Raw genomic sequence first — 57,671 nt, 5'->3', positions numbered from 1 at the left:
ATCCCCGAGGACCGGCAGAAGCAGGCCGACTACGAGATGGACGTCATCATCCAGATGGGGTTCCCGGGCTACTTCCTCGTGGTCGCCGACTTCATCATGTGGGCCAAGAACAACGGCATCGCGGTCGGCCCCGGCCGAGGCTCCGCGGCCGGCTCGATCGTCGCCTACGCCATGGGCATCACCGACCTCGACTCTGTCGACATCGACTTCGACGAGCGCCGGCGGTCGTGTTCGCTGCCAGCGGTCTCGTCCGCGCGCTCGGGCCCGCGCAAACACCGATGACCGTCGAGTCGGTCGTGGACCACGTCGAGGCCCTCAGCATCGCGCTGGTCCGCACCCTGGACGGGAAGGTGGACGCCGCGCTGCGGGAACGGGCCAGGGCCGTCCACCGTGCTTCCATGACCGACTATCTCGCCGAGCGCGGTCACTTCGCGGCTGAGGCCGGACAGCTGGCCGATCTCTTCCGCGAACCTAACCTTCAAGAGCAGTTGCACCAGGCCGGACGGCAGCTCCTGCTCATCCTCGGCATGGAGCTGGTCCATCGCCGCCCCTCCGGGCGCCCGCGGTGATCGCGCTGACAGTCGCCGGGACTCTGCGGTTCTATGTGGCCAGACAGGACAGGCGGGGACGGTAAGAACCCGAGTGTCGGCGTGCGCGGGGGTACGCCGCAGACCGAGCGGGTTGTGTGGGCGGATAGCGAGTGCAGGACTGGCCATGACGAGACGGTCGGCTTGGTGCCACCTGGACCGTGCCGTGCACGAACACGTCTGAGACAGCACGGTGTTGGCAGGTCCAGGAGCGAGAGAGGCAGAGGCGCGTGCGGGGTGAGGTGGGATCCACGCGGAGCGCTTCCCAGTTGCGTGATCTCGTAGTTCTACGCGCGTTTTCCATGTGACTTGTCCGATTTACCGAGTGTCTGAGAGGCTTTCAGGGCACGTCAGTGGTCCTGACGACCTGCCAGCCCCGTGCCGCCGTCGGCGGAGTGGGCGTGAGCCGTGCGCCGCGGAGGCACCCGCTGTTCGGGGTGAGCTTCCGGTGGCGTGCACAGTCTCCGATGGTGGACTCGAAGGGGCAGACGGTCTTCGCTGCTACGCGCTACGAGGCACGTGACGGTGACGGCGGCCCTCGCCGGTGCTCCCTGGACAGGAGTGCCATGCAGTTCGGGTGCGTGCCGCACCCGGCGCCGCCGGATGCGCCCAGTCGCGCCCGGGGCCACGAGGGCTCCCGGAGTTAGGGACCGTCTGTTTCCCATGTCTACCCAAGAGACCCCTGAGGGGTCCTTCCCGTCTCCGACCCACTCGACCTGGGCGGAGAACCTTCATGAAGCCATCGTCAATACCTGTGCGGCCGAGGGCTTCGCGCCCGTTCCCCGCCAGGCTGTGCTGGAAGGTCTCGCTCCGGCACTCGGCCGGGGCGAGGCCAAGCGTGTCATCGAGCGCCGCCGCGGGAGCCGGTTCCTGCGCGCCACGGCCTACCACATCGAGCAGCGCGATACCGACGGGGCGTTGCTGGTGCTGAAGGTGGAGCTGCACGGGGCGGCGACGCTGCCCTGGGTCATCAACGACCGTACACGCAGCGCGTGGCTGCTCCCGTCTGCCGAGAACCAGGAACGTCTGGAGGAACTCGTCGACCAGCAGCGGTTGGTGGCCGCCTGGGACGTCGGGGTGCAGCGGGCGAAGGCGGCGCGGCGGGCGCTGGCCTCGACCGCGACGCCGGCCGAGAAGGACGCGGCGGTGGCTGCGGTGGAGACCGCCGAGGAAGAACTGGCGCGCGCGCAGGAGGGGCTGGAGGCGTGCGAGCAGGCGCTGGGTAAGCGGCGTCCGCTGCCGGTGGTGCGGGCCGTCACCGAGGACGGGGCCCCGCTCGCGGCTCTCACGACGGAGGAGGTCCGTGCGGAGGTGGCCGCGGAGGTGCAGCGGTACGCCGTGGAGATGCTGCGGCGCCGGGCGCGGCAGCGTCCTTACAACCTGGTGGAATCGCTGGTGCAGGAAGGCCAGCGGGACTCCACCGTGGTCGTGCTGCAGCGGACGCCGGTGATCGACCCGGACGGATCACGGCGGAACGTCTGGCGGGGGCAGCAGGCCACGGGCGCTAACCGGGCCTACGCACGGCTGGAGACCTTCGGAGTGTCGGCACAGCAGCTTCTGACCGGGGTGCCCCAGGCTGTGCTGCGGCTGCCTGGGGAGGAGGAGAACCGGCGGATGGTCGTGCAGGGGCTGGGTGAGATCCTGCGGCGGATCAGCGCCCTGCTCAACGCCGAGTACGCCGACCCTGACCGGGATCCGGAAGGGCGTGCGCAGCGGACGGTGCGAATCGCGCAGGTGCCAGCCCGGGTCGTGGTCGGCGCTAAGAAACCGGAACGGCTGGAGGAGTCGCTGCGCCAGCTGAACGTCCACGAGCACCTGCATGGCCAGCTGGACTACGAGGACATGGACCGCTCCCTGGGGCTGTGGTCGACCCTGGTCAAGGCCTACCAGGCTGCGGGCCGGCTGGGCGAATTGCTCGCCCAGGAGGTCACCCAGGGCCGCGTCGCGGCCGGTGAGCTGCACGAGGACGCGATCGCCGACGCTCTGGTCGGGGCCCGCGCGCTTGACGCGCTTGAAGTCCTACTGCCGCCGGGCGACGAGGTGAGCCCCATGACTCTGCGGGACATGGCGATCCGCTGCGCCACCGTCATGCTGTTCCCTCCGGTCCCGCCGCGTCCGAAAAACCTCGCGCCGCGCGCGCCGATGCCCACCGGCCGGTACTGGCCGGTGGTGCGTGCCACCCTGCAGGAAGCCTCCTGGAGCCAGGAGAACGGCACGAGGGCCAAGCGGCGGACGGAGATCTGGGCGGCCGTGGTCGCGCAACACTTTCTCCGGCCCGGTCCCCTCGCCGCCGCCGAGGGCCTGTTCGGCAAGCCCGAGGTGCAGTTCGGAGTGCGACCCGATGCACGCAGCCTCGCCTCACTGCTGACCGCCTGCCGCCAGGGGGACGCCGCGGCCTGGGAGACCCTGGTACGGCGGCATCTGGTCCCCGGCATGATCAGCGGTGCTGAACCGTTCATCACTCCCAACGAGGGCTCGTTCAAGGCTGCGGACCGCAAGGGTGTACGGCGCTCGCCGGCCAACGCGGTCCAGTCGCTGGTGAACGCCTACACCGACCCGCCGCAGGGGGTGACCCGCGAACTGCTGGTGGCGTTCGCCGATGAGATCCTTCATGCACCCGACGCCGGCTTCGGTGTGCCGGATGAGGCGCTGGGCACCTTCTCGGCACCCGACCCGCTCGGTAATCCGCGCGAGGGGGTTCTCGCCGACAAGGAGTGGTTCGACAACCTCTTCCCCCTGACGTCGTTCCGCAAGGGCGAGCGTCAGAAGCCGCCCGCGGACGCCGCCACCGGCACCGAGGCTGCGGGCAGTGGTGGGGACACCGTGGAACTCGAGGAGGAGATCCCAGAGCTCGCGCTGGCACGCATGACCCGCCTGCGCGCGGAACTGGCCTCCGCGGTGACCAGCAACACCGAGAGCGTTGCGGCCGTCGTCGAGCAGCTCCGCCAGCTCCTGGCGATCATCCAGGACGCCGTGCGCGCCCGTAAGGACGCCGACGCCCCGGAGGAGCCTGCCGAGGTGCAGAAGCTGTACGTAGCGGAGTTCGGGAAGATGAAAGAGGAGGCCGAGAAGATCGCGCCGCTGCTGGACGCGGCCACCCTGGCGGTGATCTCGCTGTGAGCGGGGACTGCTGCACGGAGCCGGTAGCCGGACCGGTGGTCGACGCGCGAGTACTGCGCCATGCCTGGACGGCGCTGGGCCCGCTGGTGCGCGGCGACTGGCCCGCCCCGCACAGCCTGCAGTCCCACCAGCGGGCGGAGACACTCGCGGTGCTGGACGAGGTGCTCGCCGGGCTGTACCTGGCGGTCGGCGCCGACGGGCGTCTGCGGTGGCTGGGCAAGGCCCACCGTGACGGCGGCATCGGCGCCCGGCTGCGGAACCACTTCCGGCATCCGGAGCGGGCCCGGGTCTTCGCGGGGGTGTTCGTCGTGGCGGCCGATCCGTTCAGCCCGCCGAAGGCGATCGAGGCCGCTGAGGGCCGGGCGGCCGACCTGATCGGGCTGCGTGGTCGCATGGGGCCGCGGACGTGGCCCGTGGTCACCCAGGACCAGTGGCTCGCCCTGGTCACCTCGTACCCGGCAATCCGTCGTCCCCGACCGGCCGGGGACGACACCGGTGACCGGCCGGTGGCACCGGCCTGACGGGCTGGGCCAGGCCCCCGGGTGCCTCCCAGCCGCTGCGCCCGGACGTGCTGGAAGGCATCCCGCTCGGCGGGTGAGGGTGCCTGGCAGTCAGCCGCCGTCGCGGGCGATGTGCCGGCCGACGGCCAGCCAGACCGGCTCGCTGCTTCTTTGGGCACGGCGCCTGTGAGGCCGTCGAGGCACTGGACGGCCTCACGCGGTCGGCGATCGCAGCGGCGCAGCGGTGGTCGTCGCGGTCATGGTGCTGTCAGGTAGGCCACCTGCAGCAGGGGGCTCCCGTCCCGGCTCGGGGGTGACACGGAACGGGAGCCCTATGTCCATCTTCCTCGCCATACGGCCGGGCACACGGCCAGTGCTTCCCGGTACCAGCTCACCCTGACCCCAAGGCGTACGCCAGCACCGGCCTCCGAGCCGTCCACCCCGACCAGTAGCCGCCAGTCGCCCGGAGGCAGACCGACATGATCGTCGCGTTGGACCGGGTTTGGCCGGCCGAGATGGGCGGCCACGCTCTGTGCCATCCCGGAGTGCGCTGCCTGCCCTCATCCGGTGACCCTGCGCCCATTACGACGGAGGTGCCACCACTTCGTGGTCTGCCTGCGCGGCAGTGGTGCGGCCATGGGCTTCCATGCCCTGACGTTGGTCGGTGACAGTTCGGGGAAGTCGGAGTCGTGGCGGGCGATGTAGTCGGCGAAGGCCGGCATGGCGTCGCGGATGGTGGAGATCAGTCGTTCGGTGACGTCGAGTCCGTTGCCTCGATAGCCGGCCGTTACCAACGTGTGCGCGCCAGGGCCGCGGAAGTAGGCGAGCGCCTTCAGAGCCTTATTCGGATCTTTCCGTAGCATCTCGTGCAGTCGCTGCGCGCCTCGGGCATCGTCCCCGATCCGGAGGCGATTGGCGGCCAGCAGGGCATAGGTGCCGAGGGAACCGACGCATCCGGACAGGTGAGCCGCTTCCATACGGACGCTGATGTCGGTGAGGCAGTTCGAGAGGCTCTGGATGCTGCGGCCGGCTTCGGCGCTCGCTTCGTGCACTTCCTCCAGAACGGCGAGGAGTTGGGCGCGCAGGTCCGTGACGGCCGGGGCGCCGGTAGCGGTGATGGCGTCGTACACCCCGGGCTCCGGCGTGGAGACGGCGGTAGGAAGGGACCACAGACCAGCGGGCAACAGCGCCGGCGTGGTGGGGCGAGCGCTGCCGGGCATGGGGAAGGCTGCAGCGCCGACGGGTCCGTGCAGGGCGGCGGTCCGGGTGAGTAGTTCAGCGGCCGAGAGGCGTGCAGCGGGGTCTTTGGCCAGGGCCGCAGCGGCCAGGGGGCGCAGCGCTGCGGGCACGCCGTCCAAGTCGGGACGGGCGTTGATGATCCGGTATTCGATCCCCGTGGGCGCGCCGAAGGGATGCTGGCCGGTGGCCGCGTAGGCGATGAGGATGCCCCAGGCGAACAGGTCGGATGCGGTGCCGGTGGCGGCGCGTTCCAGCTGTTCGGGTGCCATCCAGCCGGGTGTTCCAGTGGTCATGCGGGTTGAGGTGACCGCGGTGGCGTCCAGGTGGTGGGCGATGCCGAAGTCCACCACCCGCGGCCCGTCGGCGGCGAGGATCACGTTGGCCGGTTTGAGGTCCCGGTGGGCCACCCCGGCGTGGTGGATGGAGGCCAGTGCGTGTGCGGTGGCTGCCGCGAAGGTCACCAGGGCGGCGCCGGTGAGAGCGCCGTGGGCCTGGACGTGCTCGGCCAGGGTGCTGCCCGCCACGTAGGGGGTGGCGAGCCAGGGCCGTTCCGCCCTCGCGTCAGCAGCGGTCAACTCGAGCAGGTATGGGCCGGACACTTTGGTCAATGTGGTGACCTCGCGGGCGAACCGGCGGCGGTGCACCGGATCTGCGGCGAATTCCGGGTGGAGCACCTTCACGGCCAGAGGCGTACCACCCGTCGGGTGCACGTAGTAGACAGTGCCCATGCCGCCGGCGCCGAGGCGGCGCAGAGGGCGGTAGGGGCCTATCCGGGTGGGCAGTCCTGCCGCATCCACTGCGGATGTCCTCCGTGCGCTCCGACGCTGATCAGGCAGTGATCGTAACCGTCGTCAAAGTTTCGGTCAGCGCAGTCATGAAGGAGGCGGGCCGTTGATGCCGAAATTGCACGCCGCCCTCGGCCCTGACCGGTACTCCGCCGCCCTCGTGGAACTGGCGTGCAGCGACGCTGCCGGCGTCCACCATCTCGCAGGGCCCGACGCTGTGCGCCGTCACGAGCTCGGCATTCTCATCGCCAGACGTGACAGTTTGGATGCCTCCCGGCTGCCCACGGGGCTACGGGCCCACAGCACACTTCCCGGCGCCCTCGACGTACGCCTCGACAGCCGGGCCACCCAACGGAAACTACGCACCACGTTGCGCGGCGCCCACCAGTTCTGCACCACACCAACGTGACCACCCAGCCCGACACCGAGCTGCGGGCTCGGGCCGGGGCGCAGGTGGAGGTGGCCGGGCAGGCTGGACGCGTGGACAGGGTGATCCGCCGGGTGACGCGGCGACGGGGTCAGGTCAGGCGCTGGGCAGCCGGTCCGGGACGGTGAACTCAAGACGGGTACCGCGGCGGATCTACTGGGCGAGGCTGAAGATCTGGTCGGCGCTGGGTGCGCTTTGGGTGACGTACCGGATGATGCGGTAGACCTCGTAGCACAACTGGCCATCTCTCAGGGCGAGGGCCTCGTGCTGAAGTCGGTCGAGCCGTCGGCGGCCAGTGACCGCACGGCGCAGCGCGGCGTCGGCGAGCGGTCGGGTCGGCATATCCGTCGTGGACGTTGAGGCCGTCTTCGATGGTCTTCACAGTGGTGTTCCTTTCGGCCCGGATACCGGTGCCTTCGGGGTGAAGACGGTCTTCCGGTTTCAGACGAGCGGGAATGTAGGTCGTCTGCACCCTTACCGTCTCCCGCAGCCCGGAGACTGGTGCACGGACGGCAGGCGGTGGGTGGTGATGCGGGCGGCGGGCGGATCGCCAGCATGTGGAGCCGGGGCGCCTTCGGCTCCGGGCGTGGGTGGCCTTTTGACCGGTTCTCGCGTCTGACCTGCGCCGATGCGCCGACCGCGGAAGGTACGTCGTTTCCCGGTCCGGCGCGATCGGCTCGCGCTCGCGGTCCGTGCGCTGTCACCATCGGTTCACCGCGCCGGGCGAAGCCCCGCCGAGCCCGCGGTCGTTCGACACCCACCACCGTTACTGGAGATACCGTCATGCCCGTGCCCCCGTCCACCGGCCCCGCCAGCGCCCGGCCGGCCGCCCCGGACGCGTCCCGGCGCCTGGGAGCCGGTGAGGCCTGCGTCCTCATCGCTTCCATCGCCGCGGTGACCGTGCTCGCCATCCTCCAGCGCCCGATTCCCGCCGTCCTGACGGCGCTCGTCGCGGCGGTCTGTCTCCTGCTGCTGCCCGGACGTGCGAGCCGCCTGCTCGCCGCGCTCGCCTCCGGGAACCGAGAATGAGCCGCCCCGGCAGCCCGGGTCGGCTCGGCAGGCGGGCGGCCGAGCCCGTGAAGCTGACCGAGCTGCGCGGCTGGATGCGCAACGCCAAGGGCAGACGGACCTTCGACAGCATCGTCCGCCGGGCGGAGGAGGCCGGGATGGCCGTCTCCGACAAGACCCTGCGGCGAGCTCTGACCTTGGGCGGCGGGCTGCCCAGGCGGTCCACCGTTCTGGCCTTTGCCCGGGGGGCTGCTGCCGACATGGCCACGGCCGGCCTGATGTGGGAGGCGGCTGTGGGCGCCGTCCGCCCGCAGCCGGTCATGGCGGCCGGAGACCGATACGTACCGGGCCGCTTCACCACCCAAGCCGGGATGGGCAAGGCCATGGCCCGCATGCGCGCCGCCACCGGCGGTCCCACCGTGGGCGCGATAGTCGCCGCGGGCGGGGGCCGGTTCTCCCGCAGGGACCTCGACCGTGTCCTGAACGGTCGGCGGCTGGCCAGTGAGCAGCTGCTGATCGACTTCGCGGCCGCCATCGGGGCCGGCGAGAAGGCCACCCGGGCCCTGCTGGACGGCCGCGCGCGGATCCTGGCCGGGCCGCCTGGGCCGGTGTCCTTCTACCCGTGCGCGATGTACGAGTGGCTCGAGGTGCGGCGCCAAGACAACGAAGCTGCCCTGGCGTGGCGCAACGAGCCCGAACTCGACTGGTACGACCGGCAGCTGCGCAACGAGGAAGAGGCCGAACACCGGCGCTGGGTCGCCTGGGTCGACTCGCTCACCGACGAAGAGCTCGACGAGCCGCAGCGGCAGGCCAGGTCGGTGGCCGGAGCCCTTGGCGACCTGGGCGCCGAGTTGGCCGTGTACCTCGCACGCACCCGCCCCGCCGACGAGGCTGGCCGCTGACTCAGGAGCCCCTCTCTTTGTGATCTCGTGGCCAGCGCTCCCCTGCTCGCGGTGGCGTGCTCAGGCGGCGCCTGCTCCTGGCCCTCACGGTGGGAGGGCCGGCGTCCCGCCCTGCCCGCGGGGCGCGCCCCGCTGAACCCGCGGAGCTCTACCGGCGGCGGTCACGCCACCAGGCAAGCCGGTGAGCGGAGTCCTGGGGGAAGACTGACTGAAGCGCGACGACGCCCAGGCCCAGCACGAGGCAGCCGAAGGCCGCGGCGGCCAGCCACCACGGGGCATCAGCCAGCGCCACGACCATGCCGGTGACGCCGGTGGCCAGGAACGAGATCAGCGGTCGGTGCATTGCGAGGTCTCCCCCATTCAGACGGGCGCACCGGTGGCGGTGCGCAAATGCCGTGCCCGGATTGTGTGCCGAGCGTGCATCCAACTCATAGGAGAGAGGGGCTTTCTGTGTATCGGTGGGTGTCACATGCGGAATCCGTACTGATCGAAGGCGTGGTGCCACGCCTGCTCCATCGCCTGCTCCAGGAGCAGGGTGCTTCGCCTGTAGGCCGCGGTGGCCAGCCACTGGACGACGTCGGGCGAGCCGCCGACGGCGAGTTCGGCGGCCACCGACCGCCCGGGCCAGGGCCAGGTGGCGCGGATAACGCCGAATCGGGGTCTCTTGTGCTCGTTGTACTTCAGGGTGAGGCGGTGGAATACGCGGGCCTTGCCGCGGGCCTCCCTCAGCTTCTTGAGGTAGAGCTCGTCGGCCCCATGGTCGGCGACCCGGTCGATGAAGTCATCCATGTTCTTGAGGGTCATGGCGCGGGCCTCGGCCATGACCCGGTGCTGTTCTTCGGCGGTGATGAAGCCGAAGCGGACTGCCTGGTCGGCGGGGAGCTCCAAGGCGATCCGCGGGGCGTCCTCGGTGAAGGTGTGGTTCCAGTCGATGAGGAGGGCTTCGATGAAGGCGGTGACCTTGTCGGGGCGCAGCCCGGCGGCTGCGGCGACCACGGGTTCGAAGCCGGGCACAGGTTCCAAGTCGGACGTGCTCTGCCGGCGCTGGAGCGGCCAGAAAGCCTGCCGGTTCCGGTAGGGGAAGACCAGCAGGCGGCCGTCAGCTGCCCACGCGGCACACCGTGCGGGTACTCGTCCGGAGGCGCTGCGGGGGGCCTGAGCGCACCAGGCGGCCGGTGTGCGCAGCAGCCAGAGGGGAGTCCCTGACTCTTCCACCACGCCGGCGGCAGGATCGCCTTTCGTACGCTCGACCAGCCAGTCCTCAAAGTAGTCAAGGTGCACTCGGCGCTCTGCGCGCCAGACCGCTGTCCCGCCCCGGCCGGTCCAGTCGTAACTCGTGATCCCGTGCCGCCGCCGGAACCGTCTGCCTTCCCAGTCGGTCTTGAGCCACCGCTGGTACAGCTGGTTCCAGGCGTCGCCCTGCTCGTACATGACCTGCTCGGCGACCTCGGCGCGAGGGCCGGCGAGGAAGTGGCGGGCCGCGGCCGTTGCCACCCTGAACCGCTTGATCGCGTGCCATGCCTCGTCCTGTTCCAGGGCTTCCGCGACATGCAGGAGGTGGTGTTCGTCAGGATTCAGCGGGGTGTCGGACAACCGGTGGCCCTCTCGCACGACCTCCGCTCTCTCCAGCCATGCCTTCTCCGGGGCGGTGCTGGTCGCGGCCATTGCAAGCCGCCACAGGCCGAGTGCGGCCCCATGGCGCAGGAGGGGGAGCAGGTCGGTAAGGAAGTTGTCCGTGAAGGGTTCGGCCCGGGCGATGGCGGTCGTCACCGCGTCGGTGAGCATGCGGCCCTGGTAGTCCCGGTGGGCGCGCCGGTGCTGTCCGGGCAGTTGCAGGGAGACGGCGCGGGCCCGCTCCAGCAGGCTGGCAGGCGCCCGTACCCGCAGGGGTACACCGCTGGGGATACGGGCGTCTCGCCAGTGCCGCGGCGGGGGGTAGCGCAGCACGGTGGAGATGTGGGTGATCCGGTCCTCGGGGTGCAACTGTTCCTGGAAGGCGACGTGCTCGGTGAGCAGTTGGCGGACCGTCGCGTCCCGTGACGTGCCTTGCCGAGCCATGATCCGGGTCAAGGCATCAAGGGCGCTGGACACGACGCGCACGTTGGTCTCTACGTTGCCGGTCATCTCGCCACTCCTCGTCTTCCTGCCGCGGCACAGTACGCGGTGGTGGCCTCGGGGCCAACGTCTTCTCCTGCGGCGGCCGGGCCGGTCGAATGCGGTCAGCGGGCCCGGGCGCGCGCTGCGTAGCGTCCCTGAAGCCGGACCAGCATGATGCGGCAGTACTCAGCCAGCGGCCCGTGCTAGTCCTCGTCCAGGACGAAGGCGACGGTGTGGACGCCGTCGCCTCCCGGGAGGACCGCGCGGGGCTGGGACGCACGCAGGTTCGGCCAGTAGCGGCCGTGTGCGAACCCGGAAGCCGCCCGCCAGGCGGCCCCCACCTTCACGGCGGTCAGACCCGCAGCCGGTGCGGCGGTGAGCAGGATCTGGGGGTCCTGGGTGCGGTCAGCGGGGCCAGGCCGAGCTGATCGGCGAGGGCGCGTATCTCGGCCCGGCGCTGCGCACCGGTCATGCCGCCACCGGACGGCAGGTGGCCGGTGTCCGTCTCGTGCTGCTGCCGGTTGCGCATGTCCTCGTCCCACAGCGACAGCGCGCGGCGTCGGCGCTCGCCGCGCCCGGCGCCGTCGAGGAGCTACAGGCCGGTGGCGAAGTTCTCCAGAGCGCCGCGCAACAGCGTCCAGGGACTGGTCGCATCGACCTCGCCGGCCACCGTCAGACGGCGCAGCGCGTCGGCGTGGGCCAGGCCGGCGGAGTAGGAGCTGCGGATCAGGTGCGCGGCGGAGTACGGGCCGAGCGGGGCGTCGTCGGCAGCCAGGCTTCTGGCCGGTGCGGGTGCGGGCAGCTGCCGGTAGGCGTCCTCACCGCGGCCCTGCTCGACCGCGTGGAACAGCGGCAGAAGATAGGCCCCCCGGAAGGCCTGCGTGCTCATGCCCGACAACGGTAGAACGCAACGACCGTGCAAAGTAGCCGTTTTGGCGGCATCGCGGGCGGTCCGAGGTCCTGACGCCCCGCCGCCCGGGAGCGTGGCGGGGCGTTGACGGGGAGGCTATGCGGTCTTGCAGTACGCGCCGATGGCGGCGTTGATCTGCTTGGCCTCGGCCGGGCTCACGGTGTGCGTGCTGTTGCTGAACCGGGCCTGCGCGACGTCGTCGACCTTGGGCGACTTGCCGTTGATGGCGGAGCACTGGTTACGGGTGTTGTCGATGGCCTTGTCAGGGTCGGCGACCAGGGCGGGGTTCACCTTGCGCAGTGCGCCCAGCAGGTCGGTTCGGGCCTGGCCGGTGGGGGCGGCCGGGATGCCGGCGGCGGCGAGCGGGTCGGACGCCTTGGACGCGGTGGGCGAGGCCTTGGGCGCGGTGGCCGAGGGGGTCGGCGTCTTGGCGGGCTTGGTGCTGCTGTCGTCGCTGCTGCCGCACGCGGTGAGCGTGGCGGCCAGGGCGAGGGCGGCGAGCGTAGTCATGGTGGCGCGGTTCATTTGGTCCCCACAGTGGTGCTGATAGTTCGCGTAGTGCGACTCGCGAGGAGGCCAGATGGTTGCACGGTACATGCGCACGCCCGTCGGGGGGTTGGCTTGGGGTTTTCCGTCAGGGAAGGCCCTCGGACTTGCCAACCTCGCCGCGCGGCCCGACGGCCTGACTCGCAGGGTCGGCCAACCACCTCGCATGAGAGGCCCGGGCGCAGCGGGTGAAGGCCCGGCCTCCTGCCATCATGAGCAGGAATAGGACGTAGAACGGCACCACCCGGGCCACGTCCGCCAGGCTGTCGCCGAGCTTATCTGGAGACCCCTACGAGGCGGCTTCCGAGGAGCGGATGTGGGCGGCCAGCTCGTCGTACAGGTACCAGTCCGTCTCCGCGAGCCCCTGCACCCGCTTGACGAACTCCGCCCACGCCGCGAGGCCGTGAAGCTGGGGGGCCTTCGTCCAGAAGAGCGCCGCGAACTCGGGCATCTTCGCTGCGGCCCGGCACTCCTGGTTCTCAGCCCAGGCAGTCAGGATGCCCTCCAGCTGCTCCGGCTGGATGAAGCCGGCGAGCGGGATCACCACGCTCTCGGCGAAGTGTTCAGCGGTGCGGTAGCTGCCGGCCGCGGCCAGGATATCCGCCACGACGTCGGTGAAGTAGGCGGAGGGATTCGTCGCGATGACGTCGGCCTGCTGGTACGGCCCGAACTCGGCGAACTTGCTGGCCAGGGCAGGTATGCGAGCCCGGATGGCGTCGCTCCCGGCCAACGCGATCACGTCGATCACCCAGCGGGCCTCCGTGCTGGCGGACGGGTACTGGACCTGGTCGACGTAGGTGCCGATCTGCTGGCACACCGCCGCGTCGAGCGCGTCGGTGAAGACGTCGAACTCGCCCAGGCGCGCAAGACCCTTCAGCTGCCGGTCGATGGGAAGCTCGTTGAACTTGGCCATGGTTTTGGTGACAGCCTCCCGCACGGCGTCGCGGTCGTGCTGGGCGAACGCAATCAGGCAGAGAGCGTGCCGGTCTGCGGCCATGCTCGCGGGGATGCTGCTGGTCTCAGGCACCGGCAGTTCGAGCATCGCGTGCTTGGCCGCGATGGCAACGATCTGCTTCCAGGCGCTGGACTTCACCCGCTTGGCGAACATCTGCACCAGGTAGTCGGCATGGCCGACGAAGGAGGGGTCGTCCACGTGGGCGATGTACCAGTCGAACGCTTTGCGCCCCTGGGTGGGCGGGTGCACCAGCAGGGCATCCAGCGCGGCCACGAGGTGGGCCCGCGCGTAGTCGCCGGTCGGGGCGAAGACGTCACCGAGCGAACGGAGGGAGGGGTGTGCGCAGAGGTTGCGGTCCTCCTTTAGGCGCAACAGTTGCCGGTGCTCGATCCCGTCGATCAGCTCCAGATCAAGCGCGTCCTCCAGAAGCTTCTTCTCCACGTCCTCCACGATCTTGATCGCTGCGCCGTCGAGCTTTCCCCGGGCCTGGTTAAGCTTCGCGACGATCTCGGCGGCCTTGCCGTCGCCGTCCTCGGCGAGCTGGTAGAGCTTGTGGATGATGTCGGTGCAGACGGCCGTCCAGGTCGCCACGATGGCGGCCCTGGGGGTACCGGTGCTGTGGCAGCGAAAGGCGTCGTCGACCAGCGGTCGGACCTCTTGGTGCCAGACACGGGCAATTCGTTCTTCGAGGCTCTGCACCAACTGCTCGCTGTTCTGTGAGGGCCCGCGCGGTGCGGGCTGGCCCGGCGGCCGGCCGGGGCGGAGTTGCCGTCTTCCTATGTACCAGTTCGCTAGGCCGTCGCGGTCGGTGCCGACGTCCTCGCTCTCTTATGGGGAACTCAGGCCAGCCCGCGACGATGGCAGCGAATCATGCCCCCACCAGTCGGCCCCCTGTACCGCTACCTGGGCAGCCGCGCGATGTCATCGGCGGTCTCCGGGCCGGCCAGGGCGGGCTTGCGGATCGCCGGTCTGATGTGTGCGGGTGGCCGCTGCTCTGCTACAGGTCGTCGCGCCATGAGTGGTCCTGCTGGAGGAGCGTTGTTCCTGTGGCTTCTTGGGCGAGCCGGTTCCCAGTGATGAGGATGTTGGCCGCTGAGTGGCGGAGGGATTCGGGCAGCCAGGAGACGCGTCGTTCGGCGGCAAGGGGGTCGACTCGTTTCGGGGCTGGTCCTTGGATGTTTTGCCTGAGGAGGAGCCGGTAGAGGCCGCGGGCGGGCCGGATGGGCGGGAGTTTTGATGCTGTGCCTGATGCGTTGGCTCGCTGGGGGATGGTGAGGCCGTCATCGTCGAGATCGCCGTAGTAGGCGATGTCCGTCACGCCTTTGAGGTTGGCGATGCGGGTGACGGAAGCCTCGAAGGCGTGGCCGCCACCGAAGGCCACGTAGCCGACGCGCCCGGGGTCTTGGGTGAGCAGGGTGCTGACGGTTGTGAAGGTGTCGCTGTTCTCGATCACCAGGACGGTGCCGCCGTCCCCAAGGTGTTCATAGGCCAGGGGTGGTGGGATCCGCTCGGTGAACAGGGTGGTCAGGGTGAGGCGTCCGGGAGCGAACAGCGTGGTGGTGGTGAGTGCGTCGAGGCGCTTTTCGTCTCCGAAGATTTCCAGGGAGCGTTCGCGCATGGGGATCACGGCCCTCCGGTGGGTGTCCCCGTCGGTGTCGCGCAGCCAGCGGTTGATCGTCTTGAGGGTCTCGGTCTGGGCGGTGGTCAGTTTGAGGGTGCTTGCCCAGGAGAGCTCCCGGCGCCACATGAGGGGTGCCATGCGTGTTGTTCTGGGCTCTGTGGCCTTGGGTGGAGCGGGGAGACGAAGCCAGCGTGGCAGTGGGGGCTGTGTGTTGTCCCATCCGTCATGTGTGCGCGGCAGTTCGATCAGGTGGTGATCGGCGAGTTCGTCGAGCAGGGCGGACAGGACGGGGCGGCTTTGGGTGGTGCCGGCTGTCTCGGGGCAGGCCTGGGTGAAGGCGTCGAGAATCGTGGCCTGTTCGACGCGGCGTTCCGACCTCGAGGTCAGGGTGACGGCCAGGCAGGCTGCTGAGGGGGTCAGCGGTTGCTGTTCGGGCTTCGTGTCGTCTCGGTTGGTGCTCACTGGTCGGTGGCAATCTGGCCGTGGTGGTCTTCCTGCCCTGCGTCGCTGTTGTCAAGCGGGGCATGAGCGGCGCGTGGCTTCACCAGCAGTCGTGCGGCGTGGACTTGGCCGGTGGCGCCGAATTCGTCCGGCGTTGCTTCGTGTGCGATGTGATCGGTGACGTGCAGGTGGCGTGTTCCGGTGCGTTGATCGGTGTCGTTGCGCAGCCGGATACACAGGGGGAACGTGGCCAGCACGCGGTCTTCCATGTTCCCAGTGGTGTAGATGAGTTGGACGCCGAGTGCGGAGGCCATGTTCATTTGCAGGCTCAGCAAGTAGTCGGCGTTCGCTTTGCCGATTGGGTTGTCCAGAACCAGCATTCCGCCCAGGCGGCTGGTGGCTCGGGCTCCGGTCCGTGTGCTGGCGCGGAGTGCGGCAAGGGTGCAGTACAGCATGATCGCGCCGGTGAGTTCCTGGCCGCCGGAGAACACTTTGCTCATGTCGCTGATGGATGCGTATTCGGCGCGGCCGGCGGCGTCGGGCTTGAGGATCTCCACCTTGAAGTCGCGTGGGACCGCGGCGCCGACGCACCGCATTACCAGGTCGCGGCCGGGCAGGTGGGGCTGGGTGCGGGCGTTCTCGTCGAGGGTCTCGGCGATCCGTACGGCCAGGATCTGCGGTTCCGGCGTGCTGAAGCCGATCTTCAGGATTCTCTGTTTGGCCCATGCCCCAGCGCCTTCGGGCAGGCGGGAGAGCCGCTCAGCCTTTTCCAGCAGCGCCAGTGCGTGGTTGGTGTGATGTTTGAGCTGGTCGATCAGCAGGTTGCGGTGGCGTTCGGAGTCTTCCAGGTCGGTCATCAAGCTTGCGGCTCGGCCTGTGAGTTCAATCGACCACTGGCCGGCGCGCTCGATCAGCGACGTGGTGTCGATCTCTGTGAGTTGCTGGTAGATCGGCGCCTTGAGATTGGCGAACCGGTTCTGGTTGGCCGCTTCGCGAAACTGCGCGACGGCTTCGTTGACGGCCTGGTCTGCGTCGTGCAGTTGGTCGGTTGCGGTGCTGTGGGTCTGTATTGCCTCGTCGGCGGCCTGCTGTGCTTCGTCGGCGGTCCCGGTGAACGGGGCGGCGCCGGGTGGTAGTTCCAGCCTGCGGGTGGCGGTGGTGAGGCTACGGTGGACGACGGTCATCTCGCGTGCTGCGGCTTCGCTGGTGCGGAGCTTGCGTTCGGTGGCGCCTTGGGTCTCTGCGGCTGTCTTGAGCAGGGCTTCTGCGTCCTGCAGCGCGGAGGCTGCCCGTTCGGTGAGCTGCGCTCCTTCGGCGGGGTTTGAGGGGGCCCAGTCGGCATCGAGTCTGGTCCAGGGCTGCCCACTGGGCTGACCGGCGCGTGTTGCGTCTGCTTCCAGTTGTCCGCTGTGCTTGCTCAGATGGCGGTACTGATCCTCCAGGCTGCGCACGGTGCGGCCAAGTCGCCGTTTCGTGGACTCGATGGTTTCGGCGCTGCCAGCTTCTGCGGACGCTGCCAGTGCTTTGGCCCGGGTCACGACCTCGGCCGGTTCACTGCGCAGTTCGGCATCCCGGTCGGTTGTTTCCTTCTGTGCCTCCTCTACGCGCCGACGTAGGTCCTCGCCGACTTCCACGGCACGGAAGCCCTCCGCCGCTTGGTGGTAGGTGATCTCCAGTGCGGCCAAATCGTGTTCACCGGGATCGAGGGTGAGGGGTTGGTTTCCGTAGACGACCTTGTCCAGCCGGGCGGCGTAGGCGGCGGCGTCACGGCGGAGCGACTCGGCTTGCACCGCGTATTCGGTGGCCTGGTCGCGCAGTCGGTCGGCTGCTTCGTTCAGTTCCTGGGCTGCGGCACGGTGTGCTTCGGCCTCGGTTTGAAGTGTTGCGATCTCTGCGCGGTTTGTTTCGGCGTCGGCAGCCTCTTGGGCGAGCAGTTTGAAGGAGTCGGCGGTGCGGGCGGTCTCCAGGGCGGCTTGTTCGGCGTCCTGGACGGTGGTGGTGTGCGCGGCCAGGTTGTTGGCGGCTTGCAGGCAGGCGTCGCGGGCGGAGTCGAGGGCGTCCTTGGCGTCGGTGGCCGCGGCTGATTGAGTGTTCGCGAAGGAGCGGAGTCGTTCGATGTGTCCCGCCGGGTGGTCGCGCAACCAGTGGGTGAGCTGTCCTTCCATCTGGAAGGCTGCGGCATGTCGTTCGGCACATTCGTTCAGGGCTCGGCGGCGTTCTTCGATCCGTGCTGCGGCCTGTTCGCGCAGCTGGGCGGCGGCCCGGGGATCGTGTAGGGCGGGGGTCGGCTCCACGACGAATCCGTTGCTCGGCTGGGGCGGTTGTGCTTCCAGTGGTTCGCGCGTGGAGACGAGTACGGCCGCGGCCGGCAGTTGCGGCATCTGTGTGAGCAGGGTCCGCGCCCGCTGCAGGGTTTCCTGGTCGGGCACCACGATGCCGTCGACCAGTGCAGGGTGGGCTTGGATGGATGCGGCGTGCAGGCGGGGGTTTACCAGCTGTTCCAGAGCCCTCCAGCCCGCGGTCGCAGTGATCCTGTGCTCGGCCAGTAGCTCGAGCAGGTCCTCGACGGCCTGGCGCGGCGGCATGAGGGCCTCGTCCTCTACGGTGAGGGCTTCGATCAGCCGCTGGTCCGCCCGGTCGTCGGCGCGCAGTGCGTCCAGCTGCTGGCCGGCCGATGCTTGCGCCGCGGCGGCCAGGTTGCGCAGCCAGGACGCGTTGTCTTCCAGCCATTGCGCGGGGTCGCCGCCGGGTACGTCCTCGTCATGGTCGAGTTCGGCGAGTTCACGCAACAGCGTCTGGGCGGCAAGTTCTGCCGCGGCACGCCGGGTGTCCTCGACCGCCCGTGTGGCGGTCTCCCTCGCCTGCCGGGCCTTGACCTCAGGCTCGATCAGCTGATTCGCGGCCTTGTCGAGCCAGCGGGTTTCTTGCTCGAGCCTCTGGTGCTCCTCGCGTTCCCGCGTCGCCTGGATCTTGCTGTCGGTGGCCCGGGCACGCAGGCGGGCGTCGGCCTCGGCCACGGATTCGTCTTCGGCGATCAGGCCAGATCGCCGGGCATCCGCAAGACGAGAGTCCACGCGTTCGATGTGTTGGCCAACGAGTTCGGCTCGGACGGTGCGTGCGGTGGCCTGTTGCTCTCTCTCGGCCGCGCCGCGTTGCGCGTCGGCTGCCTCTGTCTTGCTGTGGGCGCTCTTACGATCCAGGCGGTCGGCTTTTTCCGAGCACTGCTGTCTGCTGTGGTGCAGGGCCCCGGCGAACCGGGCACCTGCCTGGTCGCGGCGGAGCCGGGCAGCTCCCGCAGCCTGTTCGGCATCGTCCAGCAGCTCGCTGGCGACCCGGTACTTCTCGTATGCGGTGGCGGCTTTCAACACCGTGGGGACGACGGCCCAGGCGGCCAGTTCACTGCGTTCCTTGGCAAGTTGCTCTTCTGCCTGGACGGCCTGGGAGTGGGCCGCGTCGCGACGCAGCACCAGGGTCTGGCGTCGCACCTCTTTGTAGAGCAGGTCGGCCTTGTCGCGGGTCTGTTGCTGTTGTGCGGCGTTCTCCTTCGCCATAGCGGAGTCATCACGCAGTGCGCGCAGTTCCTCGTCCGCGTGCTGGACGGATGTGCCCACCTGGGCCGCGAGTTGTGCCAGCGCCTTCGAGGCTAGGTGGGCCTTTTCGGCTGCCGTCCTCTGCTCGGTACGCCGGCGGGCCAGGTGTTCAGCGGCTGTGGCCGTGGCGGTGGAGAAGTCGCGGTCCAGCAAGAGTTGCCCGCGTCGGCCGATGTTTTTGGCATAGGCGCCGAAGGCGTCACCCAGTTCGCTGAAGTCCTCGGCGTCCATCGCCTTGCTCAGCAGCCACTGCGTGAACTGCCGGCCGGTGGTGGTCTTGAACGCCTCGGCCGCGTCTCCCTCATCGATGTTCATCGCCTGCTGGACTGCGAACAAGTCCGGCTCCAGGCCGAGCCGCCGCAGGTGTTTCTCCCACTCCCCCTGCCGTTTTTCGATCTCCAGGCGGAGTGTTTTGTCACTGGAGTCCAGCCGTCTGAGCGCGTCCTGGTAGGCGTTCATCCGCAACCGGCGCCCGCTCTCGGCAAAGGGCAGCGTGGCCAGGGTCGTCTCGGCGTTGGGGCTGAGCGAGTAGAACGTCCGCTCCACGGTGCCGTCCGTGGCCGGGGTCAGTACCTGTCCGGTCACCAGCGTTTCACCGGTGCGGGCATGAACCCATTCCAGGACCACGTGGGAGGGAGCTGCCGCGGACACCACGTACGCGCGCAGTGCCTCACGGCCTTTGCGGGACTGCCGCTCGGGCAGCACCGTGGACAGCAGCATCCGGATCAGCACGGATTTCCCGCCGCCGTTCTCCAGCACGAGCAGTGTCGCCGGTGCGGGGCGCCGGAAGATCTGGCCGGCCGCTGGGATGAGAGTGCTGATGGGGATCGGTGAGCCGCCCTCGGACAGGTCCAGCAGGACGTCGCCGTAACGGGCTCCGGTCGGGCCGATGTTGTATAGGCGGATGCGGTTCAGCTCGTACATGGCCGGATCAGTCTCCTGGCTCTGCTGCGGTCAGGGGCGTTGCGGGGGCGGCGTCGGGTTGTGGGCTGCTGAAGGCGGGTCGGCCATCCGGTCCCACGGTGATCCCGAGCTCGGCCAACTGGCCGAGCATCTGCTGTCCGGCCAGCTCCCGTACCTGGATCTGGTAGCGGGCCGTGGTGGTGTAGGTTCCGCCGTTCTCCTTGCCCGCGCGCCGCAGCATTCCGTTGTCGGCGAGGTATTCGGCGACCCGCTTGATGAGGGCGTGCCTGCTTTTGGAGTGGGCGCGGTCATCTCCCGTGGAGGAGACAGGGTTGCGTCGCTGGTAGTAGCGCCACAGCTGGATCAGGTCCGGATGATCAGCGGGAACTCCGTCGTCGGTGCCGGCTTCGGCGGCTTGGCGTTCCAGTTCCTTGGTGGCCTGCTCGACCATCACGTCGACGTGGCGGACGGTGACGCGGCCGACGTGGGCTGGGTCGTCCAGATCTTCGGGGCGGTAGTAGGCGAGCGCGGCGATGGCCAAGTGGGCCAGTGCCGCGATCGGCCGGTCGGCGGGTTTGCTGATGTGGTCGGTGACGCTGACCGCGAACTGGGTTTCGGCGGTCGCCCCGAGCACCAGTCCGGCCCGTGAGTCGACGGCGATCACCGTCAGGTCGAAGCCGCGTGCGGCGGCGTGCAGGAGCTGGGCGAACTCCTGGTCGGTGCGGCAGCGGTATACCAGCGCGGCGTACTCGGCGTTGCGGCGGGGTGTCAGTCCGGGTTGGAACCCGAAGGCGAGCAGCCGGCTGACGGCGGCCGTGTCATTGGTGTTGTTCACGCCGCGCCCTCCTCGAGGCCGTTGTCGGTCGGCAAGGCAGAGGCTGCCGGGCTTTGGACGACGAGGAGGTCGTGACCGGCGAACCGGTCGTCATCCAGTTCGCGGTCGTCGGCCAGGGCTGCCAGCACTGTGCCGCGCTCGGGGTCGTGGCGCGGGGCGCCGAACAGGCCCAGCACGTGCAGGGCCAGCAGATGGTCGAGGTTGTCCCGTCCAGCCGATGTGCCGTGCTGGCGTGCTGAGTTCAAAATCTCGGACAGGCGGATGCCGTTGGTGTCGGTGCGTTTCAGCAATGAGGCGACGGCCGTGTACTGCTCGTCGGAGAAGGTGGCGGTGTCTTCTGCATCGCCGAATTCGGGTTCGATGATCAGGCTGTCGTCGCCCTCCGGTTCGGCCGACGGCGTCATCAGTCCGGTGATCAGGTCCGGGAGGTAGATGATCGCCGGGCGGTGCGGCGGGGTCGCCGCCGTCGCAAACGTGCCGAGCAGCGGAATCGCCTGCCGTACCGGCAGTTGCAGGACCGGTTCAAGCAGTTGGCGTTCGAGGTCGACGTGGGCCCGGCTGGGGGGCGGCACGAAGCTCTGACGTTCTTGTTCGGCGCGGAACCGTTCGCCTACTTCCTGGAGGTTCGCCTGCAGGGAGGCGTGTCTGCGCAGGCACTCCTCGAGGATTGCGATCAACTCGGCGGCCTGGGCCGGGGTGGTGTCTTCAGTGCTGTTTTCCATCATCCGGACCAGGTTGTCCTTGATGATGTTTTCGGCGTTGATGCGGTCCTCAATGTGTTCCAGCGCTTCGGCCTGCATTCGCTGTACGTCACGGACCCAGTCCACCGAGCGGATGTCCCGGCGCATGCCTTCCAGCCGGGTGCGGATGTGCTCGGTGTATTGCACGGTGCGGCGGAGCGCCATCTCCGCGGCGCGGTGGGCGTCGGTCAGCCGTCCTCGTCGTACCAAGGCTTCGAGCTTGGCGTCGGCGGCGACCTGTTCAGAGGCGATGTCGAGGTCCACCGCGCCGACGAGCACCGCGATCGCTTCGTTGGAGGCACGCAGGCGTGGCCGTCCGTCGGGTCCTGGAACCTCGCGCAGCAGCTTGAAGGAGAAGGTATGCGCGGTGTAGGTGCTGCGCGAGACGATTCCGTAACGGTGGCTGAAGTCGCGGTCGACGGTGCCGACGTTCAGCAGGCTGTCGAGGACCCAGCGGGCCACGGCGGTATGTTCGTCGCGGTCGCGTTGCGGCATCTGCAGCCCTGCGACGCGTGCCACGGCGGCCACGATGTCCTCGTGTCGTGCACCGTCGTCGAAGTCCATCTTCAGTGTGACGGTGTCGATGGCAGTGAGCGCCAGTTCCTCCATCTGGTAGCCGGTCCACTCGTGTGAAGCGAGCAGGGGCTTGCGGCGTTCCAGGTCGAGGACCGGGTCGGCGACCGCGAGTGCCTTCACACGGGTTGCCAGTCCCAGCGTGTCGCGGCCGTGAAGTCCCGCTTCAGACATCCAGTTTCCTCCCCGCCCCAGGAACTACCGATGACGTGATCAAGATGAGGGTGGCCCCTCGGTGTGCCTGCGGGCCAGGGGGCCTTGCGTCGTTCCCGGATCCGCCCCGGCCCGTCGGCGCCACTATTGCGCCAGCAGGCCGCTGGCCAGGTCGGCTTGCACGAGGTCGTCGCGTTCGGCCGGGGTCAGCCAGCGTGTGCTGGACCCGGTGGCGCCGCGCTCCACCCACAGCACCTCGTCGACGGCCTCGGCAACGGCGTGCAGATGGCTGATCACCATGACGAGGCGGTCGCCGCCGGCGCGTGCGCGCAGTACCTCCAGGGCCGCATCCAGTGCAGCCGCATCGAGTGCGGCGAAACCTTCATCGAGGAACAGGGAGCCCAGGCTCGAGCCGCTGCGGGAGTGCAGTTCGGCTAGTGCCAGCGCCAGAGCGAGTGAGGCCTGGAACTTCTCCCCGCCGGATAGCCGGTTCGGCGGGTGGATGACCCCGGAGGTGCGGCTGATGATGTCGAAGCTGTCGGCGAAGCCGAATCGGCCGTCGGTCATCTGGCCGAGCAGTTCGCTGGCGACGTCGCGCAGCGCGCGGGTGCGCAGCATCGTGAGGTGGCCCAGGAACTTGGCGTCGACCAGTTCACGGCGCAGCACCTCCAGCGCCTCGGACCGGGCGCGGCCGGCGGTGATGGCGAAGTCCAGGTCGGCGGCCGGCTTGATCATGTCCTGTGCGCTCTGTTGCTTCTGACGCTGTTCCTTCGCCTCCAGGTCCGCCTGTGTGGCGGCCTTGACGAGGGGGTGCAGGGCGTCGGCTGCCGTCAGGTCGGCGGCGGGGTCGAAGCCGTCGACGTCGGCGAGCTTGGCCGTCTGGCCGCGCAGACTCGCCGTCGCGGCCGCTGCTCGCTGGGCGGACGCGTCGGCGCGCTTGGCGAGCCGGCCGTCCAACGCCGCGGTGGCCGTGGCCAGCTCGACGGCGAACCGGCGGGTGGCGCAGATAAGGGGCGCGGCAGGGGTCTGGGGAACGGGGCACACATCGGCTGCGTCGAGGTGCGTGACTGCGTCGGTGACGGTTTGTGCCCAGGCATCTAGTTTGCCGCGCAGCTCATTCAGCGGGCGGTCCACACGGGTGCGGTCCTCCTCGTCGAGGGCGTGCTGCCGGCCGAGCACGGCAGACTTCATCTGCCGTGCTGTCTCCCGCTGGTCGAACAGGTCTTGGAGTGCGGCCCGCCGAGCGGTCACGGCGTCGAGCGCGGTCGACGCCGCGTCGTCGGTCACCTCGATCGCATCGCCGGGCAGTGTGGCCCGGATCCGCGGGGGCAGCGCGGTCAGGGCGCGGGTGATCTTGCCCTTGGCGCGGGTGTGTGCGGTGAGGGCAGTCTGCTGGTCGCCTACGGCGCGTTGGTAGGAGTTCTTGCGTTCTGTGAGCGTCGCACGCTCCGTGTCGATCAGGGCAGTGCGGCGGTGCACGTCGGTCTGCAGATGCTCGGCATGATCTTCGGCTGCCTGTTCGCATGCGGTGATCGCTTCAGTGATCGGTGCAGCGTCCCGATCGAGGAGCTCCTCGCGGTGGTCGGCTTCGTTGTCGGGGATGGTCTGGGCGACGGTGATGGCGATCAGCGTCGCCGATACCGTCTCGCTGTCGAAGTCGTGACCTGCGGTGGTCGTGGTCGCGAGATCGCTGAAGGCGCGCTCTGCCTTTGCCGTGGCTTCGCGCGCGGCTTGCTGTGCCGTGCGATGGTCCGTGTCCCGGTCGCGGATGGCGGTTTCGGCCGCTGTCACGGCGGCGCGGGCCTGGGCGAGTTGTTCGGCGGCGGCCCTCTGTGTCCTAATTGCCTGGGTGAGTGCGGTTCTTGCGTCCGCCAGCTCGGCGGAATCGGTCCCGGATGCCGGTTCGAAGCCGTCCGGGACTTGTTGGCGGCAGACGGGGCAGTCGTCGCCGTCGTGCAGTTCAGCGGCGATCGCGGCGGCTTGGTCGCGTTGTTGCAGCGTGTCCACGCGCATCTGGATGGCAGCGAGGTTCTCTTCTGCTGCGTCATGTTCCTCTTGTTTTTCACGGCAGGTGTCTTGAGCGGCTTGGTACCGGCTCGCCGCGGTGGTCTGCCCGCGGACGGCGTCGACGAGGCGGCCGGCTGCTGCGAGGGCCGCGGTCAATTGGGTGCGGGCATGGGCGGCCTTCTGGCGCACGCGCTTAGCCGTTTGGGCGGCGGCACACGCCTGCTGCGCCAACGGATCTATCCGGGCGGTGCGTTCGGTGAGTTCAGCCTCGGCGCGGGTGATGGCCTCGCCTACGCTTGCGAGTTGTTCGCTCTGCTGGGCAAGCCGGTCGCGTTCGCCTCGGAGCTCTTCGGCGTCCGCTGCGAGGGATTCGAGAACCACCGCAGCTTTGCTGAGGACGTCTTGGCCTTCACCTTCCGCGTCCGCTGCGGCGATCGCGTCCGTCAGGCTGCTTTCCTGCTCTCCAGCACGTCTGGCCTCAAGCTTCAGGGCCTCGCGTCGTGCGGCGATGTCGGCGGCGACCCGTTCGAGGGCCTCGAGGGTGGGGCCCGCGTCGGCCACAGCGCGCGTGGAGAGCGTGTGCGCGGCGGCGGTGGCCCCCTCAGTGGCAGCTTGGGCCGTGGCTACTTCACTCTGCAACTGGGTGATGCGGCCGATGGCCTCCTTCAGGCGTTCGGCGCGGGCTTCAGCCTGCTCTGCGGCCGCGCCGGCTTCTTCGGCGGTCTGCTCGGGGGCATCCGGCATGGACGCGCGCTTGGCCTCGGCGCCCGCCAGGAGGCCCTTGAGCGTCTCACGCTGGCGCGCCGCCACCCGCTGGATGGACTCCAGCGACTCGGCACCGAACAGTTCCCGCAGCAGCTTGCCGCGCTCCTTGGGGGCCGCGATGAGGAGCTGGTCGAACTTGCCCTGCGGAAGCAGCCCCACGCGCAGGAACGTCTCGTAACTCATCTGCAGCTCCGCTTTGAGGCGGGCGTCGACGGCACCAGCGTTGTCTGCCTCCTCGCCGGTGTCGAGGTTCTTCAGATGGTGCCGGCCGGCGTTCGCGTTGGTGGCATGCATGGTGCGGTGGACGTGCCAGCGTTGTCCCTCGTGCAGGAAGGTGAGGTCGACACTCATGGCCTTTGCGCCGTCCGCGATGAGCTGCCCCGGGCTGTTGCCGTTCCAGGAACTCTTGCGGAACAAGGCATAGGTAATGCCGTCGAGCAGGCTGCTTTTGCCGGCTCCGGTGTCACCGAGGATGCCGACTAGGCCCCGGCCGGTGAAGTCGACCGTGACCTGGCTGGGGTAGCTGCGGAATCCGTTGAGGGTGAGCGTCAGGGGCTTCATCGCGTCGTCTCCGCTGCAGTGGTGTCGGTGCCGGACAGCAGGCCTGAGCGGTCGAAGCTGTCGAGAGGGCGGCCCTCGATAGCCGCGGTCAGCAGGGTCTCCTCGCAGCACGGTGCCGGGTCGTCCAGGTCGGGTTCGGCTTGCAGATGTGCGAGGGCTGTCATGGCACGGTCCAGGGCCAGGCCGGTGGTTCCGCGGCCGGGCAGCCAGTCGCGCAGCAGCTCTTCGATGCCGGGCAGTTCGGTGTCGGTGGAGGTCTGCCGCTGCTCCGGCACGCCCCCGATGGCCCCGGCGCGGCGTTCGTCGACGGCGACGAGTGTTGCCCGCGGCAGCATCTTGGCCAGTGTGTCCGGCAGGAACGGGTCGGAGACCTCGACGTTCACCACCGCCTTCACCCAGGCGTCGTTGACCCGGCCGGCGCGTTGCGCGATTTCCTCCAGGGTGCCCTCCAGGCGGACTAGGCGGCGGCCGGAGGCCAGGGGAACGAGTTCGATGCGGGGCATGCCGGTCGGGCCGACCTCGGCCAGGACCACGCTCTTGGTGTCGCCGCTCTCGCCGAAGTCCATCTGCAGGGGGCTGCCGGCGTAGTGGGCCGGGTATCCGGCGCGCTGGACGCGCTGCGGCTTGTGAATGTGGCCGAGAGCGCCGTAGGCGACGTCGGGCAGGTCGGCGGCGGCCGTCGCATAGTCTTCGGCGATGGAGATTTTCCGCTCCGAGTAGGAGGGAAGGGCCCCTTCGACGAACAGGTGGGCGGCGAAGACCAGGACATCCCGGGCGCCGCGCCCTGCGGCGAGGCGGCGGTAGACGTCGGCCTGGACGCTGCGCAGCTGCTCGGCGTAGGTCGCGGTCGTCAGGGCGGGGTCGGTGAAGTCGTAGGCGAACCGGTTTGGGTGCAGGTACGGCAGCGCGCCGATGCGCAGGGTCAATTCCCCGTCCTGGGCGGGGTAGTCGGCCACCAGCAGCCCGCCGGGCCGGGCGTCGGTGGCGAAGCGAACCCGGGCCTGTTGGCCTTCGCCGACGCTCATGCCGTTCAGGATGAACTCCAGGAAGGCCAGGACGTTGCGGGTGTCGTGGTTGCCAGCGACGACGACCACAGGGGCGATCACGCCGAGGCGGCGCAGCGCCTGCGCCGCGCGGCGCAGGTCGTCCAGGCCGGGCCGGGAGGTGTCGAACAGGTCACCGCTGTGCACGATCAGGTCGGGGGCGAAGTCACGGGCGATGTCGATGATTTCGTCCAGGACGGCGTCGAACTCGCTGTCGCGGCGATGGCGTCCGATCTGGCGGCCCAGGTGCCAGTCGGAAGTGTGGAATACGCGTCCCGTCACGAGGGTGCCTCCAGGAGAACGGCCTGCGTGCCGACGCGAATGCGCCTTCACTGCCGGGGAGTTGGTGGCGCCGACTGTACACGGAATCTCAGGAAAAAGTCTGGAGAACTCTGGATCTCTGGTAGCGTCTGCGCCATGAGTGATCCGCTGGACGCCCTGGAGAAGAGCATCGCCAACCTGCGCCGCGCGATCCGCGACGCATCCGCCGCCGGTGACGCCGAGCGAGCCGGCGAGCTGCGCATGCAGCTCCGCCGCGCTGAGCGGGCCTGGGACGCCCTTATAGACGGCGCCGAACCGGTGACCACACCGCCCCGCCTCGCGCCAGATGCGGCCCCGGCCGCCCGGGGGGCGCAACTCCCGGCGCGCGAACACGTCCACCGGGCCCTGATGCTGCTCGGCACCCCGGCCGCCCCCAAACTGATCGTCGGCGTGCATGAGGCGTTCTTCCCCGGCGAACTGTCCGCGTCCAAGCTGTCCAGCCTGCGCCGGGACGAGGAGCGCTCCTACCGCTCCAGCCCGGGCGCCCGGCCGTACTACCTGTGCTCGGCACTGGCGCACGACCTGCTGACACCGGTGCGGGCACTGCTCACCATCAGCACCTGGACGCTGGAGCAGCGCCTCATCGGCCCGCTGTCGCCGCGCGTCAACTTTCTCACCAGCGCGCTCCGCGTCGCCGAGGCGGTGCATGCCTCGGCCAAATCGAAGAGCGGACCCAGCCCAGCGGCCCTGCGGCTGCTGTGGCGCTTCGCCGTGAACATCCCCGACGCGATGCCGAAGAGTGCGTCCGGCCATGAGGGCGCGCTGGACCCGCAGCAGGTGATCGGCGCCGCTGAAGCCGAATTGGACGTGCACACCGACGCGGACCGCGCCGACCGGGCCGAGGCCGCACGGCGGGCCCGCAAGTCACTCCGGGACGACCAGCAGCTGTTCGGCGCCCCCCTGCAGGGCGTCACGCACCTGCGGGCCCGGGCCTGACTCTCCGCCCCTCAGCAGTTCCTTCTCCCCGCAAGGATCTACCAGACCGTGAAAGCAACAGTCGACGATCGCCTCGCCGCGCTGCGCGGATCCGCCGAGCCACAGGCCTACAACGCCCGGTCGCTGGCCGCCCTGGAGAACAATCCTCGCTGCACGCTGCGGGCCCTGCTGGATGCCTCCGGCTCCGACAAGGCTGCCATCGCCGCGCACGCCGGCCACCCCTCCCCGTTCGGTCAGTCCTCCTTCGCCCTCGCCCGCGGCAACGCCTTCGAGGCAATGGTGAAGGACAACGGCTGCGCAGAGCTCCTGCGCGTCCTGCGCGAGATCCTGGGGCTGACGCTGCCGGAGGTGGGCTACAAGGACCTGAACGATGTCGGCGGCGACGGCGCTCGCAAGACCCGCCGTGACCACACCGCACAGGTACTGCTGCAGGCCGCCCAAGGGGCGGGAGACGGCACCCTGTTCGACCATCCGATGCTTCATCTCCAGGTCGGCGGGAACGAGGCGTTCCTCGAACCGGACCTGGTGGCCTTTCGCATCGACGGCCGCTTCCACATTGTGGAGATCAAGAGCTTCCCGATCATCGACGGGCAGGCCGACCCCGCGCAGGTGCGGTCGGCGACCACGCAGGCGTGCGCCTACATCATCGCGCTGCGTGCCCTGCTCGCGCGGGCCGGCATCGACGAGCAGGCCGTCTCCGACACGGTCGTGCTGGTCGCGCCGAAGGATTTCACCAACCGCCCGACCGCGGCGTTCGTCGACGCCCGCAAGCAGGTGGCTGCCCTGACCCGTCAGCTGTCTCGCATCGCGCGCATCGGCGACCTGGTGGACCTGCTGCCCGAGGGACTCACCTTTGATCTCGCCCTGGACGCGGACGACCGCCCCCGGCGCCCGGCCGAGGAGCTGACCGATGCGCTGGAGCAGGTGCCCGCGACGTATCGTCCGGACTGCCTGAACCATTGCGAGATGGCGTTCTACTGCCGCTCCCGCGCCCGCGCGGAAGCCTCACTGGATGTACTCGGGCCGGTGGTGCGCGAGCAGTTCGGCGGTATCGACACCACGACCATGGTCCTGGGACTGGCGCGCGGACAGCTGACGCCGACCGGGGACCAGGCCGAGATGGCCGCGGCCCTGCGGCACGCCGCACGACTGCGCACCGAACTGGAAGACCTCGGGGGTGCGGCATGAGCATGCTGTCGGCGTTGGCGCACGTACAGGCGATGGAGTCGATGCGGGCGGTGCCCCGGACCGCGTTCCGACACCGCCGCCTGTCGGGTCGACCTCTGGTGATCATCCCGCTGGCCATGGCCGGAGAGGCCGGGGCGCCCCTGGCCGCGATGGTCGGCTCCGCCAAGAGGAACGGGACGCTGCTGGTCGTGGCGCAGCCCCGCAACCGGGACCAGAGGTTCGCGTTCGCCGCCGAGCTCGGCCGGATCGTGATGGACTACATCAACTCCTTCCGTCAGGACCGCCGCGGGGAAGGCGAGCGTTCCCGGTACACCAACGTGCCGCAGATTCTGGTCCCCAACCACGGCGGCATCAAAGCCCTGGCCGATCTGGGACGCATGTGCCGCTTCCGCGCGACGTCCGGTCCCCACGCGGTGCCGGACGTCGTACCGGAGTTCGGCATGTGGCTGACGTTCTTGGTCGACAGGGCCGAGCAGGCAGACACCTCCACACTGCTGCCCGTCACCGGGATGCTTGCCGAGCACTGGGCCACCGGCCAGAGCACGCTGGAGGACCAGAACCTCGCCTCCCTTATGGCCTGGATCGCTCCCCCGGCCGGGCTGAGCATCGAGCAGGCCATGGCCGACGCGGAGACCCCCGACGTGTGCCCCCCGGCGGGCCCGGCGACCTCCCCAGAATTCGACAATCGCGACCTGGCACCGGCAATCAAACGGTTCGACACAGCCCGCGCTCTCGGCGACCTGCCTGCGCTGGCCGCCGCCGAGTCCGACCTGCGAGAACTGATCGCAGGACAGATCCAGCCCACCTGGCGCATGACCTGGGAGGCCATATCGCTGCTGCGTTCCGTGCCCGAGGCACCACGAACCGACAGGCGCTTCGAGCGCGACTGCGCGGCCTTCACCAGCTACTCCGACTACCGGGATTCCGGCGGCCTTCCGCAGCGCAAGCGGGACACCGCGATCGGCGCGGCCCAGCGGCTGGACCGGCTGGAGCGCGCGCTGGCCGAATTCGAGTCCGACATGGCGTTCGACGACCCGTTCGTGCTGGCCGACCGGCGCAGCGCCGGGGAGGCATTCGCCGGGACGGTCATGGAGGCCGAACCCGGCCGGATGGTCACCACGGACAAGAACAGGCGGGTACCGCGGCCTCTCATCACCGTCCGCACCGACGATCCCGTGCGGTTGGCCGCCGACACCAAGCTGATCAGCCCGTCCATGCCGGCCGGTCACAAGGCCGTGATCGTCTCCTCCCACCGGGACGGCGACGCCACGCTGGTGATGGTCGAGATCACCGGTGGAATGGGGCGCGGCCGCGTCCCGAAGCCAGGCACCGTGCCGGAGCTGGATCAGCGCGTCGCCTACCTGCCCGACCCGGGGTGGCGTCCGGCGCCGCAGTTCCCGGCGTCCGATCACACTCCGTGGACCCACAGTGCCGCCGCTGAGGGGCCCGGCACCGACTCCGTCGTACCCGAGGACGCCGCCGCAGAGGAGTGGGGCAATGATGAATGACACCACCGCGACGTCCGACGCGGCCGCCGCCGCGTCTGCTGCCACCGAGGTGATCCTGGCCGACATGGCCGACGGGCGTCACCAGGCCGTCGTCGTCGACTCCCCGCCGGGCGCCGGCAAGAGCACTCTGGTGGTCCGCGCTGCCCAGGAGCTCACCGCAGGCGGTGAACGCCCGATCATCGTCGCCCAGACCAACAATCAGGTCGACGACCTGATCGAGCGTCTGGCCACGACGCATCCCGACATCGCCGTCGGCCGCCTGAGCGCCACCGGCTACATCGCGCCCCCAGCCCTGAGCGCCTTGGCGAGCACGACCGTCGGCCGCACCCTGGACGATCTGGCCGGTTGCCGGATCATCGTCGGCACCGCCGCCAAGTGGGCCACCGTCCGCGACGCCACGTTCGGCTGGGCGATCCTGGACGAGTCCTACCAGATGCGTTCGGACATGCTGCTGCAGATCGTCGAACGCTTCGACCGGGGCCTGTTCGTCGGCGACCCGGGTCAGCTGGATCCCTTCACGATCGTCGGCACCGAGCGCTGGATCGGCCTACCGCACGACCCGACGCAGAACGGCGTCAGCGTCATGCTCCAGCACAACCAGGACATCCCCGTGCGCCGGCTGCCGGTGTCCTGGCGCCTGCCGTCATCGGCCGCCCCCACCATCGCCCAGGCGTTCTACCCGTTCACCCACTTCACCGCCGGAACCGGCGACGACACCCGCGCCCTGGAGTTCCGCACCGCCGGGTTCGGCAACACCGACCTGGACGAGACCCTTGCGATGGCGTTCACCACCGGCTGGGCCCTGCACGAACTGCCGCGCCGTCATGTCCCGCGCACCGACACCGAGACCATCCAGACCGCCGCCGACCTCGCCGGCCGGCTGCTGGATCGCGGGGCGGTCGCCACCTGCGAGCGCCACCGCGGCGGCCGACCCCTGGACGCCGGTGACATCGCCATCGGCGTCGCCCACCGCGACCAGGCCGACCTTGTACGGGCCGCGCTCGCCCGGACCGGCAACCCGAGCGCGCCGGGCGTGGCGGTGGACACCGCGAACCGGCTGCAGGGCCGCGAGTTCGAGGTCGTCATCGTCGTACACCCGCTGTCCGGCCGCCGCGATGCCACCGCCTTCCACCTGGAGGCCGGGCGGCTGTGTGTACTCGCCTCCCGCCACCGGCAGGCATGCATCGTCGTTGCCCGCGAGGGCATCGCCGATCTCCTGGACAGCCACCCCTCGACCGACCCCGTGCACCTGTCCGTGCGGGCCAAATTCCCCGATGGCTGGGAAGCCAACCAGGTCATGCTGGACAAGCTCGCCCAGCACCGCGTCGCCGCATGACCCCCGAGAGCCCACTGGCGACGACGAGTCCCGTCCACCAGGGGTGATCGGTGATCATGCCCCCACGTCGTATGTGATCCACTGGCTGAAGTCTTCGGTAAGTCACTCCCAGATCATCTTGCCGACGACCAGCATCAGGAAGGTGTACAGCAGGAACTTCAGTGTGGGGTCCAAGGACCCGTCTTTGTCGAACACCACTCCCCCATGTCCTCGACGACGGGAGCTGAGTCGGATGCTGGTCATGCAGCCCGTTTGAACCAGCTGCTGCGCGAACGGGCGGGCAGTTTGAGGAGCTCGTGCAGTGCGCTCCCGTCCTCGGCCCAGCGCTGCAGTTTCTCTCGGTCGACCCAGTGGACGGTGTGCCGGTTTCCCCACGTAATTGCATCGCGGGTGAAGCGCCCGTTGGTCACGACCACCGCGTGGTCGGCTCTGTGTGCGGGGCCGGCCGTCCCTTTCACCCCGTACATCACTGCGGATCCGACCTTTCCTCCGACGCGTGTGTGCTTGGCCTGCACGACGATGCGCCCAAGAACGGGGTGATCGCCGATGGCGTCGGCGGCCTGGTCCCCTCCGCCGCCTACCCTTCGGGCCGTCCAGCCGTCTCGGACAAGCAGGTCCCTCAGCGCGCATTCGAAGCATCGGTCGTCCATGGTGTCGAACTCGGCGAGCGTGATCCGCAAAGCGGCCAGACGCGCGTGTTTCCGGCGTCGGCCCGTGACAGCTCGTCTGACCCGCCACAGGGCTGCAGCTCCCCCCAGCGTTGCGAGAGCCAGCAGTACCGGCCAGGCATCGATCAGTACGCCGGTCGTCACGGTGACCGTTCGGGCGGCCATTACCAGCACGGCCAGCGCCACAATGGCCGCTGATGCGCCCTCGACCGGCCCGCGGGGGCGCCGTAGGCGCCATCCTCGGCTCATCGGTCCGCTGGTGTACTGACTGCCGGGTGCGGTTCGGCCGGAGTGGGTGTCGCCGTGTCGAAGCCGAATACTTGTCCCCACAGCCAGGCTCCCGCCAGCAGGCCGGCGATCATCCATCCGCTCATCCGCTTGGCGCTCCTGGGCTTCGGGTTACGGCGGATGTGCCCACGCACCTGGTGGAACCCGTCCGGTACCTTCGCCATGCTTCCCCTCCCGTCGGCGGGACGCCGAGTGCGGCCCGTCTTCAAAAATCGGTGTAACAGCGGGCACTGACAGCGCCTGGCGCCAGCCTGACCAGGCACGGCACCATCCAGCCACCGCCACCCGATGGGAAAGGTCCGGTATGCAGCCGACAGCTTTCAGCGTCCTGACCTCGCTGTATGCCGGCTCGGATCCGCAAGACCGGAATCGGCCCGAACCTAGATCGTTCCCTGTGGCATGTATGTCGCAGAAGCTGTCACCTGCATGAACAGCCACTCTCGAAGTCAGCCGGTGCCCGCGCCGGAAACGGCGAGATACAGCGGGGCGCCACCCTCGTCCTGTCGTGCGCCGGAGCCGCCCCTTGGCCTCGACGACAACACCAGCGTCACATCGTGAGCTGCCTGACGCCGAGGCACCTACTGCCTCGGCGTCAGGCAGCGGCGGCGCCCGATCACCGGAGGGCAGCCACGAGCGCCTGGCGCGCTCCATGAGAAAAGACAGGTGCGTCGGGGTGCCGTTCGGAGGACGGGGCGCTGCTCGCGTTGGGGCGGCCTCAGCGCTCGCCCCCGACTTGCAGATCCACATACCGGCGCCAGCTCACGACAGGCCTAGACAGCGCGCCCCCGCTACCCGCCGCGGGAACCGCTGACCAACCTGTTTTCTGTTTCCGGCATACTCCGGTTGGCCGCCCTGGACATCCAAGGGCCGCTGCTGCGCTCGTGCATGGCGCTTGTGGGTCGCGACGTAATCACACCCGCGGCGGTGGCCTGCGGGTGGTGTGCGAGGTGGTGCCGGTGCCTGACGTCAGTCGGTGCGCGTCGACCGCGCCGACCAGGAGGTGACGGCGGAACCCTCAATGAGCCCATCACGCACGCGTTGCCGCGAGGAACCGTACGCTCGGCCCATGCGCGGGCCCACCGAGGGGGACACATGACCACGGAACCACTGAGTTTCGATGAGCAGGAAGAGCTCGTCGTGATGCTGTGCACCAGCATCGAAACGATGCCCGAGGACGAGTTCGAAGCGAACTACCAGAAGCTCGACCGGGACCACCAGTTCGAAGTCGACGAGTCCATCCGCGGGTTCGCTGACAACGCCGTCGGTGACGAAAACTGGGATCAGTAGTACTGATAGGCGCCGGAGGAGAACTGACCCTCCCTTACGCCTCCGGCGCCGTGACCTTCGTGTCGAAGCGCGCGGTCAGTTCGGCGGTCGCGGTGTCGAGCGCGGCATGCAGCTCGGGTACGAGAGCGAGGCCCGCGCGCACGAGTTCGGGCCTGCCCGTGTGCGGCAAGCGCTTAGTCTCGGGCCACCCCGGCGGTGGGACCAGAGCACGACAACCACCCTGACCGGGAGCCGCAGCGGTGCAAGGCCTCAACAGACCTTTGATGCCGCTGCCGCCGGGCCGGTATGCTGCCGGGCAGGCGGCCACGACCGCCGACCGCTGAAGGGGTTTTCCGCTCACGCCGGAGTCCTCGTTGGTAGGCCAAGCCGTCCTTCGACGCATCGTGCATCTGGTACCGCCTGCCTTCAGAGCGGCGTGTGCGTGGGGCGCGCTGCTGTATGGAGTCAGACATGCCTACGAGCAAGCCCAGGAAGTCGCGGAAACGCACCCGGGAGATCCGAGAGCAAAGCCAGGTTGCCGGCACGCGGTACACCGAGGCGATGCGGGCGAACGACTGCACCCGAGCGGGCGGCCAGCAGTTGCCGCCGCGCCTCGCCCCCACCCGCACCTTGCTCTTGCCGCTCGTGCCGGACGCCCTGGCCGGCCTGTACGAACTGGACTGGCTGCTTCTGAGACTCCGAATGGACATGGTCCTGGACCATGAGGGGGTGCTGATCGGTTTCCGGGACAGCGGGGTGGTGCCGATCCCCGGCGCGCCCATCGAGGACGTCTCGGAGGCGTACTGGCGGGTGCGCGACGCGTTGCCCGAAGGAACCGAGGAACTGGTGGACAGGACGGAGGAGTACCCGCCCAACGTGCTGCTGCTGGTGGGTCCAGACGGCGGGAACGTGGTGCACCTGACCGCGATTGAGGTAGCCGAATCGGATCTCACGCTGCTCGCCGCATTCGCCGATGCTCTCGATCGCGCGGCCGGTCCGCGTCCCGGCCCGGACTTCGAGGCCCTCACGGATGCGCTGGGCAAACTCGGGCGAGTGCCCTACTACCCGTGGATGCCCGAGGGGGACGAGGCCACCATCGCCGGCTGGGTGCGGCAAGCTCTCTCACCGGTCCTGCACTCGCCTTTCGAGCACCCGCGCGGCGCCGACGACCACGAGACGTTGTCCGCGGTGCTGCGGTACGGCGAGGGTTTGGGCCGGGACAGGGTCGAGGTAGACCAGGACGAGGAGGAGGCGGCCGACCGCGTGATCGTGAGCATGATGCGCGCGGCAGGGTGGATCTGACGGCACGACCCTGGCCGGGCAGCCGTGAGAGCTTCCCACAGCAGCCTGCTCAGCACCGCTGAGCTGCGGCTGCGCGGGCTGGGTGCGCGCATTGGCCTTCGTTCGGTACCCGAGCTCGTGATGGAGGTGGCGAGCCAGAGCGCCGGCGCCGCTGCCGATGTCCAGGGCGGGGCGGCCGCGCCCGGGGCCGATGTACTCGTTCATCAGCCGCCGCTTGGCTTCGCACGACTGCCGGTAGCGGCGGCCTTCGGCCCAGCATGGTTCCCAGTAGGCGGCGCTCGCGGCTGACGCGGGGATGGTCACGGTTCGTGTCCTTCAGGTGATGTTGACCTGTGGTGACGGTGCTCCTGTTGCGCCGGGCAGGTGAATCCCTACCGCACGGCCGAACCACGTGACCGCAGGAGCCCATCGAAGAACGCGTGGATGCAATCAACGAAGCGCGCGTGTCGGAGCCCGGTCTGATCGTCGTGGACGGAGCAGCAGCTTTTGCCTGGTACGGAAGAAGACCGGCGGCAGAAGTGGTGAGGGTGGGTGACGGTCGGCGTGCGGCGGTGTGACTTACCGTTCGCGCGGGTGACAACGCCTAGAGTTTCCGGGCGTGTTGTGTGGGCGGGTTGGAAGAACGCTGGCTGGAGGAGCACGGCTGCGGCTAATCCGTTAGCTAAGAGCTAAGGCACCCCGGCCCTGAAGTGCGGTCACTTAGTTTTGTCTCCTATCCCATCCCGCAGGTCCCGCCGAAGGCGTCGTCGTTGACCCCGATCTTGCTGCTCGCGGCCTACCGCGTGCTGCTGAAGCTGCCCGCTCACAGCGTGCCTGGCCGTCGCATCGAGCTCGACTGGACCACCGCCGATGTTCGGCCTGAGAAAGGGCCTTGCCAGCTTGCGTCGCAGCCGCGGGATGTCCATGCGAGCTCTTCTCGGCCGAGGCCTGCCGTGGGTGGGGAGCTCAGTTCAGGAAGGCGGGGCTACCCCAATCAAAAATGGTCTGGTCGGAGAGCAGTTCCCAAAACTCTCCAGCTTCTACACCGACCCTCTTCTCTTGCAGGAGTTGGAAGATCTTATCCTTACCCGTCTGCAACTGTGTCAGGGCATACGAGAAAGCCTCAGCAAAGGTGCCATTTTCCACCAGGCCGATTGCGAGGAGCGCGCCGAAGGCAGCCGCCCACGGGTCGTAGGTGCGCCACAAGTGCCCAACGACGGCCTGGTTCTTGTGGACGAGCGCACGGCCGAGTCCCATCTCGTCGAACGGGCCCTGGCTGCAGGAGTTGGCGCTATCGCAGGTGTTGAGGACGAGCAGGCGCCGATGGTCGGACGACGAGGGAGCGCACTCGAGAAGGTCTCGCAGCGTCACGGCATGGCCGGGGCGTAGGGCGAGAGCGGCCTCCTCCGGAGCGTAGGGGTCGTGCTCGGCGTGGGATGCGATCCATAGCACGTCGTGAGTGTCGTCTTGATACGCATCCAGGAATCGCTCTCTGGTCACGGCTGAGTCCTGGACGACGTCTAGCTTGATCCACGCGTCCTCGAAGATTCTGCGGACCATCGCAAGCTCGTGCTTGGCGGAGCCGACGTCACCACACCAGAACTGGACCCGGCTGATGGAACGGTCTGCGCTGGGTGCCTGGGCGCTGATCTGCAGGGGCGGGACAGGACCGCCTGCGCGGGCGAGCAGAGCCTGCAGCGGGGTGAAGGGGGGCAGCAGCGAGATGAGCCCCTCCGCCTGCTCACTCCTGACGAAGTCGGCGAGATTTGCGGCGTCCACGAAGGCGTATACCGCCTCTTGGAACCTGACGGCGGCCGTGTGCTCCTCACTCTTGGCCCCAGTGGCTGGCGTCGTCAGCGCCGCGTCCGGGAGGCCCGGTGCAGTGTAGGCAAGGCCGAGCGCTTCATTCGCGGACTCCACGAACTCGCTTAGCACAGCAGACGGGCCATGACGCACGGCGGTACCTGGGCGGAACCAGGCCCCTTCGGCGGCGGCCGCTACGATGATCACTCGATTTGTGCGGGCGTCTGGCAGGCTCACCCCTTGCCAGGTCGCGATCCACTGGGAGAGCAACTGGAATTCGCCGGCCTGTAGCAGGTCATAGAGCACTGGCTCGCAAGAGCGGAAGATTTGACCCCGCGCGTGTGACCTGGCCAATGCGTCCTCTGCGGGGAGTCCCGCGAGCAGTCCACTCAGCCCTGAACGAAGCTGGTCGAAGTGGGAAGCGGCCCATCCACGGCCGGAGCAAATGCTCATGCGCAGCGTGATGTCGAATGCTTCTGGGTCCGTGAGCGGGACGTTCCGCAGTGTCCATGCGCCGATCTCGAGGGGGGATCGGGAGAGCAGGCTCCGATCGAGACCGGTGAGCAGGCCTGCCGCCCTTCCGGCAGCATGATGCGTGGGGTGGGAGTAGAGCCACGTCTCAAGAGCCCGGGAGACTTGGGCGGCCTCCGCATCACGTTCCTGCTGGCGCTGCCAGGGGATCAGGTTGATCGCGATCTCGGCGACCGGGGCGCCGACCGGAAGACCCTCGGCACAGAGACTGACTATGCGCGGATAAAACGCCTCGGCGAGATCGGTGGCGGCTGCGTGGGCCCAAGCCAGGTAGTAAATCGGCGTCGCAAGCGTAGCCACGGCCGGCAGGGCAGCCCGGTGCCAGGTCGGGTGACCGGCGACTCGCAGCAGCACGCTTGGATCGGTGGTCATCGTGCCGTCGCCGCGTGGGACCTCATCCGAGAAGGCCGAGTGCACCCAATCCCACATGCCGGATCGGTCGCCGTGTCGGAAGGCGACGGAGGCGGGGATGCAGCAGACCGACGCGCGCAGTACGTGGACGGCGTGCTGGGGCGCCGCGGCGTCTACGGAAAGGCGGTCGATGTCCTCCAGCAGACCGCGAGTCAGCGAACGCAGGTGAAAGGGGGTCTGCGCGCGCTGCTGCAGCGGCTGAACTTGCATGACGGCCCACAGGACTTCAAGGGGCTCGCTGAGATTGAGCTCGCGCTGGGCCTCCTCAGTCCCGAGGTGTATCACCGCTGACGGAAACAGTTCGTTCAGGCGCACCGCCGCATGCTCGCAGCCTGATTCGGCCAACCGCAAGACCCGACTCGGCAGTGCGGTGGCAGACCTTCAGGCTGCCGGGTCGACGTGCTCCTCTCGATCTTCCCGCATCTGGACCATCCTGCGTGTCCGGAGAACACCATGGCAGCGGCGCAGGGAGAACAGTGCCAGGATGCTTGGCGCAATCGGCCGTCGGCGGCCCAAGGCCTCCGCAAGTGGGGGCGATGCTGCGGCGGGGTGGGCCGTGTCCGGTCGTCCAGGTAGTGCGGCACTCATCCCGGTACATGGTGCGGCCTGCTGGTTACGCTGCGCCCCCCCTTCGGCACTTACCTGCTACTGGCGGAACGGAGGGTCCAGTAGAGGTCTGCCGAGTACGGGCAACGGCGCCATTCCCTGAGCTGGCCGGATGCCGCCAACTGAACCATTAGATCAGAGAGTTCTGCAGAATTGAGGCCGCAGGCTTGTGCTATCCGATCGGGCTCGGTAAGGCCGTTGCCGGATGTGTCAGCGTGTGCTGCGAGGTAGACACTGGCCAGTTGCTGCAGCGCACCGGCCACCCCTGCCCTGTACGGGCGGCTGGTACGCAGGGCCCAGTCCGCAGCACGTCGCCGGTCAGGGCGCGCTGGAGCCTGTCCGAGCAGGGTTGTGTCGAAGAGCTGGGCTGTGATCTCGCCGGAGGTTCTCGCGAGTGACGTGCGCAGCCAGCGTGCCTGCTCCAGTTCGCGCCAAGGGTCTGGGGTGTCGAGGCGGAGGCTGCGGAGCATGCCGCGGGGCAATCGGACGTGCAAGGCGGTGTCCGTCCGGAGTGCGCATTGCAGTGCGAGCAGGCGCGCCGGGGGCGCGGTGTTGTTGGGAAGGGTGACGGCCAGGTAGCTGAGCATGTCGCGGACTCGGGCCTTTTCGTCCGGTCCTCTGGGCCGTCGGCTGCAGCGTCGTGTAGATGTGGGCTGGGGTGGTGCGGTGAGGGCTATGTCGGGTACGACGGCTGCTTGAGCTGTTGCTGCGGCGCAGGCGCTGCAGGTGTCGGCGAGTCTCCAGATCCGTCCGCCGCGTTCGCAGGCGAGGAGAAGGCGGATGGGGCCGGCGCATCCGCGGTGGCGGGGATGCCAGCGGCAGCCGCGCTCGTGGCACTGGCAGGTACGAAGGTGGGGCGGGCGGAAGTCGCCGCGTGCGTGTCGCGCGAGGTGGGCGAGGGCGGCTGAGCGGGCGGAGGCGGCGGTGACTTGACGGCTGCTGGGCGGGCATTGTCGGCAGACGACGGCGAGGCCGCTGGGGTACAGGCGCAGTTCGACGGTCCAGGTGCGTGGCAGTGCTGGACATGCTGTGCGCAGCCTCATGGGCGCGTGTTCCTCCTGTCGTGCGCGCCGGTTCCCTAGCGGGTGCTGGGGCGGCGGCCACCATAGTGCAGACCACTGCCCTGACGCGGCGTGCACGACCTGCAGAAATAGGGCAGAGGTCTGCACTGACAGGGCAAGGGTCTGCACCGTCGGATGGACGGGTGACGTTCTTGCCGCCCGATCCGGACCTCAACGCGCTGCGGCTGGAGCTCGCGCGCCTGCGGGCCACTCGCGGGTGGACTTACGACGAGCTCGCCGCCCGCAGCGGCCTGGCCAGACGCACCCTCATCGAGATCGAGCAGGGCCGCACCATCGGCACACTGAAAACCTGGCACGCTCTCGCCCACGCCCTGGACACTCCGCTCGACAAGCTCTTCAGCACCCTGTGCCGCGGGCACGACCTGCCCGGCCCGGCCCAAGACTGACTCCCCGCCCGGGCGCCTGCCACAGATCACCCGAACCGGCGAGACCCGCTCGAACACGCGATCACGCATTCGCATCCCAGTCGCACCACATGAGGCTGACTGGGCGATCCCGCGGAGCCGCTGCCGCGGATCCGGCGTGTTGGCTGACAGGTTCGCCGGCATGCGCTCCACACCTTCTCCCTCAGCCCGGCGCTGGGACGGAAGCCCCCTCGTCCACCGCGTGCGCCGTTCCCTGCACGTATCCCCCGACGGCGTCAGCCGGTTGCTGCGCTGCGGTCAGGGCGACCGGTGCCGCGAGTGCGGCAACCGAATCGAGTGGTACCACCGCGGCGCTCAGCGGCCCGTCCGCCTTCATCCGCACGAACTTCCGGCCGCCCGGGTGCCCACCGCATGCCGCTGGCATGTCAGCTCCGGCGTTGCTTACCCGGGTGGAGACGGCAGCAGCTGGTGCCGTCTGCCGCACGCCGTCGTCTGTCCCGCCCGCGACACTCCCCCGCCGCCTCCCGAGCTGACCGGGCTGCGCCGGTCGCTCGCCGTGAACACCCGCCGTCTGATCGACGCCGGTGCCTTCACCCCTTGCCCAGCCTCCCTGGACAGCCCGGCACCCCAGCAAAGGGACTCGGCGGCCTGCCGCCCGGCCCGCCCCATCGTGCAACTGCTGTACGTGCGCTACCTGGCCGCCCGCCCAGTGGACGAGATCCAGTGCATCGCCCAGACCCGGCGCCGTCACCGCTGCACCAACACGCTCATCTCCCTCAATGCCCCGGTCGGCACCTGGACACTGGTGCCGGCCACCGCGACGATCGGGCAGCTGGCCCTGCCCGCCGCGGTCATGGCCGTCTACGACCTCAGCGCCATCCCGTACGCCGAACAGCTGCGTTGGCGCGCCCAGCGCTGCCTGCAGCACGCCGCCATCCCCACGGCCGCCGACCTGGCGGTGGCCGACTGGGAGCCCTTCGATCCCCTCCGCCACCACGAGCACATCCACAACCGCCTTCCCGCCCGCACCCGACGCCCAGGCCTCACGGGCAGAACACACGAGGCAGACCGAGCATGACGCCCTTCCAGCACGCCCTCGAACTCACCCGCGCTGTTGAAGGGTGCTGCTCTGGGAGATGGTGTCCTTTGATGTTGACGCATCCACTGGTGGGGCCCGCGTGCGAACTCAGTGCCGACAGTGCGCTGGACGCCGCTCGTATGGCTGCGGGCTCTACTGGTCCTCCAGTAGCTCCTGGATGTCGTTGAGGATCATGGTGACGTGCGCGATGAGAGCGAGGGCTTGAGGGCGCGACAGTTCCACGCGCTGGTGGGCGTAGTCGTTGCGGATGAATTTGAAGAAGGTCCGAAGGCGGAGCCGATAGACCTTGGCCAGCGAGGTTGGCTGTTCGGCACGGTCCAGGAGGTCACGGATAAAGTCTTCGGCAAGTCGTTGACCGTAGGCTTCGCCTCCGAGGGCGCCTCGTAGGCGGGACTCGAGGGTGACGGCGATGTCCCGAATCGCCGTGTCGTAGAGACCCATGTTGATCAGATCTGGGACGTAGCTGAGGTCGGGCGGAAACTGAATTCTCGCGTCAGCGAGTGTGTTGTTGACCTGCTCCCAGCCGGCTGCTGTCACGACGACCTTGTCCCCAGGGAAAATCAGGGGCCAGTCGCGGGCCGCAACATAGCCATCGTCCTCTTCGTCCCCGTCGTATGTGTCGAGTGGCAAGAAGGAGACCGGTACTTCCCTTCCGCCCACCGTGGCCATCAGGCTGTCCAGGGGGTCGCCGGGACCGCTCCACCCCGCGGCGCGGTAATCCTTGCGAAGCGCTTCGCGCCGCGCGATCTCACGTTCCCGTTCGGTTACGAACCGCATCCCGGCCAGCAAGCCGACGTCGGCCAGGGGCATCAAGTCTTCATGCCAGCAGGCGACGTAGTAGCGGTCTTGCCCCTGGGGGTTGCGTTCACCGTAGCCTCGCGCTTCGAAAAGGAGACAACGGTCAATGTCGTCTACAGGAACGAATTCGACTCCCTCAGGAAATTGGGCCAGGTCGTAGAGCGCGTGTCCGTCTCCGGGCGGGCACGGGTACACCGGCCAGTCAGCGTGCATCGCCACGATGAACCGTCCACCGCCGTTGGCCGCATAGCCGAGGTAGCCCGGGTACGCCTCAAGAGGTAGGCGCTTCCTATTGCCATCCGCATCGTCCATGCAGCCAACGATGGCACGAGGCACAAGCCGTGTCCGGCCGGCTACCAGGCCTGAGTCGCGGTAGGGGACGCAGATTGGGAGTCCTGCGAGAGGGTGCGTGCCTACAGAGATGGTCTTGCACTCGCGCCTTCCTCGACCAGGAACTACTCCTCGCACGCGCGGAGTCCGACACCGCAACCGTTCCACCGCGCAGAGAGGTGACACCCAGGACAGAGGAGCATCAGCATCCGCTTGCGCGGGACCTTGGTGCCGAGCACAGTCATCAGCGGTGCGCCGATCCCCACGCCGAGGGCATATCCGGTCACGAGCAGGTCGGCCGTGGAGATGGAGACTGCGAAGTCACCCGCGACCTCGCGTCAGATAGCAACGTCCGGTACGCAGGCACACCGCATTCCTCTGCACGTTCACGCGTACGTGACTCTGCACTTCAAGCCGTACGCCGGCAGCGGGCCGTGGGTTGACGTCAGAGGTCCGGTGAATTCAACCATCGCTGGTAGGAGACGTATGCGTGTGGCTCCGGCACGATGCCGTGGAACCACTGCACTGTTCGAGGAGAGATGTGGCGGCTTTTGGCGCGCCGACGGGGTCGTGCGGGCTGGGGAGGCCTCAGCCGGCAGGTCTCGGCGAAGTCGGTGAGCGACAGCCAGTCGCGGGGCAGGCCACTCAGAAGGCGCCCTATCCCGGCGCCGGGTGGGGACAGGTGCAGAAGGTTGGCTGCGGCCTGCAGGAACGGTCTGGCCCAGGGCGGGATGGGGTAGACGGTGCAGCCGTAGCCGATGGGCTGCGGCCGGGCGCCGTGACGGTCGTGGAGCGTGAGGGCGGTGGCGTCAGCGTTGAGGTGGTCGAGATGGACGGTTCCCAGTTGCTCGGCGGGGGCCGCGGTAATGATGGCGGTGGCCAGCGCTGCGGCGAGCTGTGGGTGGGCGGTGCGGGTGGCTAGCCGGTGGGTGATCTGGGCTAGCGCGTAGGCGGAGGGCTCCCTCAGAGCGAGGTTGCCGTGTCGCCCGGTGCGGTGGCCGGTGTGGCGGGGGACGCAGCGGCAGGGCGGAAAGCCTGCCTTTAGGTCGAGCGCCAGGTAGGCGAGGGAGGGCAGCGTGACCCAGCGGCTTTCTGCGATGGAGATGTGGGGGGTCGGCTTCGCAGGCGGCGGTGCGAGGAGGTGGACTGCGCGTTGGCTGTGGACGGAGAGACAGGTGTGCTCGACCTGGCGCAGTGCCATGCGCATGACGGTGGGCATGGCGGGCTGGTGGCAGACGGTCACCAGGTGCAGGCCGGTGCGGCGGCGCAAGTTCAGCAGGTCTTTCCAGCAGGTGGCATCCAGCAGGTGTGCTCGCAGCAATGCGAGCCGGGAGACCGGTCGTGTGAGGATCCAAGCACCGGCGACATTCCAGGCCGGCGCGCCTGCTCCGGCCCAGTTGCCGGGAAGCACCGGCGGTTTGCCGAGTGCAGCAAGGATGTCGAAGGCGAGCGTAGCGCTGCGCATCCGGGGCGATGGGTGGACCGCGATGAAGTCGCCGCCGGGCTGATGGGTGGCCAGAACAGCCTGTGTAACGGTCACGTCGTCCCCGGGGTCGAGGAGCACGGTGATCGGCGGAGCGGGCGGGAAGCGGATTTCCTTGGCCACGGCTTCTCCAGGTGCGGGCGGGTACCTTAGCGATCTTTGCAATGGCGGAAGGCGTACTCGGGCGTCCATCGCAGTACTCGCATCTGTGTGCTGGGGTGGTCCGTGCGGAGGGGTACGGGACTCAGCGAGCTTCCTCGATGCATACGGGAGTACGCGCTGCGACTGTTGCAGGTGCCAGCAGGAGAGTGGCAGCCGGGCTGTGCGCGGGGAAGCAGCTGTGTTTGATCTCTTGCAGGGCCGTTGTCATGGCGGGGGGCAGTGTCGGCTGGTGACAGATGGCCACGACGTGCAGGCCAGTGCTTTGACGCAGTTGCAGCAATTGGTTCCAGCTCCATCTGTTCAGACAATGGGCTCGTAGCAAGATGAGTTGAGAGACGGTCAAGTGCCGGATCTGGTGGGTGGCCCAGGCCCAGGCATTGCTCCTCCCTAACAGGCTGATCATCTCGGGGGGTTCCCCCAGCCGGGTGAGGATGTCGATGGCGAGCGTGTTGATGCGCGGCTGAGGTGTGGGGTGGACTGTGATGCGACCGGTGCTGCGGTGATGGGCGGCCATGGCCATCCGTATGACCGTGACATCGTCCAGGGGGTCGAGAAGCACGGTGAGTGGCGGGGCCAGCTGATAGTCAGTCTCGTCGGTCGCGGCGCGATCGTTTTGGGCGTGAGGCGTACTGGAAGCCGTCTTGCGTCTCCGGGACAAGGTGTCTTCCTCAACGTCAACGGGGCGAGCGCCTTGGCTGGTCTCGCATAGGTTCCTGCAATGCTCGTTAAGCGCCGTCAGGTCGGTGGAGGGCGCAGTGATGTCCGGCTGCTGCGCTGGTTCTTGGGTCATCGGGCAAGCGGTGGCGGGCGCGAGGTGGGCGTGCTTGGTAAGCCGCGAGGTGAATGGTGCGGTGGTCGTGGGTGTCCAGCGGGGGTGTGATGGGCGGTGGGATCGATTTGGCACCGGGGCGGGTGGGTGAGGTCATGGCCGACGTGAGGTGTCGATGCGGTGGATGACCTGCTGGAGCAGGTCAGGGTCGGGGTGGATGGCGCCGGTGGCGGCTATGGCGCGCTGGACGTGGTGGGTCAGCAGGGCCCAGCGGCGCAGGCTGCCGTGGGCGAAATGGTCGTCCAGCATTGAGAGGTGATCGGGGCTCACGGTGTGCCACAGCGGGTGCAGGGCTCGGATGGTTCTCGGGATCTGATCGCGGACGACCGGCTGGAGAGTCAGCCAGGCTGTGGTGCGGGTGTGGAGCATCTGCTGGCCGCGCAAGACCCGCTCACCGCGCTGTCCGGCGATGAGGACCACGCAGAGTCCGCTGGGACGGTCGTCGTGAAGGAACCGGAGATACTCGAAGCAAGCGTCGGGCATCTGGTCCGCTTCGTCGACGACAACGATGCGGGGCCCGGCGCCGAGTGCACCGCGAATGAGAGCGTCGGCGGCTGCTGGGTCTCCGGGTGGTTCGCCTCTCAGCCTGAGGGCGTTGTGCAGGTGGTTGCGTAGATCAGTCGGTCTGGGATTGGCCCCCAGACGCAGTAAGAGGTGCACATCGGTGAAGTGGGCGACGGCGGTGGAGTGGACGGCGAAGGTCTTGCCGACACCGGCATCGCCCAGCACGCACAGGAAGCGCTGCTGCTGGTGGGCGTCGTCGAGTGCGTGTCTGACTGCCGTGAGGCCGGGCGTCGCAACCGTACGTGCCTCGGCCAGGCTGAGGAAGTGCAGTTCCTGGGGCGCCGGCTCGTCGGCGAAGGGGAACGGCTGTACGGCCGCCGTCCCTCGCACAGCCGCTGTGGTCAGCACCGGGCCAGAGCCCAGTCGACGATGCGGTCGTCGACCTGCTCGGCGCTGAAATACTCCATGCCCTTCAGCACGTGCTTGGTCACCTTGACCCACTCGCGGAAGGATCCGATGGCGTGCTGGATGTCGATCCGCTTCAGCAGTGCCTCGTCGGCGTCCCGCCAGACGGGGTGGGAATCGGGGATGGTCTTGAGGACCTCCTCCTCGGTCATAGCCAGGATTTCCAGGCGGATGTAGATCCTGGAGGCAAGCGCGGGGTCGCTCTGCAGGGTCTCATAGGCCTCACGGCCGCCGACGAACAAAATGGCGGGCTTGGGGTCGCAGTTGTCCCACAGCTTGCGCAGGAACTCGAAGTTCTCTCGCCGGTACTGCTGGGCCTCGTCGCACACGATCACGTACGGGCGCCGCGGCAGGGTCTCTCGCAGCAGCTTGTCGAACGCTGTGGGGGTGCCAGGCATCTTGTAGCTGAGGTTCATCTGGTGGAACAGCTCCTCGCGCAGGTCCTTCGGTCCGGGGCGGGAGCGGGCGAAGTCCAAGGGAAGGATCAGATCCGGGTTCATTTCCTGGATTGTGGCGCAGGTGCTGAAGCTCTTGCCGAGACCTGCGTCGCCGTAGATCACGGACATGGCCTTCGACTCGACGGTGTCGATGACGGTGTCCTTGATCTGTAACAGAGTGTCGGTGGCGACCAGGGTGGAGTCCTCCAGGCCGAGGAAGAACTGCGGACGCAGGTCGGGGCGGCGGCGCGGTGCCGTGGCGGGCTGGTCGGCGTCCGGCGCAGCGCGGCGCTTGGGCATGTGCTTGCGTTTCGGAGCGGTGGTCATAATGCGTCGTCCTCCGTTGCAGGAGCAGGGGTCTGGCCGGGGCGCCGCCAGGTGGGCGGGAGCGGAGTCAGGGGCTGGTAGGGCTGTTTACGCCGTCGGGGCGGTGTGGGTGGGGTGGTGCCTTCCAGTTCGGCGCGTGCCTCCTGTTCCGTCATGCGGATGGCGCGGACGGGGAGTTCGGGCTGGGTGGAGGGCAGGTGGCGTTCCCGCCTGCGTTCGGCGGAGCGTTTCAGGGCCTGGCGCAGCACCTCGCTGTGCTCGTCGCGGTCATTGAGGACTTCCTTGCGCATCTCCTCGCTGGCCTCGTTGCTGAGGAAGGCCCGGCCGAGATAGCGGTTGCCACGGAAGGTATAGAGGTCGATCTCGTGGTCGTGGTGGGGCATCCACCGCAGGCGCAGTTGCAGACCGATGCGTCCCACGCCCTTCTCGGGCATGTAGTAGCGGTTGCGGAACTCGACTCCGTGACTGGTGACCTTGTGGACCTTGTTGTCGCTCTCCAACATGAAGCCGCGCAGTTCTTCCGGGCTGGGCTCGGGCCGGATCTCGGTGGGATCGCTCAGCCATGCTTCAAGCGGTGACATCCCGGTTCGTTCAAGGACGTGCTGGGTGTTGTGCTCCTCAACCCACTGGCGCAGCTTGTCGACGAAGGCCTCGAAGGTCAGGGGCGGGTCCTGGTCGCCGACGCGGCGATGGTGGTCAAGCAGGGGTGCCTTGGTGTAGCGGGGCAGGTCAGCGAAGAACCGGGTCATGCTTGTGCGGTTCAGACGCTCGATCCCGCCTTTGTGGCGGGCGCTGCGCACCTTGTGCATCGGCACACCGAGCAGGCCGAAGGTCCGCCGGACGGTCTTGGACATGAAGTCGGAGCCGCCGTCGACCCGTACCAGGTGCGGCAGCCCGCCAGCGGGCCCGTAAGGGGGTTCACGCATCACAGAGGCCCGTACAGCCGCCAGGACCGATCCGCGGTGCGCAGATCCGGCGGTAACCGCCCAGCCCATCACGTTGCTGGTGCCACGGTCCTCGAACCACGTCACCCACACGTTCGACGGCTTCTTGTCGGGCATCATCACGACGGTCGGGGCCTGCTTGTGGTCCCCTTCCCACACCTGGTTGCGGGCGACCGCCGGGCGCTGGAAGGCGGGGTCGAAGCCGCGGGCAGCTGGGATGCCTTCCCTCAGGCCGGCCATGAAGCCTGGGTTGAGGTCGCGGGCGATGGCGTCGTGCAGCGTGGTCAGGCCGATCGGCCTCTCCCCCGCCTTCTTGGCCTCACGCACTAGATGCTCGTGGGCGCGTTTGACGTTGCCCCGGTAGTCGGCGAGGACATCGATGATCTCTTCGGTGATCCGGAAACGCCTGCGTTCGGGCTTCTCCGGTGAGCCGGTCTCTTCCGCCTCGGCCAGCCAGCGCCACGCCTGCCGCAGACTCACGTCCACCGACTCGGCAATGAGCCTCATGTGCGCGGTGGTCAGCTCCCCCGACTCCCGCAGCCTGAGCATTTGACGGACCGCAGCAGGCCGCAGCTCGTCGCGGTGCCGATCCAGACCCGTCTCCGACTCATCGTCCACGATGATCACGTCGGCGGAACCTGTAAGACCAGCAGGCGAATAGCGGCGCAGCGCTCAAGTACAGCCTCCAACGGCGAACAGGGGGCGTGCCAGGTAGTTCCGCCAAGCACCGCACACAAATGCTCTGTGTGAGGTTAGAAGCGGGGGGTACATCCGGGGCCCGACCGACCACCAGAACGAGTGGAACCTGTTCGTTTCGTCCAGCAGCGCCGGGATCAAGTGCTACGGGCACGCCCCCCGTTGACGGCCGTCCGACGGCGATCCGGCGCAGGGAGGCTTCCATCCGCGGACCTCCAGAGCGGAGATGCAAAAGCCCGGATGCATGCGGCTCGTCTCCACTAGCCAGCGCTCCACCGCAGCAGTCACGTCCCCGCCGCAGCTGTAGACGCGCTGACGCCACTCCCCCGCATCGAACCCTCGGCCCGCTGCCAATGCACATGCACAGCGTGGTACCTCCCGCGGAACGCAACGCGTGGCAGGTCCGTCCGCAGCACTCGGAGAGCCGCCCCGCCTCCAGCCTTCAGGACGTAACGCATATGAGGCATCAGCCGCGCCTCGGCGCGAAGGCCCTCGTCGCCATCCGCCGAGTCGACGCCGGGCAGGCCACGGGCGGGGCCAGCCTTACCTCAGTCGGCCGCCTCCCAGCTCTTCCAAGCGGTCGATCTGAATCTTGAGCGCAGCTGTCACGCGCTCAATCTGGGGAGCCCTTTCTAGTACGCCGGCAAGATCCCGCGCGGCGTGGGCGAGCGTCGGAGCGGTGTCCGGAAGTTCCCGTAGCCGGAAAGCAGCGGTGTGCAGCAGCTCAACGGTGTCGGGCGAAAGACAAAGCCGTGCACTCGAGGGTCTGCCAGTGAGGTCGTGAGCATGTCGAGCAGTTCGGCCATCTGCGGCGCGAACCGCCGGAACTCTTCGAGAGCTGGCCCTACTTGGTCGAGGAGGTCGGCCTGTGCCTTGGCGATCGCGTTGGACAGCGCCTCTTCGCTCAGGATGCGGGCATCCTTGAACCGCTGGAGGCTTTCGCCCTCCCGGCGCTGCTTCCAGCTCTCCAGTTCCGCCACCGGATAGCGGTCACGGTACTTCCCGTCGATGAGCTTGTGGTGGGGTTCGCAGAGCAGCAGCAGGTTGGCGAAGCTGTTGACGTCTCCCGGCCAGGCCGGGTCGGCTCGGGGGCCACCTGCTTCGAAGGCGCGGATGTGGGCGATCTGTACATTCATCATCGGCGCCCCGTTCACTTCGCGGATCACGGGTGTGGGGCACGGCGGGGCGGGCCAGTAGCAGTACCCGCGGGACAGGTCCATCAGCGCCATGATCACAGCGTTGCTGTAGTACCGGCTCGCCATCGACACCCGGCAAGAAACCCAAGGTCCACACGATAGGAGCGCCACCGGGACCGTGGGGACACAGATTCCGGCCACCGAAGTCCGGCCCCAAGTCAGCTCCCGCATGTGAGGCGCTCGCTCCTCCTCGCCCGCCGTCGCGACGCCGCGCCTGCGCTGGCCTCGATTTTCCGATCGAGGAGTTGCTGGTGCAGCCGCCACTCCAAAGGGCGCCGGCCCGGTCACGCCTCGGTTAGGGCGGGCGGGGGTTAGGCGGTCTGGGCTCCGGGAGGCCGGCAGTCGAGGACCCGTGCGCGGACGAGGGCATCTTGCTGTGCGGCCAGTTCCTGTTGCTCGTGCTCGATCTGCTGCGGAGTGTGGCCGGGCAAGCAGCGCTGCCGCCGCTCGGAGTGCCACTGGTCGCAGTCGAAGTAGCCGACGAGGAAGATGCCGGCAGTGCGGGGGCGGCGCAGGTAGCGGGTGACCAGTTGCTCAGCCAGTGCTGTGGGTAGGCTTCGGTTCCAGCAGCCTTTTGCTTCGATGACCACGGTGAACGGCTCGGTGTCATGGGAGGGGTCGGCCGCCTGAATATGAATGTCTGTGCGGCCTCCTCCGGCGCCTGGGCGGTCGACTTGGACCTCGCGATTGAGGATGATGCGCCGTCCGCCGAGGTGGATCTTGAGCAGGCCCATGACGAGGTCACTGAAGTCTTCTTCCCATGTCGGCCACATCGCGTTGTAGTCGGCTGCGGCGGCACGGTTCCACAGCAGGATAGCCATCCCGTTGGTGCCCGACAGTGCTTCCTGTACTCGGTCGACGGCCTCCATGACGACGTCCAGGAGTTGGGCTTCGTCGGTGATCACGCGCAGGCTGTGGTCGGCCGCCAGTTTCCTCAACTGGTGGGCGAGCAGCGGCCCGCTCTGTTGCTGGGCCGCCTGGCGGGCGGTCCGGCGGGCCAGACGCCGCAGCCGCGACGTGTGGCGGGATGTGGAGGCGGTCAGTTGGCTGAGGTGGTCGGCCGCTTGCTGTGTGCCTTTGTCCGCGATCAGCTGGGGCAGGGCGTCGGCGAGGTCGTGGAGGGTGTCTTCCCGGGTGATCCTGTAGGCGACACCGGGCTCGTGCTCGGTCCGGGGCCGGTGCAGTTCCTCCCGTTCGCACAGGCGTGTGTAGAGGTCGGCGAGATCGTCTACGTCGAGTTCTGCCAAGCCTGCGGGCCAATGGCCGGAGCCGCCGGTGATCATGCTGTCGATCACGGCCCGGCACAGCTCGGGATCGTCGAACGCCTGGCGAATGGGCGGCCAGCTTTCCGGCAGGTCGGGATAGGACATAAGGGTGCGGGCCGCGGTGATCCAGCGCCCTGGGTCTGGTTCTGGCCCTTCATAGTGCGGGCCGGCTGCCACGGTGTCTTTGACCTGGGCGAGGGCAGGGGTGTCGCCGAGGCCGGACAGGGTGACCGTCACGGCAGCCCAGGCTGCGTCACTGCGGCCGGGTACAGCGGCCCAGTCCCGCACGACGGCGAGGGCGTTCATCGCATCCAGTGTGTGAAGGAATCGGATCAGTTCGGTGAGCCGGTATGACTCGAGGCGGTCCAGGCATGCCGCAAGCGCGGCCTCGAAGGCGGGGCCAGCGTGGCGAGCGCACCGCTTGAAGAGGCTGTGGTGCAGGTCCCCCTCCTGCGCGGGGGGTGTCATCGTGGCCAGCGCGAGCGCCCAGCCGGTCCACCGCTCGATGTCTGTTGCGGGCACTGCGGCTTGCCAGGAGTCGGCCGACACGAATCCGGCCGCGGTCAGCTCTGGTACGGCGGTCCATTCGGTGCCCCAGGCCGAGACATCGTGCGGCTTCCATGCGGGGGTGGTGGCCAGGACGTGCAGGGCGGCTTGGAACAGCTTCGCGTGCAGAGCGCTGCCCTTGGGCGGGCATGACGGTGCTGCAGCCACTGCGGTGAGGTGGAGGGATCCTTCGGAGGGCCGACCGTCGTGGGTGCGGTAGAGGTGGCCGAGGACCGTGCGCCAGGCAGCGCGGACCTGGTCCGGGACGGCAGTGTGGACCGCCTCCAACGCTACCGTGAACTGGCCCTCGTCGAAGGTGTTGCGGCGCCGCTGCTCTTGCTCGCGCTTCTGCCTGCGGAGCTGCCACTCGGGGGGCGGCGCGTCCCACCAGGCGGTGGCGTTCCTGAGTTCGTCATCGGCCTGCCGGGCCTGTTCGATGGCCTCGTGCAGCCGCGCGTCGTCCGGCCGCTGCCTGCGGCTGAAGAGCGGCTGCGCAGTACGCCGCATCTCTTGTGGCAGGTCCGGCCAGCGCTCGGCCCAGTACAGCAGGTCTTCGTCCGGGAACAGCCTCACCTCCGGGGTGGTGAAGGTGAGTTCCAGTACATGCTCCTGGCTGCTGTGGCGCAGGACGTAGTCGGCAAGACGGCGGCGCAGAGCGGGCACGGCATTCAAGGAGTCGTGCAGGTATTCGAGCGGGGTGCGTGCGTCGCTAGTGTGGGACAGCTCCGGGTAGGCCGCCAGGGCGACGAGCGCCCGGCCGGCCTGCTCCTCGCCGAGCACCGGACTGCCGAGGCCAGGGTGGCTGATGAGGTGGATGCACCTCGCCAGCAGTGCAGTGGCGATCAGGGACTTGGGGGTTTGGTCCTCAAGGGCTGTGAGGCACCAGGCCAGAGCCTCCTCGGCATGCTCTGCCGAAATCAGGTCCATAGCCTTCTCCAGCTCTGGCCGGTAGGTGAACGACCGTTGGGCGGGGAGCAGATCGAAGTACTCGGTCAGTGGCAGGTGCCGCGGCCACAGATGGTCCAGCGCTGCTTCGGCAACGCCGGTCTTCCCGTCCGTGGCCAGGGCGCGCATTCTGGCAACGACATCGTCGCCGTGCACGGTCTCCTCGGCGATCGCGTGCAGAGCGAAGGAGCGAAGCCGCGTCGGCAGCGTGGTGTCCTCCGCGAACGCCAGTAGGGCGGGCGTTAGTTGGGCTGGTCGGCACTGTGCGGCGATCCACAAAGCCAGATACGTCTGATCCGGGTCGGCGTCGCGGACCAGAAACGGGGTCAGCTGTGCGAACAGAGAGGGGTGGGTCAGCCGTTTGAGGAGCGCGAAGTCGATGCGGTCGAAGCCCTCGTCGGGGGCTGCGTCCAGGAGTGCCTGGGCGGCCCGCCGCCGGTAGTCGGCCGACAGCGAGGGCAGGTCGGCCAGGAGAAGGACCCGCGGGTCGTGGACGAGTAGATCCTCGAATAGCTCCGGGTCATCGGCCGCCAGGCGGGCGGCGACTTCCTCGTGCTCCGGCACGATGTGGCGCGCCGAGCCGCTGCCTGCCCACAAAAGCTCGCTTCGCACCGCCGGGGCGATGCGCTCGCGCAGGTACTGCGCCGCCAGGTGTTCCTGGTAGCTGCGATGGGCAAACACCCAACGCCGCTGACCCACCGGTGTCAGCAAGGAGGACTCGGTCAGGTGCAGCAGTTCATGGCGGCGGCACTCCAGTTGCGGAACGAGTCCGGGAAGGGCGGGGCCGACAAGGCTGTCGAGATGTAGTTCATCCTCTCGCGCTAGCTCCCGGTCGGCGAGGGCGGGGATGCGGCCGAACTGCAGAGCGGCTGCCGCCCAGCGGGCCACCTCCAGCAGGTGATCCACCGCCGGCCGTTCCTGGCGCTGTACAAACCCCTGCGGCCAATTCTCCGTGCACAGCCTGCGACAGGCCTGGTCGTAAGCCTCGGCCACCGTCTTGGGAAGATCTTCTCCCTCGGCCTGAGCGTCCAGCAGCGGGATCAGCGTGACGGGCTGCTCTGCCAGGGCCACAAGGCCCCGGCCACTCACCTCCTCGGCGAACGCTGCCCCATCCAGGCCGCGCTGCCAGGCCGCGCTCTCCGCGTCATGCCGGGTCAGAGGCTCCAGCGTCATCAACGCCACCTGACCCTCCTCCGGCCACAGCCCTCGCAACCCGCTTTCCAGCGCCTCGGGCCAGCGGGTGGTACGGCAGGTGATCCGCAAACGCAGCCTTTCACGCTGTGTCTCCGACAGCGCCCGCAGCTGCAGCAGGAGGACTCTGTCGAGGCCGGGGATGTCACTCAGGCCCTCATCCAGCCCGTCCAGCAGCACGTACCACAGCCCGTCTCCTTGCCCATGCAGGTGCTGCTGCAGTGCGCTGCCCGCCGAGGCCGTATCAGCAACGTCCCGGCCCAGATGCAGCCAGGGCGCAGCCCCTGCACCCTGTTCTCCGAGCAGTCCGTGCTCCTGTTCCAGGGCCACGGACTTGCCGGCACCGCGCTCCCCCAGCACCACAACGACCGATACATCCCGCATCTCGTCCAGCCGCACCGGACTGCCGGCATCCCGCCCGCCATCTAAGGCATCGCCACGGCCACTGCCCTCGGCCTGCAGGGGTCGCAACGACCGTCGCCACGCGTATCGCATCAGCCCATTCTCACCGCCCGTAGCGCTGAAGGCGGACGGACGGTCAACCTTGAGCAGTCCGGTGTAGCCGAAGGCTGGTGGTTGGACATCGGGCATCCAGCCGATGTCGTGGGAAGCATGTTGATGGCACGGCACCCGGGGCCGCATAGGTACCGGTCGTCGCACCTTCGGTGGGCTCGAACGGACGGACCACGGCAGGGCTCGCCACGAAGGAGGTTCGGTGAAGGTGACACCGGCCGATACGGCTTCACGTCACCACAAGATTCGGACCGCTGACATCGTGATCAGCTCAACAGATAGCTGCTGATCAGCGCAAAGGCAGCTTCTTACCAGTGAACCGCGAACCCGAACATCTCAGTGACGGCTTCCCCGAATCTCACAGACGTTCTTGGCGTTCGGATAGGTCATGGCCCGGCCCAGCGGCGGGCGGAAGAGGTTCACGAACACCATGCACGTCTCGCCGGCCTCGGTCACCTGGTTCCGTTCGTGCTGGTAGTCGGTGTAGAAGGCGACGATGTCGGGGGTGACAGGCAGGCAGCGGGAGTGTCTGGACTTGGCCAGGGCCCGGTTCGGGTTATCGGTGCGGCGCCGCACGTGAAGGTGCGGGCCCTGCACCGGGCAGCCCAGCGAACGTGACGAGGCCAAAAAATGCAGATCCTCCTGGCGCAGGCCCAGGGCCTCCCCGATCCGCAGGCCGGTCGCGGCGAGCAGCGCGACGAGGAAACGGTCCCGCGCCCGGGGCGTATCCGCGATCATGCTGCGGATCTGCTCCGGGGCCAGGTCCTCATAGCCGGGCTCACTGACCCGGAAACGAAAAGCCGGCACCTGGACCTGGCGCCACTGGCCGCGCTCGCCGGCGTCGTAACCGGCCGGCAAGAACCGCAGGAACCTCGGCTCCGACAACAAGCCGGCCGTCTGCACAGGGACCCAGCCGTGGAGCGCCCCGAAACGCAGGAAGTCCGTGACCGCCGTCATCACCGCGTTCGCCGTGCCCTGCGAACGGTAGCGGGGCACAGCAGTAGACGGAGAGCGACGGCCGCGGGCCGGCAACGGCGTGGTGACCAGCCACTGCTGCAACCCGGACAACGCCATAAAACCCGGACGCCACCAATCGACACAGTGCCCTGCGCAGTAGGTCAGATAAAGAGCGAGACGGCCCGCATAGACCCGTTCCGTGTTCGGCGAACGACCCTTGCTACGCAACCCCGCCAAAAACGCACACGCCTCGGCATGCAGGTCATAGGTACGTGCATCGACGACCACCCACCGCTCCACACCAGACGCCGGAGAGACCGAACGCTCTGCTACAAAGCTGTACTCCACCCACCAAACAGACCAAACCCCGCCGAGGGCCGGTGCCTGTTCCCGACAACTCCTACACGACCAGGTGAAAACCACCCCAAACACACCACACCCACCGCCCCACCCATGGATAAAGGTCCGCTCTGCCCTCGACGCCCCTGACACTGCCCGGGCCACAGCGCCGAGGAGTAAGAGCGCCCGCCACTGGCGGGCGCCGTGCTCTCGTCTGCAGAAGTGGGACAACAACCTCGGTTCACAACACCGCGAGGACGAAGGTCAGCAGAGCCAGGGACAGGGTGGCACTGCCCGCGAAGGCCACGGCACCGCGCAGCAGAGCGGTGGCATAGGTGGCTCCGTCGATACGAGCGAGCAGACCGGCCGCTGCTCCTACGAGCGTGCAGAAGAGACCGACGACGGCCAGAAGCAGGGCCAGGAGGATCAGGTGGATAGATGAGGTGTTCATGCCTTCTTCCCAAGGACACCCGACGACGGGGACTTCGGCGAATTTCGCGGTTTCGGTGTTCACCGGGGTTCAGGGCGAACAAGGATGAACGAAGACGGTCGCCTGGGGACGGAGAAGCAGGACATGGGGGACGTGCACGAGGACCCGCTGGCGGAACTCGCGCTACGGCTGCGTACCCTCAGGGCGCAGCGGGGTCTGCAGATGGGCGGGTTGCAGCAGCGGACCGGGCTGGGGCGGACAACGGTCAGCCAGGCGCTGAACGGCCACATGGTGCCCTCCGAGGCCACGCTGGTGGCTCTGGCGAAGGCGCTGGGCACGGATGTGGGCCCCCTGCTGGCCTTACGCCACGCCGCCGCCCGCGTGCAGCAGGTACGCGAAAGCTTTCCGAGGAAAGCCACCCGCAGGTCGGTACGGCCCAAAGTGCAGCCTTCGTTCGAGGAGCGCTACCTCAGCTACGTCACGGAACGGCATTCTCAGCTGACCGTCGTAGGGCTGGATCTGAGCCGGCCGGAACGTGCGCGCTGGCCGCTCAACGCGGCGTACTTGAGCTTGGAATTGGCGGAGCGGCCGGAAGACTGGCCTGCGGGCAGTGAGGAGGCGAACCGGCCGTCCGTCGTGGTCAAGCGTGCCGAGCACGCGTTGGCCGGCTGCCGACGGGTTCTTCTGCGAGGGCTCGCTGGCAGCGGAAAGACAACACTGCTGCAGTGGCTGGCTGTCGCCACGGCGCGCGATGAACTGCCGGAGGAATTGGCGGACTGGCGGGGGCGGATTCCGTTCATCCTGCCGCTGCGGACGTTGGTGAGGCGTGGCCCCCTTCCGGATCCGCACGATTTCCTGTCTGCGCTCGGCAGCCCCCTGGCCGCCTCACAACCTGAAGGCTGGGCCGATGCCGTGCTCGCCAGGGGGGAGGCACTCGTCCTGGTCGACGGCATCGACGAGGTTCCTCAAGAGCATCGGGGCGCCACGCGCGACTGGCTCGAGCGGCTCTTGGCGGCCTATAGGGACACACGCTTCGTGGTCACGACGCGTCCGTCCGCTGTTCCAGAAGGCTGGCTGACTTCGTCGCGCTTCACCGAACTGTCAGTACGGCCCATGAGTACCGCAGACACTGCGGTCTTCGTTCACCGCTGGCACACCGCAGCCCGACACAATGCGACAACCGACGCCGAACACTCACATCTGCATGATCTCGAAGCAGCGCTTCAGGTCACCGTGCGTGCTCAGCGTGACCTGGCGCAGCTGTCCAGCACTCCCCTGATGTGTGCGCTGATCTGCGCACTGCACCGGGACCGCCGCGGTCATCTGCCTCACAGCCGAATGGAGTTGTATGAGGCAGCACTGTCGATGCTGCTCGTGCGCCGCGACCTCGAGCGCAGCATCGACGTCCCGGAAGGCATTCAGCTCACCGAACACCAAAGCGTCCAACTACTGCAGCGTCTGGCCTACTGGCTCATCCGCAACCGCCAGACAGAGATGGAACGGGCCACCGCCACAGCTCTGGTCAACGACGCGCTGCCGGCCATGCAGGCCGTAGCCGAGCAGGGCGCTGCCGACCAGGTCCTGACGCACCTGGTTGGCCGCAGCGGGCTCCTACGCCAGCCCACCGCCGACACCATCGACTTCGTCCACCGCACTTTCCAGGACTACCTCGGGGCCAAAGCCGCCATCGAAGCCCACGACTTCCCCCTGCTGGTCAACAACGCCCACGACGACCAGTGGGAAGACGTCATCCGCATGGCCGTCGCCCACGCCCGCCCAGCCGAGAGCGCTGATCTACTCCGCCGCCTCGTCGAACGCGGTGATGCCGACGACGAACACAAGGGCAGACTCCACCTTCTGGCAGCCGCCAGCCTGCAGTACGCCACCGAAATCGCACCCGACGCCCGCACACTGGTCGAACAGCGAGCGCGTGTCCTGATGCCTCCCCGATCCTCTGAGGAAGCAGAGGATCTTGCCGCGCTGGGCCCAGGCATCCTAGATCTGCTGCCAGAGCCCCAAGGCCTGGAAGACGACGAAGTGGGTCCAGTCATCAAGATTGCCACCGCCATCGGTGGCGACCAGGCATACGGCTTCCTCCGCCGCTTCGCGCAGTCCCTGCCTACTGACTCAACACCCCACGAACTATGTGAGGGATGGGAGCGCTTCGAAGCTGATCAATACGCCCGCGACATCCTGCTCCCCTACCGAGGGAAAAACCATCTATATATGGACGTACACACCCATGATCAGTGCAACGCGCTGCAACTCCTTAAACCCATCACCCACATCCGCTTTCAAGGAGAATTTACAGAAGATC

44 protein-coding genes and 3 pseudogenes (2 of these 47 cut by a window edge) are annotated in these 57,671 nt (G+C 68.4%); 16 read left to right on the top strand and 31 right to left on the bottom strand.

Going from position 1 to position 57,671, the window contains the following annotated elements; genetic code table 11:
* The 4 genes and pseudogenes from AC07CM_RS34265 to AC07CM_RS34250 all read left to right on the top strand — a co-directional run.
* Nucleotides 1-225, top strand: a pseudogene (locus tag AC07CM_RS34265) (PHP domain-containing protein) (its annotated part extends 660 nt beyond the left edge of the window); the annotation flags it as partial.
* A gap of 53 nt (nt 226-278) precedes the next feature.
* Nucleotides 279-569: a hypothetical protein gene (locus AC07CM_RS34260; RefSeq protein WP_478880377.1), complete on the top strand. Its 291-nt coding sequence runs from the start codon at nt 279-281 to the stop codon at nt 567-569.
* 681 nt (nt 570-1,250) lie between these two features.
* On the top strand, nt 1,251-3,707 hold the full coding sequence (locus AC07CM_RS34255; RefSeq protein WP_478880376.1) for a hypothetical protein: 2,457 nt from the start codon (nt 1,251-1,253) through the stop codon (nt 3,705-3,707).
* Nucleotides 3,704-4,228, top strand: a complete 525-nt coding sequence (locus AC07CM_RS34250) for a hypothetical protein (RefSeq protein ID WP_478880375.1) — start codon at nt 3,704-3,706, stop codon at nt 4,226-4,228. Before AC07CM_RS34255 ends, AC07CM_RS34250 begins: the two co-directional genes overlap by 4 nt.
* Nucleotides 4,229-4,767: 539 nt before the next feature.
* On the opposite strand, the gene AC07CM_RS34245 is transcribed toward AC07CM_RS34250, so the two are convergent.
* Nucleotides 4,768-6,243: a protein kinase domain-containing protein gene (locus AC07CM_RS34245; protein ID WP_478880374.1), complete on the bottom strand. Its 1,476-nt coding sequence runs from the start codon at nt 6,241-6,243 to the stop codon at nt 4,768-4,770.
* 136 nt (nt 6,244-6,379) lie between these two features.
* Here AC07CM_RS34245 and AC07CM_RS34240 point away from each other — a divergent pair.
* Nucleotides 6,380-6,640, top strand: a pseudogene (locus AC07CM_RS34240) (dTDP-4-dehydrorhamnose reductase); the annotation flags it as partial.
* A gap of 171 nt (nt 6,641-6,811) precedes the next feature.
* Here the strand turns inward: AC07CM_RS34240 and AC07CM_RS34235 are convergent.
* Nucleotides 6,812-7,000, bottom strand: a complete 189-nt coding sequence (locus AC07CM_RS34235; RefSeq protein ID WP_478880373.1) for a hypothetical protein — start codon at nt 6,998-7,000, stop codon at nt 6,812-6,814.
* 441 nt (nt 7,001-7,441) lie between these two features.
* Here AC07CM_RS34235 and AC07CM_RS34230 point away from each other — a divergent pair, with 441 nt between their 5' ends.
* On the top strand, nt 7,442-7,687 hold the full coding sequence (locus AC07CM_RS34230) for a hypothetical protein (protein WP_478880372.1): 246 nt from the start codon (nt 7,442-7,444) through the stop codon (nt 7,685-7,687).
* Complete coding sequence (locus tag AC07CM_RS34225) at nt 7,684-8,568, top strand: hypothetical protein (RefSeq protein WP_478880371.1); 885 nt, start codon at nt 7,684-7,686, stop codon at nt 8,566-8,568. Before AC07CM_RS34230 ends, AC07CM_RS34225 begins: the two co-directional genes overlap by 4 nt.
* 148 nt (nt 8,569-8,716) lie before the next feature.
* Here the strand turns inward: AC07CM_RS34225 and AC07CM_RS34220 are convergent, their stop codons facing one another.
* From AC07CM_RS34220 to AC07CM_RS34160, 13 genes are all read right to left on the bottom strand, one after another.
* The gene (locus AC07CM_RS34220; RefSeq protein ID WP_478880370.1) at nt 8,717-8,911 is read right to left on the bottom strand and encodes a hypothetical protein; all 195 of its coding nucleotides are present in this window, start codon (nt 8,909-8,911) and stop codon (nt 8,717-8,719) included.
* 122 nt (nt 8,912-9,033) lie between these two features.
* Nucleotides 9,034-10,692, bottom strand: a complete 1,659-nt coding sequence (locus AC07CM_RS34215) for a hypothetical protein (protein ID WP_478880369.1) — start codon at nt 10,690-10,692, stop codon at nt 9,034-9,036.
* A gap of 176 nt (nt 10,693-10,868) precedes the next feature.
* The gene (locus AC07CM_RS34210) at nt 10,869-11,012 is read right to left on the bottom strand and encodes a hypothetical protein (RefSeq protein WP_478880368.1); all 144 of its coding nucleotides are present in this window, start codon (nt 11,010-11,012) and stop codon (nt 10,869-10,871) included.
* 5 nt (nt 11,013-11,017) lie between these two features.
* Nucleotides 11,018-11,194, bottom strand: a complete 177-nt coding sequence (locus AC07CM_RS34205; protein ID WP_478880367.1) for a hypothetical protein — start codon at nt 11,192-11,194, stop codon at nt 11,018-11,020.
* A gap of 63 nt (nt 11,195-11,257) precedes the next feature.
* A complete protein-coding gene (locus AC07CM_RS34200; RefSeq protein WP_478880366.1) occupies nt 11,258-11,554 on the bottom strand; it encodes a hypothetical protein in 297 nt (98 codons plus the stop codon).
* Between the two features lie 117 nt (nt 11,555-11,671).
* Entirely contained in the window at nt 11,672-12,085 is a 414-nt protein-coding gene (locus AC07CM_RS34195) for a DUF732 domain-containing protein (protein ID WP_478880365.1), read from the bottom strand.
* Between the two features lie 325 nt (nt 12,086-12,410).
* Complete coding sequence (locus AC07CM_RS34190) at nt 12,411-13,667, bottom strand: hypothetical protein (protein ID WP_478880364.1); 1,257 nt, start codon at nt 13,665-13,667, stop codon at nt 12,411-12,413.
* 406 nt (nt 13,668-14,073) lie between these two features.
* Entirely contained in the window at nt 14,074-15,159 is a 1,086-nt protein-coding gene (locus AC07CM_RS34185; protein WP_478880363.1) for a Wadjet anti-phage system protein JetD domain-containing protein, read from the bottom strand.
* Nucleotides 15,156-19,652, bottom strand: a complete 4,497-nt coding sequence (locus AC07CM_RS34180) for a coiled-coil domain-containing protein (protein ID WP_478880362.1) — start codon at nt 19,650-19,652, stop codon at nt 15,156-15,158. The genes AC07CM_RS34185 and AC07CM_RS34180 overlap by 4 nt, the downstream gene beginning before the upstream one ends.
* Nucleotides 19,653-19,659: 7 nt before the next feature.
* Nucleotides 19,660-20,466 carry a hypothetical protein gene (locus AC07CM_RS34175; RefSeq protein WP_478880361.1) on the bottom strand — a complete coding sequence of 269 codons (807 nt, stop codon included), beginning with the start codon at nt 20,464-20,466 and terminating at the stop codon, nt 19,660-19,662.
* Nucleotides 20,463-21,953 (bottom strand): hypothetical protein, encoded by a 1,491-nt coding sequence (locus AC07CM_RS34170; protein ID WP_478880360.1) that lies wholly within the window; start codon nt 21,951-21,953, stop codon nt 20,463-20,465. Before AC07CM_RS34170 ends, AC07CM_RS34175 begins: the two co-directional genes overlap by 4 nt.
* A 123-nt stretch (nt 21,954-22,076) precedes the next feature.
* Entirely contained in the window at nt 22,077-25,265 is a 3,189-nt protein-coding gene (locus AC07CM_RS34165) for an AAA family ATPase (protein ID WP_478880359.1), read from the bottom strand.
* Nucleotides 25,262-26,590, bottom strand: coding sequence for a metallophosphoesterase family protein (locus tag AC07CM_RS34160; RefSeq protein ID WP_478880358.1), 1,329 nt, complete (start codon nt 26,588-26,590; stop codon nt 25,262-25,264). The genes AC07CM_RS34165 and AC07CM_RS34160 overlap by 4 nt, the downstream gene beginning before the upstream one ends.
* A gap of 135 nt (nt 26,591-26,725) precedes the next feature.
* Here AC07CM_RS34160 and AC07CM_RS34155 point away from each other — a divergent pair, with 135 nt between their 5' ends.
* Genes AC07CM_RS34155 through AC07CM_RS34140 form a run of 4 tightly spaced genes read left to right on the top strand, consistent with a single transcriptional unit; the run spans nt 26,726 to nt 31,597 of the window.
* Complete coding sequence (locus AC07CM_RS34155; protein WP_478880357.1) at nt 26,726-27,565, top strand: hypothetical protein; 840 nt, start codon at nt 26,726-26,728, stop codon at nt 27,563-27,565.
* A 48-nt stretch (nt 27,566-27,613) separates the two neighbouring features.
* Entirely contained in the window at nt 27,614-28,753 is a 1,140-nt protein-coding gene (locus tag AC07CM_RS34150) for a hypothetical protein (RefSeq protein WP_478880356.1), read from the top strand.
* Entirely contained in the window at nt 28,750-30,261 is a 1,512-nt protein-coding gene (locus tag AC07CM_RS34145; RefSeq protein WP_478880355.1) for a hypothetical protein, read from the top strand. Before AC07CM_RS34150 ends, AC07CM_RS34145 begins: the two co-directional genes overlap by 4 nt.
* Entirely contained in the window at nt 30,251-31,597 is a 1,347-nt protein-coding gene (locus AC07CM_RS34140; protein WP_478880354.1) for an AAA domain-containing protein, read from the top strand. Before AC07CM_RS34145 ends, AC07CM_RS34140 begins: the two co-directional genes overlap by 11 nt.
* A gap of 102 nt (nt 31,598-31,699) precedes the next feature.
* Here AC07CM_RS34140 and AC07CM_RS34135 read toward each other — a convergent pair whose 3' ends face one another.
* From AC07CM_RS34135 to AC07CM_RS34125, 3 genes are read right to left on the bottom strand one after another with little or no spacing between them, the layout of a single operon-like run.
* Complete coding sequence (locus tag AC07CM_RS34135) at nt 31,700-31,840, bottom strand: hypothetical protein (RefSeq protein WP_478880353.1); 141 nt, start codon at nt 31,838-31,840, stop codon at nt 31,700-31,702.
* The gene (locus AC07CM_RS34130; RefSeq protein WP_478880352.1) at nt 31,837-32,514 is read right to left on the bottom strand and encodes a restriction endonuclease; all 678 of its coding nucleotides are present in this window, start codon (nt 32,512-32,514) and stop codon (nt 31,837-31,839) included. The genes AC07CM_RS34135 and AC07CM_RS34130 overlap by 4 nt, the downstream gene beginning before the upstream one ends.
* On the bottom strand, nt 32,511-32,717 hold the full coding sequence (locus AC07CM_RS34125) for a hypothetical protein (protein WP_478880351.1): 207 nt from the start codon (nt 32,715-32,717) through the stop codon (nt 32,511-32,513). Before AC07CM_RS34125 ends, AC07CM_RS34130 begins: the two co-directional genes overlap by 4 nt.
* A gap of 928 nt (nt 32,718-33,645) precedes the next feature.
* On the opposite strand from AC07CM_RS34125, the gene AC07CM_RS34120 reads away from it, so the two are divergent.
* Nucleotides 33,646-33,840 (top strand): hypothetical protein, encoded by a 195-nt coding sequence (locus AC07CM_RS34120; protein ID WP_478880350.1) that lies wholly within the window; start codon nt 33,646-33,648, stop codon nt 33,838-33,840.
* A gap of 34 nt (nt 33,841-33,874) precedes the next feature.
* Here AC07CM_RS34120 and AC07CM_RS34115 read toward each other — a convergent pair whose 3' ends face one another.
* Complete coding sequence (locus AC07CM_RS34115; RefSeq protein WP_478880349.1) at nt 33,875-34,009, bottom strand: hypothetical protein; 135 nt, start codon at nt 34,007-34,009, stop codon at nt 33,875-33,877.
* Nucleotides 34,010-34,290: 281 nt separating this feature from the next.
* Here AC07CM_RS34115 and AC07CM_RS34110 point away from each other — a divergent pair, with 281 nt between their 5' ends.
* Complete coding sequence (locus AC07CM_RS34110) at nt 34,291-35,121, top strand: hypothetical protein (RefSeq protein ID WP_478880348.1); 831 nt, start codon at nt 34,291-34,293, stop codon at nt 35,119-35,121.
* 945 nt (nt 35,122-36,066) lie between these two features.
* Here the strand turns inward: AC07CM_RS34110 and AC07CM_RS34105 are convergent.
* Nucleotides 36,067-38,160, bottom strand: coding sequence for a CHAT domain-containing protein (locus tag AC07CM_RS34105; RefSeq protein ID WP_478880347.1), 2,094 nt, complete (start codon nt 38,158-38,160; stop codon nt 36,067-36,069).
* A gap of 1,495 nt (nt 38,161-39,655) precedes the next feature.
* On the opposite strand from AC07CM_RS34105, the gene AC07CM_RS34100 reads away from it, so the two are divergent.
* Both AC07CM_RS34100 and AC07CM_RS34095 read left to right on the top strand, forming a co-directional pair.
* A complete protein-coding gene (locus AC07CM_RS34100) occupies nt 39,656-39,919 on the top strand; it encodes a helix-turn-helix transcriptional regulator (protein ID WP_478880346.1) in 264 nt (87 codons plus the stop codon).
* Between the two features lie 160 nt (nt 39,920-40,079).
* Nucleotides 40,080-40,976 carry a DUF6083 domain-containing protein gene (locus AC07CM_RS34095; RefSeq protein ID WP_478880345.1) on the top strand — a complete coding sequence of 299 codons (897 nt, stop codon included), beginning with the start codon at nt 40,080-40,082 and terminating at the stop codon, nt 40,974-40,976.
* Between the two features lie 153 nt (nt 40,977-41,129).
* Here AC07CM_RS34095 and AC07CM_RS34090 read toward each other — a convergent pair whose 3' ends face one another.
* The 11 genes and pseudogenes from AC07CM_RS34090 to AC07CM_RS34040 form a co-directional block, all read right to left on the bottom strand.
* The gene (locus tag AC07CM_RS34090; protein ID WP_478880344.1) at nt 41,130-42,107 is read right to left on the bottom strand and encodes a hypothetical protein; all 978 of its coding nucleotides are present in this window, start codon (nt 42,105-42,107) and stop codon (nt 41,130-41,132) included.
* Nucleotides 42,108-42,319: 212 nt separating this feature from the next.
* Nucleotides 42,320-42,460: pseudogene (locus AC07CM_RS34085) on the bottom strand (MFS transporter); the annotation flags it as partial.
* Between the two features lie 110 nt (nt 42,461-42,570).
* Complete coding sequence (locus AC07CM_RS34080; RefSeq protein WP_478880343.1) at nt 42,571-43,731, bottom strand: hypothetical protein; 1,161 nt, start codon at nt 43,729-43,731, stop codon at nt 42,571-42,573.
* 121 nt (nt 43,732-43,852) lie between these two features.
* Nucleotides 43,853-44,560 (bottom strand): hypothetical protein, encoded by a 708-nt coding sequence (locus tag AC07CM_RS34075; RefSeq protein ID WP_478880342.1) that lies wholly within the window; start codon nt 44,558-44,560, stop codon nt 43,853-43,855.
* A 132-nt stretch (nt 44,561-44,692) separates the two neighbouring features.
* The gene (locus tag AC07CM_RS34070; protein ID WP_478880341.1) at nt 44,693-45,511 is read right to left on the bottom strand and encodes an AAA family ATPase; all 819 of its coding nucleotides are present in this window, start codon (nt 45,509-45,511) and stop codon (nt 44,693-44,695) included.
* Complete coding sequence (locus AC07CM_RS34065; protein ID WP_478880340.1) at nt 45,505-46,332, bottom strand: AAA family ATPase; 828 nt, start codon at nt 46,330-46,332, stop codon at nt 45,505-45,507. Before AC07CM_RS34065 ends, AC07CM_RS34070 begins: the two co-directional genes overlap by 7 nt.
* Nucleotides 46,329-47,903 (bottom strand): Mu transposase C-terminal domain-containing protein, encoded by a 1,575-nt coding sequence (locus AC07CM_RS34060; protein ID WP_478880339.1) that lies wholly within the window; start codon nt 47,901-47,903, stop codon nt 46,329-46,331. The genes AC07CM_RS34065 and AC07CM_RS34060 overlap by 4 nt, the downstream gene beginning before the upstream one ends.
* A 701-nt stretch (nt 47,904-48,604) precedes the next feature.
* Nucleotides 48,605-49,201, bottom strand: coding sequence for an HNH endonuclease (locus AC07CM_RS34055; RefSeq protein WP_478880338.1), 597 nt, complete (start codon nt 49,199-49,201; stop codon nt 48,605-48,607).
* A 278-nt stretch (nt 49,202-49,479) separates the two neighbouring features.
* Nucleotides 49,480-53,706: a hypothetical protein gene (locus AC07CM_RS34050; protein WP_478880337.1), complete on the bottom strand. Its 4,227-nt coding sequence runs from the start codon at nt 53,704-53,706 to the stop codon at nt 49,480-49,482.
* A 258-nt stretch (nt 53,707-53,964) separates the two neighbouring features.
* Entirely contained in the window at nt 53,965-54,873 is a 909-nt protein-coding gene (locus tag AC07CM_RS34045) for a tyrosine-type recombinase/integrase (RefSeq protein WP_478880336.1), read from the bottom strand.
* A 292-nt stretch (nt 54,874-55,165) separates the two neighbouring features.
* Nucleotides 55,166-55,375, bottom strand: coding sequence for a hypothetical protein (locus tag AC07CM_RS34040; protein ID WP_164494633.1), 210 nt, complete (start codon nt 55,373-55,375; stop codon nt 55,166-55,168).
* 84 nt (nt 55,376-55,459) lie between these two features.
* Here AC07CM_RS34040 and AC07CM_RS34035 point away from each other — a divergent pair, with 84 nt between their 5' ends.
* Nucleotides 55,460-57,671, top strand: partial view of an NACHT domain-containing protein gene (locus AC07CM_RS34035; protein ID WP_478880335.1) — the 5' portion only. The gene runs 740 nt beyond the window's last position; only the first 2,212 of its 2,952 coding nucleotides appear in the window; the start codon lies at nt 55,460-55,462; its stop codon lies beyond the right edge, outside the window.

It is taken from the genome of Streptomyces sp. NPDC044061, assembly GCF_056434305.1.
This window is presented reverse-complemented; position numbering and strand designations above follow the sequence as displayed.

What these genes read in the sequence shown, in the direction of transcription:
- AC07CM_RS34110 (WP_478880348.1), top strand. Translation starts at nt 34,291, where the DNA reads ATGCCTACGAGCAAGCCCAGGAAGTCGCGGAAACGCACCCGGGAGATC.
- AC07CM_RS34135 (WP_478880353.1), bottom strand. Translation starts at nt 31,840, where the DNA reads ATGACCAGCATCCGACTCAGCTCCCGTCGTCGAGGACATGGGGGAGTG.
- AC07CM_RS34120 (WP_478880350.1), top strand. Translation starts at nt 33,646, where the DNA reads ATGACCACGGAACCACTGAGTTTCGATGAGCAGGAAGAGCTCGTCGTG.
- AC07CM_RS34180 (WP_478880362.1), bottom strand. Translation starts at nt 19,652, where the DNA reads ATGTACGAGCTGAACCGCATCCGCCTATACAACATCGGCCCGACCGGA.
- AC07CM_RS34205 (WP_478880367.1), bottom strand. Translation starts at nt 11,194, where the DNA reads ATGCGCAACCGGCAGCAGCACGAGACGGACACCGGCCACCTGCCGTCC.
- AC07CM_RS34075 (WP_478880342.1), bottom strand. Translation starts at nt 44,560, where the DNA reads ATGACCCAAGAACCAGCGCAGCAGCCGGACATCACTGCGCCCTCCACC.
- AC07CM_RS34055 (WP_478880338.1), bottom strand. Translation starts at nt 49,201, where the DNA reads ATGGCGCTGATGGACCTGTCCCGCGGGTACTGCTACTGGCCCGCCCCG.
- AC07CM_RS34095 (WP_478880345.1), top strand. Translation starts at nt 40,080, where the DNA reads ATGCGCTCCACACCTTCTCCCTCAGCCCGGCGCTGGGACGGAAGCCCC.
- AC07CM_RS34255 (WP_478880376.1), top strand. Translation starts at nt 1,251, where the DNA reads ATGTCTACCCAAGAGACCCCTGAGGGGTCCTTCCCGTCTCCGACCCAC.
- AC07CM_RS34170 (WP_478880360.1), bottom strand. Translation starts at nt 21,953, where the DNA reads ATGTCTGAAGCGGGACTTCACGGCCGCGACACGCTGGGACTGGCAACC.
- AC07CM_RS34065 (WP_478880340.1), bottom strand. Translation starts at nt 46,332, where the DNA reads ATGACCACCGCTCCGAAACGCAAGCACATGCCCAAGCGCCGCGCTGCG.
- AC07CM_RS34140 (WP_478880354.1), top strand. Translation starts at nt 30,251, where the DNA reads ATGATGAATGACACCACCGCGACGTCCGACGCGGCCGCCGCCGCGTCT.
- AC07CM_RS34220 (WP_478880370.1), bottom strand. Translation starts at nt 8,911, where the DNA reads ATGCACCGACCGCTGATCTCGTTCCTGGCCACCGGCGTCACCGGCATG.
- AC07CM_RS34260 (WP_478880377.1), top strand. Translation starts at nt 279, where the DNA reads ATGACCGTCGAGTCGGTCGTGGACCACGTCGAGGCCCTCAGCATCGCG.
- AC07CM_RS34195 (WP_478880365.1), bottom strand. Translation starts at nt 12,085, where the DNA reads ATGACTACGCTCGCCGCCCTCGCCCTGGCCGCCACGCTCACCGCGTGC.
- AC07CM_RS34215 (WP_478880369.1), bottom strand. Translation starts at nt 10,692, where the DNA reads ATGACCGGCAACGTAGAGACCAACGTGCGCGTCGTGTCCAGCGCCCTT.
- AC07CM_RS34040 (WP_164494633.1), bottom strand. Translation starts at nt 55,375, where the DNA reads ATGAACACCTCATCTATCCACCTGATCCTCCTGGCCCTGCTTCTGGCC.
- AC07CM_RS34230 (WP_478880372.1), top strand. Translation starts at nt 7,442, where the DNA reads ATGCCCGTGCCCCCGTCCACCGGCCCCGCCAGCGCCCGGCCGGCCGCC.
- AC07CM_RS34130 (WP_478880352.1), bottom strand. Translation starts at nt 32,514, where the DNA reads ATGAGCCGAGGATGGCGCCTACGGCGCCCCCGCGGGCCGGTCGAGGGC.
- AC07CM_RS34225 (WP_478880371.1), top strand. Translation starts at nt 7,684, where the DNA reads ATGAGCCGCCCCGGCAGCCCGGGTCGGCTCGGCAGGCGGGCGGCCGAG.
- AC07CM_RS34090 (WP_478880344.1), bottom strand. Translation starts at nt 42,107, where the DNA reads ATGGACGATGCGGATGGCAATAGGAAGCGCCTACCTCTTGAGGCGTAC.
- AC07CM_RS34125 (WP_478880351.1), bottom strand. Translation starts at nt 32,717, where the DNA reads ATGGCGAAGGTACCGGACGGGTTCCACCAGGTGCGTGGGCACATCCGC.
- AC07CM_RS34200 (WP_478880366.1), bottom strand. Translation starts at nt 11,554, where the DNA reads ATGAGCACGCAGGCCTTCCGGGGGGCCTATCTTCTGCCGCTGTTCCAC.
- AC07CM_RS34235 (WP_478880373.1), bottom strand. Translation starts at nt 7,000, where the DNA reads ATGCCGACCCGACCGCTCGCCGACGCCGCGCTGCGCCGTGCGGTCACT.
- AC07CM_RS34050 (WP_478880337.1), bottom strand. Translation starts at nt 53,706, where the DNA reads ATGCCCGATGTCCAACCACCAGCCTTCGGCTACACCGGACTGCTCAAG.
- AC07CM_RS34155 (WP_478880357.1), top strand. Translation starts at nt 26,726, where the DNA reads ATGAGTGATCCGCTGGACGCCCTGGAGAAGAGCATCGCCAACCTGCGC.
- AC07CM_RS34145 (WP_478880355.1), top strand. Translation starts at nt 28,750, where the DNA reads ATGAGCATGCTGTCGGCGTTGGCGCACGTACAGGCGATGGAGTCGATG.
- AC07CM_RS34165 (WP_478880359.1), bottom strand. Translation starts at nt 25,265, where the DNA reads ATGAAGCCCCTGACGCTCACCCTCAACGGATTCCGCAGCTACCCCAGC.